The 57,671-nt window shown below is 71.6% G+C and carries 41 protein-coding genes and 1 tRNA gene (1 of these 42 running past the window's edge); 15 read left to right on the top strand and 27 right to left on the bottom strand.

The window, feature by feature from the left end; genetic code table 11:
• From ABD371_RS16270 to ABD371_RS16220, 11 genes are all read right to left on the bottom strand, one after another.
• Positions 1–36: the 5' end (the start) of a class I SAM-dependent methyltransferase gene (locus ABD371_RS16270; RefSeq protein WP_344477413.1), read on the bottom strand. Its footprint begins 1,200 nt before the window's first position; only the first 36 of its 1,236 coding nucleotides appear in the window; its start codon is at positions 34–36; its stop codon lies off the left edge, out of view.
• The gene (locus ABD371_RS16265; protein WP_344477411.1) at positions 33–1,310 is read right to left on the bottom strand and encodes a glycosyltransferase; all 1,278 of its coding nucleotides are present in this window, start codon (positions 1,308–1,310) and stop codon (positions 33–35) included. The genes ABD371_RS16270 and ABD371_RS16265 overlap by 4 nt, the downstream gene beginning before the upstream one ends.
• Positions 1,311–1,318: 8 nt before the next feature.
• Complete coding sequence (locus tag ABD371_RS16260) at positions 1,319–2,608, bottom strand: O-antigen ligase family protein (RefSeq protein ID WP_381733851.1); 1,290 nt, start codon at positions 2,606–2,608, stop codon at positions 1,319–1,321.
• 8 nt (positions 2,609–2,616) lie between these two features.
• Positions 2,617–4,572: a heparinase II/III family protein gene (locus ABD371_RS16255; RefSeq protein WP_344477409.1), complete on the bottom strand. Its 1,956-nt coding sequence runs from the start codon at positions 4,570–4,572 to the stop codon at positions 2,617–2,619.
• Positions 4,569–6,770 (bottom strand): bi-domain-containing oxidoreductase, encoded by a 2,202-nt coding sequence (locus ABD371_RS16250; RefSeq protein ID WP_344477407.1) that lies wholly within the window; start codon positions 6,768–6,770, stop codon positions 4,569–4,571. Before ABD371_RS16250 ends, ABD371_RS16255 begins: the two co-directional genes overlap by 4 nt.
• A gap of 25 nt (positions 6,771–6,795) precedes the next feature.
• Positions 6,796–8,721 carry an asparagine synthase (glutamine-hydrolyzing) gene (gene asnB / locus ABD371_RS16245; protein WP_344477405.1) on the bottom strand — a complete coding sequence of 642 codons (1,926 nt, stop codon included), beginning with the start codon at positions 8,719–8,721 and terminating at the stop codon, positions 6,796–6,798.
• A gap of 3 nt (positions 8,722–8,724) precedes the next feature.
• Positions 8,725–10,296: a Wzz/FepE/Etk N-terminal domain-containing protein gene (locus tag ABD371_RS16240; protein WP_344477403.1), complete on the bottom strand. Its 1,572-nt coding sequence runs from the start codon at positions 10,294–10,296 to the stop codon at positions 8,725–8,727.
• Complete coding sequence (locus ABD371_RS16235; protein WP_344477401.1) at positions 10,293–11,702, bottom strand: Wzz/FepE/Etk N-terminal domain-containing protein; 1,410 nt, start codon at positions 11,700–11,702, stop codon at positions 10,293–10,295. Before ABD371_RS16235 ends, ABD371_RS16240 begins: the two co-directional genes overlap by 4 nt.
• On the bottom strand, positions 11,699–12,982 hold the full coding sequence (locus ABD371_RS16230) for a glycosyltransferase family 4 protein (RefSeq protein WP_344477399.1): 1,284 nt from the start codon (positions 12,980–12,982) through the stop codon (positions 11,699–11,701). The genes ABD371_RS16235 and ABD371_RS16230 overlap by 4 nt, the downstream gene beginning before the upstream one ends.
• On the bottom strand, positions 12,972–14,288 hold the full coding sequence (locus ABD371_RS16225) for a nucleotide sugar dehydrogenase (protein ID WP_344477397.1): 1,317 nt from the start codon (positions 14,286–14,288) through the stop codon (positions 12,972–12,974). The genes ABD371_RS16230 and ABD371_RS16225 overlap by 11 nt, the downstream gene beginning before the upstream one ends.
• A gap of 82 nt (positions 14,289–14,370) precedes the next feature.
• Entirely contained in the window at positions 14,371–15,849 is a 1,479-nt protein-coding gene (locus ABD371_RS16220; RefSeq protein ID WP_344477395.1) for a sugar transferase, read from the bottom strand.
• An 831-nt stretch (positions 15,850–16,680) separates the two neighbouring features.
• On the opposite strand from ABD371_RS16220, the gene lysA reads away from it, so the two are divergent.
• The 4 genes from lysA (at position 16,681) to ABD371_RS16200 (ending at position 21,408) form a co-directional block, all read left to right on the top strand.
• Positions 16,681–17,970, top strand: a complete 1,290-nt coding sequence (lysA, locus tag ABD371_RS16215) for a diaminopimelate decarboxylase (protein WP_344477393.1) — start codon at positions 16,681–16,683, stop codon at positions 17,968–17,970.
• 186 nt (positions 17,971–18,156) lie between these two features.
• The gene (locus ABD371_RS16210; RefSeq protein WP_344477391.1) at positions 18,157–19,362 is read left to right on the top strand and encodes an MFS transporter; all 1,206 of its coding nucleotides are present in this window, start codon (positions 18,157–18,159) and stop codon (positions 19,360–19,362) included.
• A 114-nt stretch (positions 19,363–19,476) separates the two neighbouring features.
• A complete protein-coding gene (locus ABD371_RS16205) occupies positions 19,477–20,127 on the top strand; it encodes a tetratricopeptide repeat protein (RefSeq protein WP_344477388.1) in 651 nt (216 codons plus the stop codon).
• A 6-nt stretch (positions 20,128–20,133) separates the two neighbouring features.
• Positions 20,134–21,408 (top strand): glycosyltransferase, encoded by a 1,275-nt coding sequence (locus ABD371_RS16200; protein WP_344477386.1) that lies wholly within the window; start codon positions 20,134–20,136, stop codon positions 21,406–21,408.
• Positions 21,409–21,429: 21 nt separating this feature from the next.
• Here ABD371_RS16200 and rfbD read toward each other — a convergent pair whose 3' ends face one another.
• The 4 genes from rfbD to rfbA are packed head-to-tail and all read right to left on the bottom strand — an operon-like array spanning position 21,430 to position 24,910.
• Positions 21,430–22,365, bottom strand: a complete 936-nt coding sequence (rfbD, locus tag ABD371_RS16195; protein ID WP_344477384.1) for a dTDP-4-dehydrorhamnose reductase — start codon at positions 22,363–22,365, stop codon at positions 21,430–21,432.
• Positions 22,362–23,336, bottom strand: a complete 975-nt coding sequence (rfbB, locus tag ABD371_RS16190; protein WP_344477382.1) for a dTDP-glucose 4,6-dehydratase — start codon at positions 23,334–23,336, stop codon at positions 22,362–22,364. The genes rfbD and rfbB overlap by 4 nt, the downstream gene beginning before the upstream one ends.
• Positions 23,321–23,944 carry a dTDP-4-dehydrorhamnose 3,5-epimerase family protein gene (locus ABD371_RS16185; protein ID WP_344477381.1) on the bottom strand — a complete coding sequence of 208 codons (624 nt, stop codon included), beginning with the start codon at positions 23,942–23,944 and terminating at the stop codon, positions 23,321–23,323. The genes rfbB and ABD371_RS16185 overlap by 16 nt, the downstream gene beginning before the upstream one ends.
• 36 nt (positions 23,945–23,980) lie before the next feature.
• Entirely contained in the window at positions 23,981–24,910 is a 930-nt protein-coding gene (gene rfbA / locus ABD371_RS16180) for a glucose-1-phosphate thymidylyltransferase RfbA (protein WP_344477379.1), read from the bottom strand.
• A gap of 360 nt (positions 24,911–25,270) precedes the next feature.
• On the opposite strand from rfbA, the gene ABD371_RS16175 reads away from it, so the two are divergent.
• Positions 25,271–26,647, top strand: a complete 1,377-nt coding sequence (locus ABD371_RS16175; RefSeq protein WP_344477376.1) for a collagen-like domain-containing protein — start codon at positions 25,271–25,273, stop codon at positions 26,645–26,647.
• Between the two features lie 76 nt (positions 26,648–26,723).
• On the opposite strand, the gene ABD371_RS16170 is transcribed toward ABD371_RS16175, so the two are convergent.
• Positions 26,724–29,570, bottom strand: coding sequence for an AfsR/SARP family transcriptional regulator (locus ABD371_RS16170; protein WP_344477375.1), 2,847 nt, complete (start codon positions 29,568–29,570; stop codon positions 26,724–26,726).
• 97 nt (positions 29,571–29,667) lie between these two features.
• On the opposite strand from ABD371_RS16170, the gene ABD371_RS16165 reads away from it, so the two are divergent.
• Positions 29,668–31,233: an MFS transporter gene (locus ABD371_RS16165; RefSeq protein ID WP_344477373.1), complete on the top strand. Its 1,566-nt coding sequence runs from the start codon at positions 29,668–29,670 to the stop codon at positions 31,231–31,233.
• A gap of 22 nt (positions 31,234–31,255) precedes the next feature.
• Here ABD371_RS16165 and ABD371_RS16160 read toward each other — a convergent pair whose 3' ends face one another.
• Entirely contained in the window at positions 31,256–32,119 is an 864-nt protein-coding gene (locus tag ABD371_RS16160) for a LysR family transcriptional regulator (RefSeq protein WP_344477371.1), read from the bottom strand.
• Between the two features lie 158 nt (positions 32,120–32,277).
• Here ABD371_RS16160 and ABD371_RS16155 point away from each other — a divergent pair, with 158 nt between their 5' ends.
• The 9 genes from ABD371_RS16155 to ABD371_RS16115 all read left to right on the top strand — a co-directional run bounded on the left by ABD371_RS16155 (position 32,278) and on the right by ABD371_RS16115 (position 47,278).
• Positions 32,278–32,421, top strand: a complete 144-nt coding sequence (locus tag ABD371_RS16155; RefSeq protein ID WP_344477369.1) for a hypothetical protein — start codon at positions 32,278–32,280, stop codon at positions 32,419–32,421.
• A gap of 344 nt (positions 32,422–32,765) precedes the next feature.
• Entirely contained in the window at positions 32,766–40,031 is a 7,266-nt protein-coding gene (locus ABD371_RS16150) for an amino acid adenylation domain-containing protein (protein WP_344477367.1), read from the top strand.
• A gap of 1 nt (position 40,032) precedes the next feature.
• Positions 40,033–41,229: an FAD-dependent oxidoreductase gene (locus tag ABD371_RS16145; protein ID WP_344477365.1), complete on the top strand. Its 1,197-nt coding sequence runs from the start codon at positions 40,033–40,035 to the stop codon at positions 41,227–41,229.
• Positions 41,226–42,140 carry an SDR family oxidoreductase gene (locus ABD371_RS16140; RefSeq protein ID WP_344477363.1) on the top strand — a complete coding sequence of 305 codons (915 nt, stop codon included), beginning with the start codon at positions 41,226–41,228 and terminating at the stop codon, positions 42,138–42,140. Before ABD371_RS16145 ends, ABD371_RS16140 begins: the two co-directional genes overlap by 4 nt.
• 126 nt (positions 42,141–42,266) lie before the next feature.
• Positions 42,267–42,791, top strand: coding sequence for a flavin reductase family protein (locus tag ABD371_RS16135; RefSeq protein WP_344477361.1), 525 nt, complete (start codon positions 42,267–42,269; stop codon positions 42,789–42,791).
• A 12-nt stretch (positions 42,792–42,803) separates the two neighbouring features.
• Positions 42,804–44,012 carry an acyl-CoA dehydrogenase family protein gene (locus ABD371_RS16130; RefSeq protein WP_344477359.1) on the top strand — a complete coding sequence of 403 codons (1,209 nt, stop codon included), beginning with the start codon at positions 42,804–42,806 and terminating at the stop codon, positions 44,010–44,012.
• 60 nt (positions 44,013–44,072) lie between these two features.
• Positions 44,073–44,468, top strand: a complete 396-nt coding sequence (locus ABD371_RS16125; protein ID WP_344477357.1) for a hypothetical protein — start codon at positions 44,073–44,075, stop codon at positions 44,466–44,468.
• 15 nt (positions 44,469–44,483) lie between these two features.
• A complete protein-coding gene (locus ABD371_RS16120; RefSeq protein ID WP_344477355.1) occupies positions 44,484–45,824 on the top strand; it encodes a phthiocerol/phthiodiolone dimycocerosyl transferase family protein in 1,341 nt (446 codons plus the stop codon).
• A gap of 47 nt (positions 45,825–45,871) precedes the next feature.
• On the top strand, positions 45,872–47,278 hold the full coding sequence (locus ABD371_RS16115; RefSeq protein WP_344477353.1) for an amidase: 1,407 nt from the start codon (positions 45,872–45,874) through the stop codon (positions 47,276–47,278).
• A 1-nt stretch (position 47,279) separates the two neighbouring features.
• On the opposite strand, the gene ABD371_RS16110 is transcribed toward ABD371_RS16115, so the two are convergent.
• From ABD371_RS16110 to ABD371_RS16065, 10 genes are all read right to left on the bottom strand, one after another.
• Complete coding sequence (locus tag ABD371_RS16110) at positions 47,280–48,473, bottom strand: LuxR C-terminal-related transcriptional regulator (protein ID WP_344477351.1); 1,194 nt, start codon at positions 48,471–48,473, stop codon at positions 47,280–47,282.
• Between the two features lie 29 nt (positions 48,474–48,502).
• Entirely contained in the window at positions 48,503–49,783 is a 1,281-nt protein-coding gene (locus ABD371_RS16105; RefSeq protein WP_344477349.1) for a cation:proton antiporter, read from the bottom strand.
• A gap of 91 nt (positions 49,784–49,874) precedes the next feature.
• Positions 49,875–49,946, bottom strand: a tRNA-Ala gene (locus tag ABD371_RS16100).
• A 13-nt stretch (positions 49,947–49,959) separates the two neighbouring features.
• Positions 49,960–51,507, bottom strand: coding sequence for an amino acid adenylation domain-containing protein (locus ABD371_RS16095; protein WP_344477347.1), 1,548 nt, complete (start codon positions 51,505–51,507; stop codon positions 49,960–49,962).
• A 19-nt stretch (positions 51,508–51,526) separates the two neighbouring features.
• Positions 51,527–52,252 (bottom strand): thioesterase II family protein, encoded by a 726-nt coding sequence (locus ABD371_RS16090; protein WP_344477345.1) that lies wholly within the window; start codon positions 52,250–52,252, stop codon positions 51,527–51,529.
• 96 nt (positions 52,253–52,348) lie between these two features.
• Complete coding sequence (locus tag ABD371_RS16085) at positions 52,349–53,320, bottom strand: chlorinating enzyme (protein WP_344477343.1); 972 nt, start codon at positions 53,318–53,320, stop codon at positions 52,349–52,351.
• 49 nt (positions 53,321–53,369) lie between these two features.
• On the bottom strand, positions 53,370–53,633 hold the full coding sequence (locus ABD371_RS16080) for a phosphopantetheine-binding protein (RefSeq protein ID WP_344477341.1): 264 nt from the start codon (positions 53,631–53,633) through the stop codon (positions 53,370–53,372).
• 298 nt (positions 53,634–53,931) lie between these two features.
• Complete coding sequence (locus ABD371_RS16075) at positions 53,932–54,900, bottom strand: hypothetical protein (protein WP_344477339.1); 969 nt, start codon at positions 54,898–54,900, stop codon at positions 53,932–53,934.
• 141 nt (positions 54,901–55,041) lie between these two features.
• On the bottom strand, positions 55,042–56,295 hold the full coding sequence (locus ABD371_RS16070; protein WP_344477337.1) for a NosD domain-containing protein: 1,254 nt from the start codon (positions 56,293–56,295) through the stop codon (positions 55,042–55,044).
• 151 nt (positions 56,296–56,446) lie between these two features.
• Positions 56,447–57,547 (bottom strand): amino acid ABC transporter permease, encoded by a 1,101-nt coding sequence (locus ABD371_RS16065; RefSeq protein ID WP_381733863.1) that lies wholly within the window; start codon positions 57,545–57,547, stop codon positions 56,447–56,449.
• Positions 57,548–57,671 lie beyond the last annotated feature (124 nt).

Here is a 57,671-nt window from a genome sequence, read left to right as displayed (position 1 = left end):
CATCGCCGTCGAGCCGCAGAGCCGGCATCCTGTCATCTACTGCCCCCATCCCTGCCCGCGCGGGTGTCCCGCCGCGAGCCAGTGTTCTTGTCCCCGATCGGCGGCGGGCCGTCCCCGCCGCCGGACCGACCCGCGATCGCGGTGCGGTACTCCTCCACCAGACGCTCCAGCCCGACGGCCGGGCCGAAACCCCGCTCGTAACGGTCCCGGGCCGCCCGGCCCATCTCCCGGTTGCGGACCGGCTCCGCCGTGATCCGGCGCAGACAGGACGCGAGCGAGGCGGGATCGCCCGGCCGGTGCAACAGCCCGGTCACCCCCTCCTCGACGAGTTCGACGAAACCTCCGTGACCGGCGGCGACGGCCGGGACCCCCGCCGCCATCGCCTCCGCGACCACCAGCCCGAACGTCTCCATCGCCATCGACGGAGCCACCACGGCGACCGACCGCGCGAGCGCGTCCCGGCACTGTGCCGGGGTGTAGAGCCCGGCGTACCGCACGTCGTCCCGGCCCGCCGCCCACGCGGTGACCTCCCGCTCCAGCGGTCCCGCCCCGGCGATCACCAGCGGCACGCCCACACCGCCCGCCGCGGCGACCGAGTCCCACGCGGCCATGAGCAGCCGTACGCCCTTCGCCTCCGCGAGCCGGCCGAGGAAGAGCAGATGCTCACCGGCGTCCGCCCGGCGCGTGCCCGGATCGGGCACGAAATTGTGCTTCACCACCAGCCGCTCCGGCGGCATCCCGGACCGCACCAGGACGTCCCGCTGCGCCGCGGAGATGCAGAAGAACCGCTCCACGCCGGACCACCACCGCCGCCGGTTGACGAGAAGGCCGACCGCCAGCGGCACCGTCGCCAGCCGGGAGTTCCGGTAGCAGCCGTGCCGGACGGCGGGCAGCGAGGCCGCCGTCCCGACGCACTCGGTGCACTGCCGGCCGTCCCGGTGCAGCGTGCCGGGCGGGCAGACCTGGGTGTAGTTGTGCAGCGTGGCGACGGCGGGCACCCCGGCGTCGGCGCAGGCGGCCAGCACCGCGGGCGACAGGAGCGGGAAGACGTTGTGGATGTGCACCACATCCGGCCGCTCGGCGCGGAGCCGGGCGGCCAGCTCCGTGCGGACCGCCGGGTTCCACGGCACCAGGAGCGGCACCGCGACCTTCCCCGGCAGGGACCGGGCGGCGATGTCGTCGCTGCGCCGCTCGAACACCTCGACCCGGTGGCCGCCCGCGCGCAGCAGCTCCACCTCCTGGTCGACGACCATGTTCTCCCCGCTCGGCTGCGCCGAGGAGTAGCGGTTGTGCACCACGAGGACGTGCATGCTTGGGGTCACCTCCCGTCCCGCGACCACCGCGGGACCTGTCGTCGAGGGGCTTCGGGGGTCGGGAGGGACGCGGCCGGGGCGGCGGGCAGCGCCAGCAGCGAGGCGGCCAGCGCGAGATGCAGCAGATACGGCGAGGCGTCGCCCAGTCCCGCCTCGGTGTACGAGGAGATCGCGCAGTAGCTGATCAGGAAGATCGCGCAGGCCCTCGGCAGCGACGGCGGACGCAGCAGCGCGACGCCGCCCAGCACGAGAACCATCGCCGCCACGAGGGCGAGGCCCACCAGCCCCTGTTCGAGGTAGACGGCCAGCCAGCTGTTGTCGATCGGCAGCCCGCCGAACGACTTGTCGCCCAGGCCCACCCCGAACAGCATCTCCGCGGTCGACCGCTCCTCTGCCAGCAGGGCGTCCCAGACCTTGGCCCGGCCGGTGAGATTGGAGAGGTTCTCCTGGCTCTGTCCGCGCAGGAACCATGTCTCCAGCGCGGACATGAACGCCACCGCGGCCACCGCCGCGCACAGCACCCCCCAGACGAAGAACCGGCGGGCGGCGGCGCTGGTCAGCAGGAGCGAGCCGATCGCCAGCGCCAGCCCGACGAGCATCCCCACCGTGGCCGTCCGGGTGTGGGTCAGCGCGAGCAGGACGAGCGACGGCACGATGATCACCGCCGCGCTCGTCCTGTCGGTCCGGCGGCCCAGGACGAGCAGCACGGTGAGCCCGATGATCACCGCGGCGTACTGGCCGATCTGCGGCGGGGTGAGCGGCCACAACGCGCCCACCAGCCGCCCGCCGTAGTACTCGGGCATGGCCGTGCCCGGCGAGACGAGCAGCCCCGCTGCCGCCGTCCCGAGCACCGCGAAGTACAGCCGGATGTGGTGCCGGACGAAGGTCAGGCCCCCGTCCCACCAGCGGCTGAGCAGCCACAGCGTGCCGACGAAGAGAGCCAGCCGGGTGCAGCGGAACAGCGCGCCGAACCCGGACTCCAGGATCCCGCTGGAGATCACACTCGGCACCAGCAGCAGGGTGAGCAGGAATACGAAGGCGCTCGGCCGGATGCGCAGCCGGAGATTGAGGGCGAGCGCCAGCGCGAACGCGGCGACCAGCGCGCCCATGGTGACCATCTGCATGAGGGAGCGGGGCAGCGGAACGACCGTCTTCGCCCCGGCCGAGCCGAGGGTGTTGAGGATCAGCAGCCCCCAGACGACCCCGACCGCCCTCGGGACGCCCGCGGGGCGCGACTCGACGCCGGGCCGCGTGCCCGCCGTCCCCGGCCCGCCGCTCTCACGCTCGATTCCCACGCCTCCGCCTAACCCCGGAACCTGAGTACGGTGGTGAACTCCCCCGACCGCGCGGTGCCGTCGGCGAAGCCGGTGCCGATCAGCGCCGTGGCGGGCTCCTTGCGCCCGAAGCCGGGGGAGTACCAGCCCAGGGGCGGATCGCTCTCGCCGCGATGCGCCCGCCAGGACAGCTGACCGGGCAGTTCGAGCACCGCCGAGCGCTCCTCGCCGTCCCGGGTCCAGCTGAGCCGCGCCCGGTTCCCCACCAGCTCCGCGGTGATCGCGGGCCCGAGGTGGAAGGCCAGGCGCGCGGCCCGGCGCGGGCCGCCGCGCACCTCGTCGACCACGCGCACCTCGCGGGTCTCGCCGCTCAGCTCCACCCGGCGGCGGTGCACGGAGCGCCGGTAGCCGTCGTGCTCGGCGCACCAGCGGGCCGCGCTCTCCCCGGAGGCGTCCGCGACCAGGACGCGGCTGCGGGCGTGCCGGGTCCACAGGAACGGGCCGCCGGAGCCGGACTGGTCCGCGCCGTCCAGCTCCAGGGTGTTGTGGCCGAGGGTGGACCGGAAGTACCGCCGCCACTCGGGCTGTCCGTGGTAGCAGAAGGTCCCCGGGTCGGCGAGCACATCGACCCCGTCGTGCCGGACCTCCACGGACAGCGCGTCCGCGTGGGCGTGCGCGGCGATGGACAGGAAGCCGTGCGGGCCGCCGTCGCAGCGGCACCAGATCTCCCCCGGGCCGCGCAGGATGGTGAGCCCCGCGTCGGCGAAGTGCGCCGGGCGGCTCGCCGGGCGGGTCACGGCCGGTGCCGAGGGCCGGATGAGCGCGGCCAGCAGCGGGGTGCGCACATCGGAGCCGGTCACCGCAGGCCACCAGGCGAGCCGGCCGAACACGGCCTCCCCGGTGGCCAGCAGCGAACCCCAGCGGTCGGTGCCCGCGCCGTCCACGACCAGACCGTGCCCGTCGTCCGCGTCCCCCTGGCGCGGCGGACGCAGCCGGCCGTCCACGACGGCCGCGAGCGCGTCGGTCATGCGCAGCAGCACCAGCCGGACGGCCGGCGGGACCGGCACCCGGGCGGCATCCGCCTCGGCCACCGCCGCCAGGCCGAGCTCCAGCACGAGTCCGTGGTACTCGGTGGCCAGCTCGCGGTTGAGGCCGGAGCCGAAGGTGTTGCTCCGCAGATGCCGCTCCAGCGACCGCAGCGCGTCGCTCCGCCAGCGCGCCGAGGCGGGGAACCAGCCGAACGCGCAGGCCGCGGCGGTCTGCCCGGCGGCCTCGGCGATGATGTGGTTGTTCGCCGAGGACCCCCGGCTGGGGAGGGCGGCCAGCCAGCGCTGATGGTGCCAGATCTGCCGGAGCGCCACCGGACTGCCCTCGAACAGCCCGGCCGCGCCCGGCCAGCCGTCGAGCAGCCGGCGGATCCACACCCAGGAGAGCAGCCGGATCCCCAGCTCGATGCCGCTGATCCAGTGCACCCCGCGCAGCGGCGGGTTGAGAGCCCACCACGACCGCAGATGCTCGGCCACCCGCTCGGCGTACCGCTCCTCCCCGGTGACCGCGTAGGCGGCCGCGAGCACGGTGAGGTACTGATGCCGGGACGGCTCCCAGATCTGCTTGATGTCCCCGACGGCCTCCTCGTCCCGGTAGGGCACGTCGAAGGCGTAGCCGGACGGGGCCCGGCGTCCGGTCTTCGGGTCGTACCACCAGTCAGGGGCGGCCAGATCGTCGCGCCCCACCCCGAAGAACTCGGCGTGCCCGGCCATCAGCCGGTCCGCCTCGGAGACGAGCCGCTTCACGGCGTCCGGCGGCACCGAGGCGATCGTCCCCGGGGGCAGTACCGAGGTGAACCGGGCACCGGTCACGCTCGGACTGTCGGGCACCGCCGACCGCCACCGCCGTCTGCGCACCGCGTCGGTGACCCGGCCGCCGATCTCAGCGGGGCCCATCCGGGACAGCCGCCGCACGTACCAGCCCGCGCCCGTGGTCATCGCGCCCTCGCCAGCGTCACCGGCGCGCCGCCGGCCAGGGCGGTCCGTACGGCGAGGGTGGCCGCCGTGGTGGCGACCAGCGACTCCAGCGGCACCGGCATCGGCCCGCCGGTCCGCACGGCCCTGACGAACGCGGCCAGTTCGGCGGACTGGCCCTTGTCCCGGGCTTTGGGCAGCCGCGAGCTGACCCACCGCCCGCGTCCGGGCCCGCCGTCCGCGTACACCGAGGCGCGGACGAAGTCGTCGAGCTTCAGCACCCTGCCGTCCGCGACGAGGTCCAGCGTCTCCTTGGGGAAGCCGGCCGCGCCGCTGGTGACATAGGCGATGGTGGCGGTGGACCCGTCCGGGTAGCGCAGCACGACCTGAAGGTCCTCGTCGCCGGAGGCGGCGACCGCGTACACCGAGACCGGGTCGGCGTCGAGCAGCCAGCTCACCGTGTCGATGAAGTGCCCGCCCTCACCGGCGAACCGCGAGCCCTCGGTGCCCTGCCGGAGATACCAGCTGCCGTGCCCGAGGCGGCCCGCGTTGACCAGATAGCGGACGCTCGCGGGCCCGCTCCGGACCCCGAACCGCTTCCTGGCCTCCTGGAGCAGCGGCGCGAACCGGCGGTTGAAGCCCACCTGGAGCCGGTCGTTGCCGGACTCCTCCACCGCCGCGACCACGTCGGCCAGCTCGTCCTGGCCGAGGGCGAGGGGCTTCTCCACGAACACCGCCTTGCCCGCGAGAAGCGCCTTGCGGGTCAGCTCGGCGTGCGAGCTGTGCCGGGTGACCACGAACACCGCGTCGATGGACGGATCGCCGAGTACGGCGTCGAGATCGGTGGTCGCCCGGTCGAAGCCGAACTTCCGCCGCGCGTTGGCCGCGGACAGCGCCGTCGTGGTGACGACCGTCGACAGCGTGACGCCGTCGCGCCCCGCCAGCTGCGGCAGCAGCATCGACGTCGCGTAGTTCCCCGCGCCGACGAACGCCAGTCGCACCGGAGCCTTGGCGGACCGGGCCGGGACAGAGGCTTCGCCGCGCCGCACCGGGGGCACGGTCACCGCCGGGGCCGCCGCCTCCCCCTCCTCCTCCGGGCCGTCGGCGTACTGGAAGAGCACCGCCACGGCCTTCAGCTCGCCGTCCTTCAGACTCTGGTACGTCTTGACGGCGTCGTCGAAGTCGGCGATGTGGGAGATCAGGGGCTCCACATCGACCCGGCCCCGGGCGAGGAGATCGAGGAAGCACGCCAGATTGCGGCGCTCGGTCCAGCGCACATAGCCGATCGGGTAGTCCCGCCCCTCGATCTCGTACTCCGGGTCGTAGCGCCCCGGGCCGTACGAACGGGAGAACCGGACGTCGAGTTCCTTCTCGTAGTACGCGTTCCACGGCAGGTCCAGACGGCACTTGCCGATGTCGACGACCCGGCCCCGGTCCCGGCTCAGCCGGGCGGCCAGCTCGACGGGCTGGTTGCTGCCGCCGCCGGCGGCCAGATACACCTGGTCCACACCATGACCGTCGGTCAGCTCGGCGACGGCGGCCTCCACCGCCGGGGAGGCGGGATCGCCGCAGGCCACGGCACCCAGCCGCGCGGCGAGCGCACAGCGCTCCGGGTCGGGGTCGACCCCGACGACACGGACCCCCGAGGCGGTCAGCAGCTGCGCCACCAGCTGCCCGATCAGCCCGAGGCCGATGACCAGCGCCGTCTCGCCGAGCTGGGGCTCGCCCTGCCGCAAGCCCTGGAGGGCGATCGACCCGACCGTGCCGAAGGCCGCGTGCCGGGACGCGAGACCGTCCGGCACCGGGGCGTAGAGGTTCTTCGGCACCCAGTTCAACTCGGCGTGCAGCGCGTGCTCATTGCCGGCGCAGGCCACGAGGTCGCCGGCCTTCACATCGTCGATCCCGTCGCCGACCTGCTCGACCACCCCGCACAGCGAGTAGCCCAGCGGGGTGTACGAGTCCAGCTTGCCCATCACCTTGCGGTAGGTGGCGGGCACCCCGTTGACGGCCACGCTCTGCATCACCTTGGCCACCTGGTCCGGCCGGGAGCGGGCCTTGCCCACCATCGACATCCCGGCCTCGGACACCTTCATCAGTTCGGTCCCGGTCGATATCAGCGAGTGGACGGTGCGGACCAGCACCCCGCCCGGCTTGCACCCCGGCACCGGTACGTCGAGCAGCGCCAGCTCGCCGCTCTTGTAGTTCTGCACAACCTGTTTCACCCGGACTCCAGTTGTTCTCAGCCGTCTAGTGAGCGCTCTGGCCGGAGCCAGAGGTCGCGTCGCGGTACCAGTACTCAAGGGTCAGCACATGCCACAGATGCTTGGAGAAGTCCCGCTGCCCGGCGGCGTCCTCGGCGACGAGCCGCGCCAGCGCGTCACGGCGCAGAAAACCGGAGCGGACGAGCAGCCCGTCGTTCACCACCTCGCGCACCAGCGGTGCCAGATCCCGGCTCATCCAGGCCCGCAGCGGGGCGCTGAACAGGCCCTTGGGCCGGTACACGATCTCCCGGGGCAGGACCGAGACGGCCGCCTCCTTGAGGGCGGCCTTGCCCTGCCGTCCGACGATCTTGCGGTCGCCGGGCACCGCGAACGCCGCCCTGACCACCTCGACGTCCACGTACGGCACCCGTACCTCCGTCGACGCGGCCATGCTGGACCGGTCCGTGTAGGCGAGGTTCAGCCCCGGCAGGAACATCCGGGCGTCGGCCAGGCACATACGGTTGACGAAGTCGTCGAGGCCGTTGTCCCGGTAGACGTCCGCGTGCTCGGTCAGCACGTCCTCGACCGTCCCGGCCAGGTCCGGACTGACCAGGCCGAGCAGTTCGTCCTGGTCGTACATGGTGTAGCTGCGCCGGAACGCGGTCTCCTCCGGCAGATCGGCGAAGGAGAGGAACCGCTTGGCGAAGCGCACCGACCGGTACCCCCGGCGGGAGGTGGCGACCGGCAGCCGGTCCACGGCCCCGGAGATCCCGCGCCGCAGGGGCCGCGGGACGCGCTGGTAGCGCAGCGCGAGCAGATTGGCCAGATGCTTGCGGTACCCGGCGAACAGCTCGTCGGCCCCCATCCCCGAGAGCATCACCTTGACCCCGGCCTCCCGGGCGGCCGAGCAGATCAGAAAGGTGTTGATCGCGGCGGGGTCGCCGATGGGCTCGTCCAGATGGTGCGTCATCCGGGGCAGCAGATCGAGCACGTCCGGAGCGATCTCGATCTCCCGCAGATCGACGCCGAACCGCTCGGCCACCCGCCGCGCGTACCGCAGATCGTCCGGCATGGCCTCGAACCTGGCGTCCTCGGCGCGGAACCCGATCGTGTAGGCGGAGATCCCGGGCCGGTGGCGGGCCGCCAGCGCGGTCAGCCAGCTGGAGTCAAGACCGCCGGAGAGGAAGGTCGCCACCGGTACGTCGGAGAGCAGATGCCGCCGGGTCGACTCCTCGACGACGGCGGCCAGATCCGGCCGCTCACCGGCGAGGGCCCGCTCCCGGCCCTCGGCGGCGACGTCCCGGAGATTCCAGTACCGGCCGCGCTCCACCCGGCCGTCGGCCCGGCACCGCAGCCAGCTCCCCGGCGGCAGCTTCTCCGCCTCGCGGAACGCGCAGCGCGAGTCCGGCACCCAGTAGTACAGCAGCGAGGCCACCAGCGCCGCGTGGTCCACCTCCAGCGACCCGCCGGTCGCGGCGGCGAGCGCCTTCAGCTCGGAGGCGAACATCAGACCCGTGCCGCGCCGCAGCAGGAACAGCGGCTTGACGCCGAGCTGGTCGCGGGCGAGCACCAGATCACCGGTCCGCTCGTCGAAGACCGCGAACGCGAACATGCCGCGCAGCCGGGGCAGACAGTCCGTGCCCCAGCGCCGCCAGGCCTCCAGCAGCACCTCCGTGTCGGAGGTGCCCCGGAAGCGCACCCCGGCGGACGTCAGCTCGGCGCGGAGTTCGGGCGCGTTGTACAGCTCGCCGTTGTACGTGAGGGCGAGGCCGCCCGAGACCATCGGCTGCGCACCGGTCTCGGACAGATCGACGATGGCCAGCCGGCGGTGCCCGAGGTGCACTTCGCCGTCACCGGCGGGGTGGCTGTACCGGCCCGCCCCGTCCGGGCCCCGATGGGCGAGGACATCGGTGAGCCGGTCGGTCACGACCTTCCCGTCCGGCCATCGGTACGTGCCTGCGATGCCACACATGTTCTACCGTGCCTCCTGGTCGCTGTCCGGGACCAGCGCGGCCGGCGTCGACGGCCGCTCCGTTCGCGGCTGGCCCGTCCCGTTCTGCCGGGCCTGCCGCTCGGCCGGCGGCCGGCTCGTCCCGTTCTGCCGGGCCGCCCGTTCCTGAGGGCCGCGCGGCGCGGTGTACGGCCCCTCCCACAGCGTGCCGTCGGTCCGGTCGCCCGGATCGGCGTCGATCAGCACCACACCGAGCACCGCTACGCGCTGGTCGGCGAGTTGCCGCGCCACGGTGTGCAGCCAGGCGGCACTGCCGTGCCCGGCCCGCACGACGAGCACGGCGGCCCCGCCGAGGTACTGGAGGTCGGTCCACGCCGTGCCGGGCGCGACCGAGCCGACACCGAGCCGGCGCGCCTGATGCGGCACGGTCGCGGTCTTGCCGCCGCCGACCACGGTCGGGCCGCCCGGCTTCCGGCGGCCCGCGGAGAGCTCCGCGCCGGGCAGACCGTCGACGACGACCACCGGCCCCTGCGCCCCCAGCGCCTCGGCGAGGTTCAGGGCGATCACACTCGTGGCGCGCGCACACCCCAGCTCCAGCAGCGACACCGGTTCCGCCGAGCCGCGCACGGCGCGCACCAGGGTCGTGGTGAGCCGTTCGCGTGCCGCCAGGGTCCGCCGGCGCTGCCACAGCCCGGCCGGCCGGTGGGGCGGACGGCGCAGCTCCGCGATGACCGAGACGCCCAGGTTCGCCGCGATCTCCCGGCGCAGCACGGGGCGGTCCGCCACCGCCGTACCGATCGCGGCCAGCGCGAGTCCGAGGGCGAGTCCGAGGACGAGCCCGATCCCGGCGCTGGTGACGGCGGCCTCGGTCAGGGAGTGCCGCACGGCGCGCGGGGCGTCCACGATCTGGGTGCCGGCGACCACCTGGGGCGTGCCGGTGCGCGCCTCCGCGGCGCGCCGGTCGAACTCGGCGATCCGCGAGTTGAGTTCGGCCCGGCGGGAGAAGAGCGACTCGGTGCTCGCCGACGCTCCCGGGTCGCTCCCCGGCGACCGGCCCCCGATCACCTTGTTGACCTGGGCCAGTTCGTCCCGCATCCGGTCACGCTGGTCGAGCAGGGCCTGGGACTCGGCCTTCGCGGCCTCCCACATCCGCCGCACATGGTCCGCGACGAACGCGTCGGCCAGCGCCCTCGCCCGGGCCACCGCCTCCGCCTCGGTGCCGGCCGTCACCTCGATCTGGAGCAGATTGTTGGTCAGGCCGGTACCCCGGTAGTCCGCCATGAAGTCCTCCGGTTTCTCGGCGGACTTGAGGGCGTCGAGGGCCTTCTCGGCGATCCGGGTGGTCCCCAGCAGGGCGACATCGGTGCGGATCAGTGTTCCGCTGTCGTTCGGCTGGTCCTCCCGGTGCGCGACCAGCACCTTGGTCACCGCGCTCGGCGGCGGTGGCAGCAGGACCGCCACCGCGGCGCCGGCCAGCAGTCCCAGCAGCGCCAGGGCGCCCCAGAGACGGCGACGCCTGCGCACGGCCACCACCAGCGCCTGAAGGTCCAGCAGCGGAGCGGCTGTCGCCGACTCCGAAGTCGTGCTCGTCGTCACACCGGCTCTCCCGTCGCGTGGCCGCTCGCGCGGCCGTGAACCGCGAGCGCCGGAGTGTCGCCGTCCGGGGGACGGCTGTCCGAAGGGCCGTCGGCGGAGCGTGCCGTACGGGCCCGGACCGCGCCCGCGAGGACGATGCCGACGACCTCGTGGCCGCCGTCCGCGCACGCCCCGGCGACCCCGGCCAGCTCTCCCGCGGTCCAGCTGCCCGCGCTGAGCACGACCAGGGCCCCGGACTCGGCGTCGCGGTCCGGCACCATCGGCCGGTCCACCGAGACCTCCACCACTCGCGGCACGGGATCTCCCCCGGCAGTGTCGGTCCCGGCCTCGGCGACGAGCCGCCCGGCGGCCCGGCGCGCGATCTCGTCGCCGTCCACCACCACGACCAGCAGCCGCCGGGACCCCGACAGCCGGTCCTGGAGACGGGACCACACCCGCCGGTAGCGGATCCGCCGGTCGGCCTCGCCGCCGGACGACCGCGGGGCCGGCAGGTCCCACCGGGTGTCGATGCCCAGCAGCCGGCGGACCCGGGCCCGCGCGCCACGGCCCCCGGGCCGGTGCGCACCCCGTTCACCGGGCACGTCGACGGTGCCCAGCAGCGTCGAACCCAGCGCCGCCGCGATCTCCGGCTCGGTGCGCAGCCGGCGGTTCACCCGCGCGGCGGCGAGATGGCCGACGACCGTGAGCAGGAAGAACAGCAGTGCCCCGGCGGCGATGAGCTGCACCCTGGTCGGCGGTGCCTCGGCGGTCGGCCGGGCGGCCGGCCCCATGACCACCATGCCGGCCCTGCCGGAAGCGGGGTCGGCCCGCTCCAGCTTCTTCATGGCCTCCTCCAGCGAGGTGCGCAGCTTCGCGAGCGAGGTGCGGGCCTGCACACTCTCCACGGTCCGCCCCGGGTCGGCCGCTCGGGCCAGGTCGCTGATGCGGCGGTTGGTCTCCACCACCTTCCGCCGCAGCGCCTCCGCCCCCTTGACCGCCTCGGACTCCGCGCTGTCGCCCGAGACCCGCGCGGCGAACGCGACGAGCTCCCGGGCCACCCGGTCGGAGAGCCGCTGCGCGCGCTCCGGGGTGTCGGCCGTGCCCGAGACCGTGATGATGTTCCCGTCGGCGGCCTGGGCGCTCACCCGCTCCCGCAGCTCGCCGCCGTCGACGCCTGTCCAGCCGAGCGCGGTGGCCGCGCGGTCGACCACCGCCGAACTGGTCGCTATCTCCACCTGGGTCAGCAGCTCGCGCTCCTCCCACTGCCCCGGCAGCAGCACCGATGCCGAGGCCGTGTAGCGCGGCGGGAACAGCGCCGAGACGCCGTAGCCGACGAGCGCGCCCACCACGGTGAGAACGGTGAGCAGCCGCCGTCGCCGACGGAGAATCCGCCCGATCGTGACCAGGCGTATCGTGTCATCGCTCAACGGCGCGGCCACTTCCCTGTTCTGACCGGGGCGTCCGCCGACACCGGCGCACGGTCGCGGCAGGCGGCGGCGTAGGCCGCGAGCAGCGAGGCCTGCGAGTTCCGCCAGGAGAGCCGGCCGCTGATCCGCTCCCGGCCGATCTCGCCCATCCGGGCCCGCCTCTCCGGATCGTCCAGCAGCATCGCGATGAGCTTCGCGAATTCGGCCTCGTCGTCGTCGGCCGCGTAGACGGCGGCGTCACCGGCGGAGACCCGCGCCTCCCGGAGGTCGAACGAGACGATCGGCCGGCCCATCGCCATGTACTCCAGGACCTTGTTCATGGTCGACACGTCGTTGAGCGGATTGCGCGGGTCGGGGGAGAGGCACACGTCCGCGGTGGACAGATAGCGCACCAGGTCGGCGTCCGGAACCCGCCCGGTGAACCGCACCTGCTCGGAGAGTCCGAGCCGCCGGGACAGCTCCACCATCGCGTCGAAGGCGTCCCCGGAGCCGACGAACACCGCGTGCCAGTCGGTCCGTCCCAGCTCGTCGCGCAGCTTCGCGAGGGCGCGCAAGGCGTAGTCGACGCCGTCCTGAGGGCCCATGACACCCAGGTAACAGAGCAGATGGGGCTTGCCCCGCTTCAGCTCGGGTTCGGGCGGTACGGGCTGGAACCGGTCGGTCTCGGGCGCGCTGCGCACCACGAAGACATCCTCCGGCCGCCGTCCGCCCCGGCGTATCGCGACGTCCCGGTAGCTCTCGTTCGTGGCGAGCACGACGTCCGAGGCCCGGTAGGTCAGCCGTTCCAGCGCGCGCACGGCGCGGTAGAGCAGGTCCTCGCCCCGGCCGAACCGGGAGAGATACAGCTCGGGCACCAGGTCGTGCTGGTCGAAGACGAACCGCGCGCCGCGCCGCTTCAGCCACAGCGCCGGAAGGAACAGCAGGTCGGGCGGGTTGCAGGCATGCACCACATCCACCGGGCCGACCTTGCGGGCCAGCCGGGCGGTGTGCCACAGCGCCGTTCCGTACTCCCGCAGATAGCCGGCCGGTCCTCCGGTGGCCGCGCGCAGCGGGTAGCGGAGGATCCGCACCCCGTCGATCTCCACCTCCGGCTCCGTGTCCCGCTTGCTGCCCCGGGGGCAGATGACATGCACCTTCCAGCCCGCGTCGCGCAGCGTCCTGCACTCCTGCCACACCCGCCGGTCGAACGGCACCGACAGGTTCTCCACCAGGATCAGCGCGCGCCGCTCCGCCGGCCGGCCGCCGCCGGCTGTCTCGTCGAACGATGTGTCACCAGGCAAGGCCCACGTACCCCGGTTCGGTCCGGCGCGTCTCGGCGTCGGGAAGGTGGATGAGATCGATGAGCACGGGGCCGTCGCCATGGGGCAGGGCCGACAGCACGGCCGGATCCCTGGTCCCGATCAGACACACCTCGGCGTGGTCCAGCACCTCGCCGACGGAGTCCGTGAGCAGCTGCGCGAGGTGCGGCAGCCGGGTCTCGATGTACTCGCGGTTCGCGCCGAGCAGCCGGGAGAGGCTCACATGGGCATCGTGGATCCGCAGGTCGTACCCCTTGCCGAGGAGCGTCTCCGCGAGTTGGACGAGCGGGCTCTCGCGGAGGTCGTCGGTGCCGGGTTTGAAGGACAGCCCGAACAGGCCCACCCGGCGTCTGCCGGTGCGCTCGACCAGCCCCACCGCGCGCTGGAGATGCGCGGAGTTGGAGGTCAGCACGTTGGAGAGGATGGGTACCGAGACATCGGCCCGCTGCGCCGCGTGGACCAGACTGCGCAGGTCCTTGGGCAGGCAGGAGCCGCCGAAGGCGAAGCCGGGCCGCAGATAGGCGGGGCTGATGTTCAGCTTGCGGTCGGCCAGGAACACATCCATCACCTGGTGCGAGTCCACCCCGAGGGCCTGGCACACCGCGCCCATCTCGTTCGCGAAGCCGATCTTGAGTCCGTGGAAGGCGTTGTCCGCGTACTTGATCGCCTCGGCCGTCGGGACCGGCACCCGGAACACCTCGCCGGGCAGGCCCTCGTACAGCGCCGCCACCGTGTCGCCGCTCGCCCGGTCGAGTTCGCCGATGACGGTCTTCGGCGGGTCGAAGAAGTCCCGCACGCTCGTGCCCTCGCGGAGGAACTCCGGATTGACCGCGACCCCGAAGTCCACGCCGGCCGTGCCGCCGGCGTACTTCTCCAGGATCGGCACCAGAAGTTTCAGACAGGTGCCCGGCAGCATGGTGCTGCGGAACACGACGGTCTGCCGACCGCCCCGCTCGGCCAGCGCGGTGCCGATCTGCTCGGTGACCCGCTCCAGATAAGTGGTGCACAGACTGCCGTTGGGCTCCGACGGAGTGCCCACACAGATCAGCGACACCTCGCTGCCCATGATCGCCTCGCGGACGTCGCCGGTGGCGCGCAGGGCCCCGCTCGCCACGACCTCGGCGATCAGCTCGCCGATCCGCTCCTCGACCACCGGGGCCCTACCGTCGTTGACCAGGTCGACCTTCACCTGGTTCACATCCACCCCGATGACCTCGTGCCCCATGCCGGCCAGGCACGCGGCCGACACACAGCCCACATAGCCGAGCCCGAAAACGCTGATCCTCATGCCCCGTCCTTCTCCCCAGGCAGGCCCTCCCGGCCTGCGGTCCGCGCGCCGGCGGCATCGCCCCGCCGCGGTCCCCCGCGCATCAGTACGCCCCCTGTCCGTAGACCACCGCACGCAGCGTCTTCCACAAGATCACTGTGTCCAGGGCGAGCGACCAGTCCTCCACATACCGCAGGTCCAGCCGGACGGCCTCCTCCCACGGCAGATCGCTGCGCCCGCTGATCTGCCACAGCCCGGTGAGTCCGGGCTTGACCAGCAGCCGCCGCCGGATGTCCGGGCCGTACGCGGCGGACTCCTCCGGCAGCGGCGGCCGGGGACCGACGAGCGACATCGATCCGGCGAGCACATTGAAGAGCTGCGGCAGCTCGTCGATCGAGTACCGGCGCAGCACCGCTCCCACCCGGGTCACCCGCGGGTCCCGGCGGAGCTTGAACAGCAGGCCGGCGCCCTCGTTGCGGTCGGCCAGCCCGGCGCGCGCCCCGTCGGCCCCGGCGACCATGGTGCGGAATTTGAGAATGGTGAACTCGCGGCCGTCCTTGCCGACCCTGCGCTGGCGGTAGAACGCCCCGCCCCGGCTGTCCGTCAGCACGAGCACTCCGACGAACAGCATCAGCGGCGCGAACAGGATCAGCAGGATCGCCGCGCCCATCCGGTCGACGACCGCTTTGACCGCCCTGGGGGCCCCGGTGAAGGTCGGCATGCTGACCCGCAGCAGCGGGATCCCGAGCACCGCGTCGACGTGCAGCCGCGGGCCGGCCACCTCCATCAGCACGGGGGCGACGACCATCTCCGCGTCGCTGCCCTCGAGGTTCCAGGCCAGCCGCTGCAGCCGGTCCGGCGACCAGTGCGGGTCCGGGGTGACCGCGACGACACGGTAGCCGTCGCGGCGCACGTGGTTGGCGACGTCCGCCAGCCGCCCGACGACCGGCACTCCGTCCAGCTGGTCGCCGTCGGGCCCGAGACCGTCCGTCGTGCAGACCCCGTCCACCCGCCAGCCGAGATGCGGGAACTTACGGGCCCGGGCGATCAGGTCGCGCACGGTGGCCGGGCTCCCGGCGGCGAGCACCGGCCGCAGACACCGGCCTTCCTTCCGCTGTTTGTGCAGCCAGAGACGGAGCAGATAGCGCGTGATCATGGTGATGAGCGCGATCGCGGGGATCGCCACGAAGATCCAGAGTTTGATGTTGCGCGAGGTGAGCGCGATTCCGCCGAGCGCCAGTACGACGACCGCCGTGAACAGCGCGCGTCCGAGCCGGCGGAATTCCTCGGCCCCCTGGCCGAGCACGGCCGGGGCCCACGATCGATTCACCGCGAGCGCTCCCAGCACCAGTAACTCGGTGCCGAATGCGAGAATTCCCCACTTCTCGTGCCAGTTGGCCGCGTCCCGGGCCCCGAAGAAGCTGCCGATCGCCGCCACCACGAAGGCGGTGGCCACCGTGTCGCTGGTGATCACGGTACGGCGGTACCGCTCCTCCCAGTCGACCGCGGGCTGACTGATCGCCCCGTTCGCCAGACGCCCGCGCGCTGACGGGAACGGGCTGACTAATTCCCCCTGCTCCACAGAATCCCCCCAGGTCACCACTGCTTCGACGTGCTCGCACAACACGACTGCTCCCCCGGGGGACCCCCGCCCCCCGCGCTGTTCCTCCCCTCGGGGCCCCCGCCCCCCGCGCATGGCGCACCGCTTGTTCCGTACCGTGTGAAACACCCCGTCCCGGCGGCGGCGGACTCGCGTGTCCTGCCGGGCTCCCGGGGTGTGCGGAAGCCGTCGAAGTCCTGGGTGCTCCCCGCACCCCAGGCCCCTTCGGGCTCCGAGAATTGATCACCCCCACAGCTGGGGGAAAGCGACTGCTGGCTGTTCGTAAAGCTGCTCGTACGGCTGTTCGTGGCGCCGGATCTACAGATCATTACTGTTCGCTTTGTGCCCGAACAGCTGAAGCACGGTCAATCTAGACCATCGGGGCCAGCGTGAGGAGGGGATGTGTGCAATTTGTGCTCAAGCTTTGGGGCCGGTTCGGCCGATCAATGATCATTCAGGGTTTCCCGATCAAGAAGGTGTGCCTTGTGACCTGTGACGATGGGAGATCTCCGAGTCGCCTTCCCCGGCCAACACGCCTTGTGCAAAGGCTTGTTGATGTTTCTATGGTCGGCCGAAAAGAGTACGGACCACGCTCTTGGAACCGCCCCTCCTTCCTGTCTCCGAGGGCTCGGTCGCCGGCTTCGATGGGGTACGGGAGCGGACCGGTCCGACAGCTGTCCGCCGGGCGGATCGCGGCCCGCTTCCTGCCGCGCGGCGAGACCATCCGTCCGCAGTTCGGACAGCCGAGCGGATGACGCGCCGCTTGGAAGAGGATTTCGGGGTTGCCCTCATGCTCGGCGAGAAGGACTGACCATGACCTCTGTCTCCGCTGCCCCTCCCTCCCGCGCGGGGGAGCTTCCCGGATCCCTCGACGGGCCGAGGCTCGCCGAAGCAGCCGCGGAGCACGGCACTCCGCTGTGGGTCTACGACGCCGGCACGATCCGGGCGCAGATCGCCCGGCTGCGGCAGTTCGATGTGATCCGCTTCGCCCAGAAGGCCTGCTCCAACGTCCACATCCTGCGTCTGATGCGCGAGGAGGGCGTGCTCGTCGACGCCGTGTCGGAGGGTGAGCTGGAGCGGGCCCTCGCGGCCGGCTACCAGGTCGGCGGGGCGGACGAGCCCATCGTCCTCACCGCCGATCTGCTCAACCGGTCGACGCTGCGCCGCGTCGTGGAGCTGCGCGTCCCGGTCAACGCGGGCTCGCCGCAGATGCTCGACCAGATCGGCGAGGCGTCACCCGGCCACCCGGTCTGGATCCGCGTCAACCCGGGCTTCGGCCACGGGCACAGCCGCAAGACCAACACCGGCGGCGAGCACAGCAAGCACGGCATCTGGCACGAGCACCTGGAGGAGAGCCTCCGGCTGGTCGACAAGCACGGGCTGGACCTGGTGGGCCTGCACATGCACATCGGCTCCGGGGTGGACTACAGCCATCTGGAGTCGGTCTGCGAGACCATGGTCAAGCAGGTCCGGCTCGCCGGACGGGACATCCGGGCCATCTCGGCGGGCGGCGGTCTCTCCGTGCCGTACGCGCCGGGCGACCCGGAGATCGACACCGACCGCTACTTCGCGCTCTGGGACGCCGCCCGCCGCGAACTCGTCTCCGAGCTGGGCCACCCCGTCCGGCTGGAGATCGAGCCCGGCCGCTTCCTGGTCGCGCAGTCCGGTGTCCTGGCCGCCGAGGTGCGCGCCCAGAAGCCCATGGGCAGCAACTACTTCGTGCTGGTCGACGCGGGCTTCAACGACCTGATGCGGCCCGCGATGTACGGCAGCAGCCACCGTGTCTCGGTCCTGGGCGCGGACGGCCGGCTCCGCGCCGAGGAGTCCCGGGACACGGTCCTGGCGGGCCCGCTCTGCGAGTCGGGGGATGTGTTCACCCAGATCGAGGGCGGCGATGTGGAGTCCGTGCCGCTGCCCCGCACCGAGATCGGCGATCTGGTGGTGTTCCACAACACCGGCGCGTACGGCGCGAGCATGTCCTCGAACTACAACTCCCGGACCCACATCCCCGAACTCCTCGTCGACGGGGACGAGACCACGGTGATCCGCCGCCGGCAGACGATCGCCGAGATGCTCGCGACGGAGCTCGACCCGCAGGCCTGACCCGCGGCCCGCGCTTCCCGCGGGCGGACGGCGGCCAACCCCGGCGGCGTACCCGGCGGCGTGCGCCGCCGCTCCGGGCTCCGGGCCCGGGGCACGGGGGCGGTGGGGGGCCGGATGGCTGGTCACCGCCCGCTCCGCCGGGACCGGCGCGGCTGATTCCGGCGGAGCGGGCCGTACGGTGCCCGCATGGCCGCACCTCACCCCGTACGCCGCCCCGGGTATCTCGCCGCGGCGGCGGTGTTCGCCGTGGGCATGGCGGGCACCACCCTGCCGACACCGCTGTACGGGATCTACCGCGCCCAGATCGGGTTCTCCGAGCTGATGGTGACGGTGATCTTCGCCGTGTACGCGGTCGGCGTCATCGCCTCCCTCCTGCTGGCGGGCGACTACTCCGACCGGATGGGCCGCCGCCCTGTCATTCTGTGCGCCCTCGGGCTCGCCGCCGCCGCCGATCTGTGTTTTCTCTTCGAGGCCGGTCTCCCGCCGCTCTTCGCGGGCCGGCTGCTGTCGGGGTTCTCGGCCGGACTGCTCACCGGCGCGGCGACCGCCGCCGTCCTGGAACTCGCCCCGCCGGACCGCTCGGCACGGGCGGGCTTCGCCGCCACGGCCGCGAACATGGGAGGCCTGGGCTGTGGCGCGCTGCTGGCCGGAGTGCTCGCACAGTACGCCCCGGCACCGTCGCGACTGGTCTTCGCGGTGCATCCGGCGCTGCTGGCCGCGGTCTGCGCGCTCGCCCGGCTGCTGCCGGAGACCGTCGCCCGTCCCCGGCGGCCGGCTTGGGGGCGGCCCCGGGGAATGGCCGTGGCGCCGGAGGCGCGAGGGGTGTTCCCCTCGGCGGCGGTCGCCGCCTTCGCGGGCTTCGCACTGCTCGGGCTCTTCACCGCCGTCGCCCCGAGCTTTGTGGCCGAGACGCTGGGGATCGACGATCTGGCGATCTCCGGCGCGGTGGCCTTCTCCGCCTTTCTCGCCTCCACCCTGGGGCAGCTGCTGACCGGGCGGCTGGGCGCGCGCCGGTCGCTGCCCGCCGGGTGTCTGATCCTGGTGGCCGGGCTCCTCCTGGTCGGCGCGTCCCTCCTGGCGGAGCGGCTGCCGCTGCTGCTGGCCGGCGCGCTCGTCGGCGGCTTCGGCCAGGGGCTTGCCTTCCGGGCCGGACTGACGGCGGTCGGCGAGGCCGCGCCGCCCGAACACCGGGGCGGGACCATCTCGGCGTTCTTCGTCGTCGCGTACGCCGGAATCGCCGTGCCCGTGGTGGGGGTGGGCGCGCTGACGCTCGTGCTGGGACTGCGGAACGCGGGTCTGGTCTTCACGGCGGTGGTGACGGTCCTCGCCCTGAGCGTCGGCCTGTATCTGCTCCGCCGGCCCCCGACGGGCGAAGCATCACCAGTGCGGTGATATATGCGTACATTCGGGTGGTCTACGGGAGGCCGGGCCCGCTGAGAGATGACGGCACGGCGGGCGCGTCGTTACGTTGACCGCCGTATACCACATCTACCCGAATGGTGATAAGTGCGAAGAATCTGGACGGGGGTAGGGGCGGCGCTCACACTCGCCGCCGGCGCGGGCCTCTGGGCCGTCACGACCGATCCGGACCCGGCGTCGCAGGACGCCGCGTTCGACCATCTGAACGGCAGCAGGCTCAAGACCGAAGCCTTGTTGGAGTCCGGTCTGCTACAGGTCCGCTACCAGGACATCCCCCATGCGAAGGCCACCTTCGAACGCGTTCTGGAGCTGGATCCGAAGAACAAACTGGCCTGGTACAACCTCGGCGTCCTCGCCCAGAACGAGGGCCGCCGGGCGGACGCCCACAAGGCCTACGACGCGGCCCTGAAGACCGACCCGTCGTACACCTCGGCGCTCTTCAACAAGGCGCTGCTGCTGAAGACGGACGACCCCGACAAGGCGCTCGCGCTCCTGCGGCGGGCCGTCGCCGCCGACCCGAAGGCGTCCACCGCCCATTTCCACATCGGCGAGACGCTGGCCCACAAGGGCCGGGACGAACAGGCGCGGGACGCCTACCGCCGGGCCGTCGAACTCGACACCTCCCTGCGCTCCCAGGTGCCGGAGTCCTATCGGGAGCCGGCCGCCGCCGGCCCCCCGTCCGCCGAGAACGCCGAGAGCGCCGAGAACGCTGAGAACCCTGAGACCCCAGAGAGGTAGCCGCAGATGACGTCGACCGAGACACCCGCGTTCTCCGTCTTCACCCCCAGCCACCGGCCCCGATTCCTGGACGAGTGCCTGGCGACGCTTCAGGCGCAGTCCCGCCAGGACTGGGAGTGGATCGTCCTCCTCAACAACGGCGCCCGGTGGCGGCCCGAGCGGCCCGACGAACGGGTCCGCGTGGAGATCGCCGACGAGATCCGGGGCGTCGGCGCGACCAAGCGCAGGGCCTGCGAACTCGCCCGGGGCGAGATCCTGGTGGAACTCGACCACGACGACCTGCTGGCCCGCGACTGTCTGGCCGAGCTGGGCAGGGCGTTCGACGAGAACCCGGACGCCGTCTTCGTCTACAGCAACACCGCCCAGATCACCGAGGACGGCGGGCGGGACGACTCCCGGTTCAACGAGACGCACGGCTGGCAGTACGAGGAGGTCCTCGTCGACGGCCGGCAGCTGCTGGCCGCCAAGACCATGGCCCCGACGCCGCACAACGTCTCGTACATCTGGTACGCGCCCAACCACGTCCGGGCGTTCCGCGCGGAGGCCTACCGGAAGGTCGGCGGCTACGACGCCACCCGCTCGGTCCTGGACGACCAGGACCTGATGTGCCGGCTGTTCCAGGTGGGCGACTTCCACCACATCGAACGCTGCCTCTACCTCCAGCGCATGCACGCGGAGAACACCCAGCGCGACGCGGAGGTCAACGCGCACATCCAGCGCGAGACCGTCGCCCTCTACGACAAGTACGTCGAGGCCAACGCCCTGGCCTGGAGCCGTCGCCACGGGCTGCTCGCGCTGGACCTCGGCGCGGCCCACCGGAAACCGCCCGGCTATCTGGGTGTGGACCAGTACCCGGGGGAGGGCGTGGACATCGTGGCGAAGCTGCCCGACCGGCTGGACCTGCCGGACAACTCGGTCGGCCTGATCCGCGCGGTGGACTTCCTGGAGCACGTGCCCGCGAAGGTGCCGCTGATCAACGAGTTGTACCGGCTGCTCGCGCCCGGCGGAATGCTGCTGACCACGACGCCCAGCTCGGACGGTCGCGGGGCCTACCAGGACCCCACGCACGTCGCGTTCTACAACGAGAACTCCTTCTGGTACTACACGGACGACCAGTACCGGGCGTTCGTCCCCGAGATCGAGGCGCGCTTCCAGAGCTCCCGTCTGGTGACGTACTTCCCCACCGAGTGGCACTCCTCGAAGAACATCTCCTACGTGGTGGCGAACCTCATCGCCATGAAGGAGGGCACGACCCGCTGCGGCGGACCGCTGCTGGTCTGAGACGGCGCCCTGCCGCGGCCCTCACCCCCGTGACAGGGTGAGGGCCGCGGCACGGGCGGCGGCGGCCGGCTCCGCGAACCGGGGCAACTCCAGGGCCGCCGCCAGCTGGTCCCGCCAGTCTGGCTGGCAGGACACCCCGGCGCGCGCCCACCCGCCGTGCCCCAGCACCCCGTACGCGGGCCGCGCCGCAGGCCTCGGGAACGCCGCCGAACCGACGGGACGCAGCCGCTCCGGATCGAGCCCGCTCAGCCGGTACACCTCCCGGGCCAGCCCGTACCAGCTCGTGCGCCCCGCCGCCGTGCCGTGGTAGACGCCCGCAGGGGCCCGCCCGGCCAGCGCGGCCCGGCCGAGCCCGGCCAGCTGCCGGGCGAGCGCCGCCGACCAGGTGGGCTGACCGTACTGATCGGCGACCACGTCCACGGTCGCCCTTCCACGGGCGAGTTCGAGCATCGTGGCCACGAAGCTGCGCCCGTGGACGCCGTAGAGCCAGGCGGTACGCACGGTGTAGCCGGTGCGCGGGAGCAGTTCGGCCACCATCCGCTCGCCCAGCAGTTTGCCCCGGCCGTACGCGTTGAGCGGCCCGGTCGGCGCGTCCTCGGCGTACGGGCGGCCGGCGTCGCCCGGAAGGACGTAGTCGGTGGAGACATGCAGCAGGACCGCCCCCGACTCGGCGCAGGCCCGCGCGAGATGCCCCGTACCCGTGCCGTTGACAGCGGTCGCGGACGCCTCGTCCGCCTCCGCGCCGTCCACATCCGTCCAGGCGGCGCAGTTGACGACCACACGGTGCGCGGCGACGGCGGCGCGCACGGCCGCCGGGTCGGTGATGTCGAGTTCGCCGCGCGTCCGCCCGGTCGCCACGGCGCGCGGATCGGCGGCGAGTTCCGCCAGCACGTCCCGGCCGAGCATTCCGCCCGCGCCGGTCACCAGCCACGCCGTCCTCACGGGCGTTTGCGTCATCCGCGCTCCGCCCCGGCCCTGAGCGGCTCCCACCAGCGGCGGTTCTCCCGGTACCAGCGGACCGTGGCCGCGAGGCCCTCCGCGAACGGGATCCGCGGCGCGTAGCCGAGCTGTTCCCGGATCTTGCCGTCGTCCAGCGAGTAACGCAGATCGTGGCCCTTGCGGTCGGCCACCCGGGTGACCCGGTCCCAGTCCGCGCCGACGGCGTCGAGGAGCAGCCCGGTGAGCTGCCGGTTGCTGACCTCGGTCCCGCCGCCGATGTGGTAGACCTCCCCGGGTTTGCCCCGGCGCAGGGCGAGTTCGATGCCCCGGCAGTGGTCGGAGACATGCAGCCAGTCGCGGACGTGGCGGCCGTCGCCGTACAGGGGGACGGTCCGTCCGTCGATCAGCCGGGTGATGAACAGCGGGATGACCTTCTCGGGGAACTGGCGGGGCCCGTAGTTGTTGGTGCACCGGGTGATCACGACGTCCAGACCGTGAGTGCGGTGGTAGGCGAGGGCGAGGAGATCGGCCGCGCTCTTGGTGGCGGAGTACGGGGAGCTGGGCGCGAGCGGCCACCCCTCGCTCCACGAGCCCTCGCTGATCGAGCCGTACACCTCGTCCGTCGACACCTGGAGGAACCGGCCCACCCGGTGGCGCAGCGCCGCGTCCAGCAGGACCTGGGAACCGACCACATTGGTGCGGACGAAGGGCCCGGCGCCCTCGATCGACCGGTCCACATGGGACTCGGCCGCGAAGTGCGCGACGGCGTCCTGACCCGCCATCACCTGGTCGACCACCTCGGGATCGCAGATGTCGCCGCGCACGAACCGGTATCCGGGGCAGTGGGCGACGGACGCGAGATTCTCCTCGACCCCGGAGTAGGTGAGCGCGTCGAGGACCGTGACCCGCGCCGTCGGATCCGCCCGCAGCCAGCCGCGGACGAATTCCGAACCGATGAAACCGGCCCCGCCGGTCACGAGGAGACGCATGCTTCTCCCCGGGTCGCGGACCGCAGCCGCCGCCGATGGGCGAGGCACTCCTCATGGGTGGGCAACAGCCCCCGCGCCCCGGCTTCCGCGAGTGTGGGGGCCGAGGCGTCCTTCTCGGACAGCTCCGGGAGGAGACCGTCGGGCCATGCGATCCCCAATTCCGGATCGAGCGGATGAATCCCGAACTCCCGCTGCGGCGCATATCCTTCGGAGCAGAGATAGACGACGAGGGAATCCTCCTCCAGCGCCATGAAAGCGTGGCCGAGGCCCTCCGAGAGATACACGGCCCGGTGCTCCCGGTCGTCCAGGAGCACCGCCTCCCAGGTGCCGAAAGTCGGGGAGCCGACGCGGATGTCCACCACCACGTCGAGCACCGCCCCGCTGACGCACGTCACATATTTGCCCTGCCCCGGCGGGACCGCCGCGTAGTGGATTCCCCTCAGCACGCCGCGCCCGGACCTGGAGCAGTTCGCCTGCTCCAGACGGAGCGGGTGACCGGCCGGCCCACGGAACCGGTCGGCCTTGAACCACTCGTGAAAGCGTCCTCTCCCGTCCGTGAACACCTGTGGCCTGTCCACCCAGGCGCCTTCGATACCCAGCGGTCTCACCTGTCGCGTTCCTTTCTTCTCCGCGGGCCCCCTCTTTCAGACGGCCGCCACGGGCCGGCCCTGTGATCCGCCGCCCCGAGGCGGTACGACGGCGCACTCGGCGTCCTGCTCCAAGAGGTCCAGCAGGTACTGTCCGTATCCACTCGCGAGGAGCGGACGGGCAAGGGCACGGAGCCGGTCGTCGTCGATCAGACCGACCCGCCAGGCCGCTTCCTCCACACAGCCGATCTTGAGGCCCTGGCGCTCCTCGACGACCCGGACGAACTCCGAGGCCTGGACCATGGAGGCGAAGGTGCCCGTGTCCAGCCAGGCGGTGCCCCGGTCGAGCCGGGTGACACGGAGTTCGCCGGCCTCCAGATAGGCGCGGTTGAGATCGGTGATCTCCAGCTCGCCGCGTGCGCTCGGCCGCAGCCCGCGGGCGAGCTCCACGACGCGGTGGTCGTAGAAGTACAGCCCGGGCACGGCGTACCGGGACCTCGGGCGGGCGGGCTTCTCCTCGATGGAGAGCGCCCTGCCGGCGTCGTCGAACTCGACGACGCCGTAGGCCGAGGGGTTCGCGACCTGATAGGCGAAGACATGGCCGCCGCGCGTCCGGCCCTCCCGCGCGAGCCGGGCGCTCAGCCCCGAGCCATGGAAGATGTTGTCACCGAGGATCAGTGCGACGGATTCTTCCCCGATGAAATCGGAACCCAGCAGAAATGCCTGGGCGATTCCTTCCGGACGCTCCTGTGTCGCGTATTCGATGCGCAGACCGAGCTGACCGCCGTCGCCGAGCAGGGAGCGGAACTGTTCCTGGTGCTCGGGGGTCGTGATGACGAGTACTTCGCTCACCCCCGCCAGTACCAGAGTGGAGAGCGGGTAATAGACCATCGGCTTGTCGAACACCGGCAGAAGCTGTTTGGAAACGGAACGGGTCAGCGGCCAGAGCCGCGATCCGGTGCCGCCGGCCAGCAGAATTCCACGCATGGGCGGTCAGGGGCGCGGTGCCCGCACAGGCCCGCTCCCGTCCCCCTTTCGATCTGTATATGTGCTTCCCGCAAGGGTCACCGTAGAGGAAGCGTTACGGCCTCCGTATTCCGACACGCGAATACCGTCGCTTCACCGCTTCGCGTCTCCAATCGGGTGATGTTTTCCGTCCGTCGCGAGCCGTGTACGCGCCCGGCCGCTGCGCCTGCCGAAAATGACCCGGTTCATACGAACGTCGCACAAATACTCCGTCAGGGTGAAAGCTTTCCCCCGGGCGGTGGCTGTGCGGGGTCCTCCTGCTGCCCTTCACCAGGCGGTCGGAGGGCCCGTCTCCGCCATTTCTTCGCGAAAGGAATTCTGGTGAACCGTAAAACCATCGGCCGTAACCGGGTGAGAGTCATCACCGCGGTCTCGGCAGGTACCTTGGCCGCCGTGCTCAACGTCGCGCCGAGCGCGGTGGCCGTCGCCGATGCCGTCGAGCGCTCGGGCGATCGGCACAGCCTCGGCCTGCCCGGCCCGAACGGGGCCATGACGGCGAGTGGGCAGGGCTACGAGCTCGACCGGCAGGGAGGCGGCGACGGGGGCAAGGGCCCACGGGGTCCGCAGGGCCCGCAAGGTGCCACCGGCCCTCAGGGAGCCACCGGGGCACAGGGCTCCACCGGAGCCACCGGATCCCAGGGCCCGCAGGGCGCCAACGGTACGAACGGGACCAACGGCGCGCAGGGGGCCCAGGGTGCCAATGGCGCACAGGGACCCCAGGGCACGCAGGGCGCCAACGGCACCAACGGAACTAATGGCACCAATGGCACCAACGGCGCGCAGGGAGCACAGGGTGCGAACGGCGCGCAGGGGCCTCAGGGCACCCAGGGCGTCAACGGTACGAATGGAACGAACGGCACCCAGGGTGCTCAGGGCGCCGATGGCGCGGACGGCGCGCAGGGTGCCAACGGTGCCCAGGGCCCTCAGGGCAGTCAGGGCGCGGACGGCGCGGACGGCGCGGACGGCGCGGACGGGACGCAGGGCCCGCAGGGCGCACAGGGTGCCAATGGAACCAACGGGACCAACGGCGCTCAGGGAGCCCAGGGCTCGCAGGGTACGCAGGGCAGCCAAGGTGCGAACGGTACGAACGGGGCACAAGGCGCTCAAGGCGCCCAGGGCACCCAAGGTGCTCAGGGGACGAATGGCGTACAGGGGCCCCAGGGTACGCAGGGTGCCAATGGAACCAACGGAACGGACGGTGCTCAGGGGGCCCAGGGCGCTCAGGGTGCTACCGGGCCTCAGGGTACCCAGGGCGCGAACGGCACTCAGGGAACCCAGGGAACCCAGGGCGCTCAGGGTGCCACCGGGCCTCAGGGTACCCAGGGCGCGAACGGCACCCAGGGAACCCAGGGAACCCAGGGAACCCAGGGCACACAAGGCACGCAGGGTGCCACCGGCGCGCAGGGTCCGCAGGGCCCGGCGACGCTGAGCACGTATGTCATCAGGGGACCCCAGGCCATCCCGGTGCTCATCGGCGTGGGTGTGACGTCAACGGCCAACTGCCTGGCCGGTGACGTGGCCACGGGCGGCGGCTATGACACCTTCGGGCTTCTCAGCGCGATCAACGTCATCGAGAACGCGCCGATTCCCAAGGCCGCCGGCACCCAGGCCGGGCCGGCCACCGGATGGCAGACCCAGGCCTCCGTCACACTGCTCGGCGGCGGGTTCCAGTCGTATGTGGTCTGTGTGGACCAGTAGTCCCGGCTAGTCCCGGCCGGAATTGCCACCGGTGTGGTGGAACCGTCTCCGGCGGTTCCACCACCCGCGAAGGCGGTCAGCCCCGGGGAACGAGTTCCAGCTCCGCCAGCTCCGCCAGCGCCTCCGCAGCACCGGCGGCGGGGCCCGACGAGCGGCTCTTGGCCAGTGCGCGGTTGAGATGGCGCTTGGCGGCTTCCCGGTCGCCGTCGAGACGCGCGGCGAGCCCCAGACCGATTTCGGCCCGGATCTCGCCCCGGTGATAAGCCCGTTCGGCCGAGACGGACAGCGCGCGCTCGTACAGCTCCGCCGCCCGCCGGGCGTGGCCCCCGGCCAGGGCGGTCTGGCCGAGCCAGGTCAGGGCCTCGACGACCTCGGTCCACAGCCCGAGTTCCTCGGCCACCAGAAGGCCTTCGCGGTGGAGCCGTTCCGTCCGCGCGTGGTCGCCGTTGCGTTCGGCCGCGAGCGCCAGTGAGCGGGTGGCCCGGAGCTGCCCCCAGCGGTCTCCGACCTCGTGGAACAGCGCCGCCCCCAGCTCGGCGTGGGATTCGCCCCGGGCCGGGGAGTGGCCGGCGAGTTCGACCAGGGCGGCGGCCTCGCCCCAGTGGTCCCGGGCGGTGCGCGCGCCGGCGAGGCTCGCCTCCACCAGCCGCAGCCCCTCGTGGTTGCGGCCGTGGCCGGTCAGGCCGGTTCCGACGAACCATTGCAGCCGGGCCCGCAGTACCGGGTCGTCGAGCCCGGCCGTCGGGTCCTCACCGGCCGGGAGCGGTGTGGCGTCGACCGGTGAGGTGCGCAGTTCCATTCCGGTCAGCCAGGCCCGCGCCGCCCGGCGCGCGGCCGGGGCGCTCTCGCCCTCGGTGGTCAGCGCCGCCTGGAGCGATCTGCGGGCCTCGGTGAGCCGCCCGCGCAGGAACCAGTACCACGTCATCGCGTTCACCAGACGCAGCGCGTGCCCGGTGTCGTTCCCGGTGACCGCGAGGTCGAGGGCCCGGCGCAGATTGATCGTCTCCGCGTTCAGCCGCTCCAGACAGCGCCGCTGGTCCGGGCCGCGCAGCCGCTCGTTCTGCCGTTCGGCCAGTTCGGCGTAGCACCGTACGAACCGTGCGCGGACGGCGGCCGTCTCACCTGCCTCCGCGAGCCGTTCGGCGCAGTAGGCGGCCACCGATTCCAGCAGCCGGAACCGGCCCGCCTCACGGACCACCAGCGAGCGGTCCACCAGCCGGGACAGCAGGTCGGGCACCCGCTCGGCGCGCAGCTCCCGGTCGGCGCACACGGCCTCGGCGGAGGACAGGGTGCAGCCGTCGGCGTGCACGGCCAGCCGCCGCAGCACGATCCGCTCGTCCTCGGTCAGCAGCTGCCAGCTCCAGTCGAGCATGCCCCGCAGCGTCTGCTGCCGGGCGGGCAGCCCGCGCGCCCGCACCTCGGGCGGGGTGAACCGGCCGTCCAGAGAGGTGGCGAGTTCTTCCGGGCTCAGCGTCCGCAGCCGGGAGGCCACGAGTTCCAGCGCGAGCGGAATGCCGTCCAGCCGACGGCAGATGGCGGAAACGGCCGGCGCGTTCTCCGCGTCGAGAGTGAAGCCGGGCACCGCGGCCGCCGCCCGCTCCACGAACAGTTCGACGGCGCCGGACCGGGCCACCGCTCCCGGACCGGTGTGCTCCGGCAAGGCCAGCGGAGGCACCGGGTGCACCACCTCGCCGGGCATGCCGAGGGCTTCCTGGCTGGTGACCAGCAGCTGCCCACCGGGCACCGTCGACAGTACGGCTCCGGCGAACGCGGCGACCGGCTCGACCAGATGCTCGCAGTTGTCCAGCAGGATCAGCAGGCGTTTCTCGGCCACCGCCCGGCAGAGCCAGCCCACCAGATCGTCGAGACTGGGCTCCGACGCCGCGGTGTCGCACAGCCCCAGCGTCGTGATGACCCGTTCGGCGATGTCGTCGGGGGCCGACGCTCCGCCCAGACCGGCCAGCTCGACCAGCCACACGCCGTCGGGGAACTGTTCGGCCATGTCGCGCGCCGCGGCGATCGCCAGACGCGTCTTCCCGACTCCGCCGAGGCCCGTGAGCGTGACCAGCCGGGTGTTGGAGTCCGAGTTCAGCCGCGCCCGTACCTGGCCGACCGCCTGCTGCCGGCCGATCAGCGAGGTCAGCGGTGTGGGCAGATTGGTGCGGCAGGACAGCGACTCGACGGTGGGCGGCGCCAGATGAGGCTCCTGACGCAGGATCGCCTCGTGCAGCGCGGAGGCGGCCGGACCGGGCGAGACCCCCAGCTCCTCCTCCAGATGAAACCGCAGCTCCTGGAAGCTCCGTAACGCCTCGCCCTGACGCCCGGACCGGTAGAGCGCGCGCATGTGGGCCATGCGCAGCCGCTCGCGGAGCGGATGCCGCGCCACCAGTTCGCCCAGCTCGGCCGCGAGGGCCGTGTGTTCGCCCAGGGTCAGCCGTACTTCGGCCTGGTCCTCCAGGACGGCCAGCCGCAGCGCCTCCAGCCGGGCGATCTCGCCGTGGGCGAAGAGGAATTCGGCGACGTCGGTGTAGGCCGGGCCCCGCCACAGCGCGAGCGCGTCGGCGAACAGGTCTCCCTTGACCGCCGGATCCTCGTGGGCGCGGGCGCGTTCGGCCAGCTCCTGGAAGCGTGCCGCGTCGACCGTGTCGTCCGCCAGGAGCAGCCGGTACCCCGCGGGCTCGCGGATCACCCGCTCCCGGCCCAGCACACGGCGGAGTTGGGAGACCTTGGTCTGCAGTGTGTTGACCGACCCGTCCGGCGGATTGCCCGCCCACAGGTCCTCGATGAGACGGTCCGCCGGCACCGGTCCGCCTCCGTGGATCAGTAGATTCGCCAGCAGGGCGCGCACTTTCGCTTCGGGAACTTTGACCGGCAGCCCCGCGGCGTCCCAGACGGCCAGCGGGCCGAGCACCTCGTAGCGCATGGTCGCAGTGTATCGCCGCAGGACCGTCAGGAAATCGTGCGCGACGGTCGGCACAGTGAACGCGCATGTTCTCGAACCCGAAAAGCATGGGAGTGCAATGAGCGCGACGACCGTACGCAGAGCCGGCCCCCGGGAGTGGGGAGGGCTGGCCGTGCTCTCCTTGCCCACCGTGCTGCTCGGCCTCGATGTCACCGTGCTGTACCTCGCGCTTCCCTCGCTGGCGGAGGATCTGCGCCCGAGCAGCACGGAAGCGTTGTGGATCATGGATGCCTACGGCTTCCTGATCGCCGGCTTCCTGATCACGATGGGCACGCTGGGCGACCGGATCGGACGCCGGAAGCTGCTGATGATCGGGGTCGCGGCCTTCGGGGCCGTCTCGGTGGTGGCCGCCTACTCCAACAGCACCGAACTGCTCATCGCCTCACGCGCGGCGCTGGGGATCGCCGGTGCCACGCTGATGCCGTCCACCCTCTCCCTGATCAGCAACATGTTCGCCGACGCGCGTCAGCGCTCACTGGCGATCGGCGTCTGGGCCACGTGTTTCGCGCTCGGCATGGCTCTGGGGCCGGTGGTCGGCGGCGCGATGCTGGACCACTTCTGGTGGGGTTCGGCGTTCCTGCTCGCGGTCCCGGTCGCGGTCGTCCTGCTGGTGGCCGCACCGCTGCTGGTCCCCGAGTACCGCGCGCCGCAGAGCGGCCGGTTCGACCTGCTCAGCGTTGTGCTGTCGCTGGTCGCGATCCTGCCGGTGATCTACGCGGTGAAGCGGTTCGCCAAGGACGGCCTCGACCTCTCCACGGTCGTCGCCGTGATCGTCGGTGTGGTGTTCGGGGCGCTGTTCGTCCGGCGTCAGGGCAGCCTGGAGAGCCCGCTGCTGGACATGCGGCTGTTCGCCAACCGCACGTTCAGCGCCGCGCTCAGTGTGCTGCTCGTCGGACTGATCGGCGTCGGCGGCTCGATGCTGCTGATCACGCAGCAGCTCCAGCTGGTCGAGGATCTGCCTCCCGTCGAAGCGGGCCTGTGGTTCGGGCCGCCCGCGCTGATGATGTTCGTGGCGGCGATCGGCGCACCGCTGGTCGCGCGCCGGGTGCCGCCGGGAATCGTGGTGGCCGCGACCCTGACGCTGTCGACGGTCGGGTACGTGCTGCTCACCCAGGTGGACGCCACGGGCGGCATCGCCCTGATCGTGATCGGCTTCGGGCTGGTCTACCTGGGACTCGGGGCGATCGCCGCCCTGGGCACGGATCTGGTGGTCGGAGCCGCGCCGCCGGAGAAGGCCGGTTCGGCCTCGGCGATGTCGGAGACCGTGCAGGAACTGGGCCTCGCCCTGGGCGTCGCCATCCTCGGCAGTCTGGCCACCGCTGTCTACCGCGGCGGCATCGACGACAAGATCCCCGCCGGCACGCCGAGCGAGGTGGCCGAAGCGACGGGCGACAGCCTCGCCGGCGCGTCCTCGTTGGGGAATCAGATGCCCGTCGGCCTGCTGGAGCAGGCCAAGGAGGCGGCGACCTCCGGGTTGAACATCGCGATGCTGGTCGCCGCTGTCGGCTGTCTGGTGCTCGCGTTCCTGTCCGGCGTGGTGCTGCGGCACATCGGCGTCATCGGCGGCGACGAGCCGGAGGCCGACCGGGCCGTCCCGGAGGAACCCGCCAGGTCGGAAGTCTGAGAGTGGGGAATCTGCCCCTCGGCTACTCGGCGACCTCGGCCACCACGTTCAGCGCCAATTGGATGAAGGAGCGCAGGGCCGGATGCCGGTTGTTGGAGGCCCAGACGAGATAGACCGGGACCGGCGGCGCGTCCTGGATCGGTAGATAGCTGATTTCCGAGTGCGGATGCATCCAGGCGGTGGAGGCCGGCGTCACCCCGATGCCGACGCCTGCGGCGATGTAGGTCTGCCAGTCGTCGATGGTGTCCACCTCCACCCCCACCACCGGCTTCTTTCCGTCCCGCCACAGTTCGAGATTGGTGGTGCCGGAGAACGAGTTGATGACCAGCGGGTATTCGGCGAGATCCGGCAGCCGGATCTCGCCCTTCCCGGCGAGCGGACTGCCCGCCGGGATCGCGGCGACCCGGGGCTCCATGAAGAGCAGTTCCTCGTGGAGGCCCCGGCCCTGGGTGTGGATCCGCATGATGGCCACGTCGCACAGACCGCTCGTGAGCCCGCCCGTGGGATCGTCGACCCGTTTCAGACGCACCATCACCTTCGGGTTGAGATCCTGCCATCGGCGCAGTATCTCGCTGGTGTACGCGCCGGCGGCCGACCAGGCGTAACCGATGCGCAGGGCACGCACATGGTGCGCGTCCGAGCGCATGGCGTCGTCGAACGCGGTGACGGCGGCATCGGCCTTGGCGCAGAACATCTTGCCGGCCACCGTGGGCCGCACCCCTTCCGCGGAGCGCTCCAGCAGCAGCTGTTTCACATGCCGCTCCAGCTCCGCGAGCCTGCGGGAGACCGCGGACTGGGCCATGTGCGACCGGGCGGCCGCTTTCGAGATACTGCCTTCGTCGACCGCCATGAGAAAAGTTCTCAGATGGTGAATTCCAACGGTCATAATGCTGTTCTCCGTTCACGGAGGAAATCAGAGGTGGCGTGCGGAATCCTTTCTGATGTGGATTCGGCGGCGGTGGGGAGAGGTGTCGGGGCAGGGAGCGGTCGCGCAGAACGGAAAAGTCTGTTTCGCTCACATATTTACCATGGACCCGTAACACGATGAACGATGGTCACGATAGATCGACCGGCATCGTACAGGGCAAGGAAAAATGTAAACCCGGCGGTCTGTTTGGCTTGAATGCGACAGTGCCCGCAATCGGTATTTCCTGGGCCTACCTGCTGGTTTCATTTTCGAACAAATGACTTCGCATTCGGCCCGGATGGCTCGTTTTCCCATTCCGTGGCGGGGCGGCGCCAGGGTGTCCGGCGCGTCGGCGCGGCCGGTCGTTCGCCCGTGGTGTGCCACGTCCTGAGGGATGCGCGAGGGCGGCTCGGGCGGAGCGTCCGCGCCCTGTGCGACCGTCGGGCCGATTCTACAGGGCGGGCCGCCGGGGGCGGGTGCCCGCCCGGTGGAGCGGCCGGTGGCTACGTATTCGTTTAAAAACCCTACTCGATCACGTAGTGGCCGCAAAAGATATTTCTGACCTAGCCTGACCTCAGGAGTTGCCTATTTCTTGTACGAATGCCAGGCGAAGGAGCGGCGTTCCATGGGGATCACGGCTGAACCCAAAATTATCGAATTGACCGGCCAGCAGCTCGACATCTGGACGGCCGAGACGCGGTCGCCGGGGAGCTGTCAATTCAATGTGCTCGTTCACGAGCGGCTCGACGGCGAGGTGGACAGGGGACTGCTCGGCGAATGTCTCGTCCGCGCGCTGAGCGCACATGACGCCTTCCGATTACGGTTCGGCGAGGACGGCGAAGGAGTTCCCCGGGTCTGGCGGACCTCCGAATACCCGGACGGCCGGACGCCGTCGTTCGAGACCGTCGACCTCTCCGGCGAGTCCGAGCCGCGCCGCGCCGCGCGGGCGTGGTGCGAGGACGAACTGGGCCGGCCGCTGGACGTCCGGGGCGGGCCGCTGTTCCGGGCCGCTCTGCTCATCGAGGGGCCGACCGCCGTTCATCTCGTCCTCACGGCCCACCACATCGTGACCGATGCCTGGGCGCTGAACTCGATGACCTCGCGGATACTCTCCGACTACCGTGCCCGCACGGCGCCCCAGGACGGCCCCCCGGACCGGCGGCCGGACGACGCGCCTTCGTACTGGGAGTCCATTCAGGAACTCAACTCGCCGTTCCACGACACGGAGCGCGAGAACGACCGCGCTTTCTACCGGAACTATCTGGCGGGGGTCTCGCCCGCGCTGTTCCCGCGCGCCGGCGCGGCCCGGCCAGGCCGGGGCCGTCACTCCTTCACCGTCGGCGAGGAACTCGTCGGGCGCATCCTGGCGGCGGGGGCGTCCCCCTTCCCCTATCTGCTCTCGGCGCTCGCGGTGTGCCTCGGGCGCGTCCACCAGGAGGACGAGGTCGTCCTCGGCGTGCCCTTCTCCAACCGCCGGACCGACGAGGAGCGCGCGACGGTCGGCCAGTTCGCCAATAACCTGCCGCTCCGGATCCCGGTGGAGGGCGACCGGTCCCTGGTCGGTCTCGCCGCACACGTCCGCGACCTGGTCGGCGAACTCAAGGAGCACGAGCGGCTCCCGTTCGGCGAGATCCTCCGGGAAGCCCCCACCCAGGGGGCCGACGGACGCCGGCTCTTCGACGTGACCGTGTCCTATCTGCGGTTCCCCCGGCCGCCCGAGATCCCCGGCACGGCCCGGACGACCACCGTCATGGCCCCCGTCCACGCCGCCAACGCCCTGTCGATCATGGTGCAGGCATTCGAGGACGAGCCCGGCCTCCGCGTCGACCTGGACTACGCCGACGATGTGTTCGACGGACACCTCACCGCGCGGGCTCTGGCCGGACACGTCCAGGAACTGCTGCGCCACGGACTGGAACTGCGGGAACTGCCGCTGCGGGCGCTCCCCATGCTGACCGGCGAGGAGCACGAGGACATCGTGCGCCGCCGACAGGGCGACCTGGTGCCCTACCCGGGGGAGAAGACGCTGCACCAGCTCTTCACCGAACAGGCGGCGCGCACCCCGGAGCTGACGGCCGTGGTCGACGACGCCTCCGGCACCGCACTGACCTTCGCCGAGCTGGACCGGCTGTCCAACCAGGTGGCGCGGGCGCTGCGCGAGCACGGCGCGGGCCCCGGCGACAGGGTCGCCATCCTCGCGGAACGCGGGCCCGAGCTGCTCCCCGGCCTGCTCGGCATCCTGAAGGCGGGCGCCGCCTATGTGCCCGTCGACCCCGGCTACCCGCCCGCGCGGATCCGGCTGCTCCTGGAGGACTGCGGGGCGAAGCTGGTCCTGCGCGGCGGAAACGGGATCGGCGAACCGCCGACCGATGCCCCGGTGCACCGGATATCCGAGCTGTACCGGGGCTCCGCCGAGCCGCTCGGCCCCACCTCGGACTCCGACGACCTCGCCTATGTCATCTACACCTCCGGTTCCACCGGCCGCCCCAAGGGCGTCATGGTCGAACACCACTCGGTGGGCAACCGGCTGATGTGGATGCAGCGCCGCTATCCGATCGGTCCGGGCGACACGCTGGTGCAGAAGACGCCCATCTCCTTCGACGTATCGGTGTGGGAACTGCTGTGGTGGAGCGTCCGGGGAGCCCGGGTGGTGCTGCTGCCGCCGGGAGGGGAGAAGGACCCGAGGGAGATCGCGCGCGTCGTGCGCGAACACGGGGTGAGCGTCGTCCACTTCGTCCCGTCGATGCTCGGCCCGTTCCTCGATCTGCTGGAGGACGGCCCGGACCGCCCCGGCGACGTCGCATCGCTGCGGTATGTGTTCTGCAGCGGCGAAGCCCTTCCACCGGAACGGGTCGCCCGGTTCAACCGGATCCTCGGCGACCGCGACGCGCCCCGTCTGGTCAATCTCTACGGCCCCACCGAGGCGGCGGTCGACGTGACCGCCTTCGACTGCCCGCCGGCGTCCCACGGGCCGCTCGCCCGGGTGCCCATCGGCCGGCCCGTGGAGAACACCACGCTCTATGTGCTCGGCCGGCACGGCGGGCCCCAGCCCGTCGGCGTCCCGGGGGAGCTGTGCATCGGCGGGGTCCAGGTCGCCCGGGGATATCTCAACCGCCCCGAACTGACCGCCGAGCGTTTCGTCAAGGATCCCTTCAGCCCCGGCGGACGCCTCTACCGCACCGGGGACCTGGCCCGGCTGCTCGCCGACGGCACCGTCGAGTTCCTCGGCCGCGCCGACGGCCAGGTGAAGATCCGCGGCAACCGGGTCGAACTGGGCGAGGTGCAGAACGCGCTGGTCGCACTGGACCCGATCCGCGACGCCGTGGTCGTCGACCACCGGCCCGGCGGCGGCCGGGGCCCGGTCCTCGTCGCCTACTGCACGGCCGACGAGGACCTCGACCCCGGCCGTCTGCGGTCGGCCCTGGCCGAGGTGCTCCCCGGCTACATGATCCCGGCGCACTTCGAACGGCTCGCCGCGCTGCCCCTCACACCCAACGGCAAGATCGACCGCAAGGCGCTCCCCGCCCCGGCCGTCGACGCGCCCGGCGGCGCGGACGGCGCGGACGGCGCGCCGCGCAACACCCGCGAGGCCGTGCTCGCCGACATCTGGGCACAGGTGCTCGGGACCGGCCGGGTCGGCGTCCACGCGGACTACTTCGTGGTCGGCGGGGACTCGATCAGCATGCTCCGGGTACGGGCGCTGGCGGAGAAGGCGGGCATCCGGTTCACGATGGACGACTTCGTCCGCAACCCGACCGTGGCGGCCCTGGCGGAGCGCGCCGAGATCTCGACGGCTCCGGCGGCCGGGCCCGAGGGCGGGGGAGATTTCGCCGCGCTCCGTCCGTTCGGACTGGTCTCCCATGTCGACCGCGCCCGCCTGGAGGCGTACGAGGACGCCTACCCGCTCACCCGGCTCCAGCTCGGGCTGCTGTTCCACAGCCGTGAGAAGAAGAATTCCACGACGTACAAGGACGTCTTTCAGTACAGCCTCGCCGTGCGATGGGAGGAATCGGCCTTCCGGACGGCCTTCGACCGCCTTGTCCGCCGCCATCCGGTCCTGCGGCTGTCCTTCGCCCTCGCCGGGCACTCCGAGCCGCTCCAGATCGTCCACCCCACGGCCGAGGGCGGGCTGTCCGTCGCCGATCTGCGCGGTTCCACCGCCGACGAGGCCGGGGCCGCCATCCGCGGGCATGTCGGGAAGCGGCTCCGACACGACTACCGGTTCGACCGCGCACCGCTCTACCACTTCCGGGCCTTCGTCCTGCCCGACACGGTCGAACTGGTCTTCAGCTTCCACCACGCCATCCTCGACGGCGGCAGTGTCGCCAACCTCGTGTCCGAACTCCTCAGGGACTACGGCCATCTGCTGGGACTGGACCTCGAACCGGTGCCGGACACCGTGCCGCCCTCGGCCGCGCAGCACGTCGCCGAGGAGCGCGCGGCCGTCGAATCGGCGGAGAGCCGGGCCTACTGGCGGCGCGAACTGGCCGGTTCGACCCAGCCCCAGCTGGAGAGCTTCCGCCCCCACGAGGCACCGGGGCCGGACGACCGCATCGAGCGCGACCTGCGGCTGCCCGCCGATCTCGCCGAAACCGTCCGCGACACGGCGCGCGACCGACAGGTCCCGGTGAAGTCGATCCTGTTCGCCGCGCACATCCTGCTCCTGCGCGTCTTCTCCGGCCAGAGCGACATCACCACCGGACTGGTGACCCACGGCAGGCCGGAGGCCGACGGCGCCGAGCGCACCTGCGGGCTGTTCCTCAACACCCTGCCCCTGCGCGTCGACGCGGCGGCGGCCACCTGGTTCGACGTCGTGGGGCGCGTGGTGGACCGGGAACGGGAGAGCTACCCGCACCGGCGGGTGCCGCTGTCGGTCGTCCAGGAGGATCTCGGCCGTCCGGCGCTCGCCGACACCCTGTTCAACTTCGTCCACTTCCGCCAGCTCGGCGAGGTCTTCCGGACACCGGGGCTCGCCAGCCGGGGTTTCACGGTCTGGGAGGAGACCAACTTCTCCCTGGTCGTCAACGCCATGGTCGACCCGGTCGACGAAGGGATCCGGCTGCGCCTCCAGTTCTCCGGCCGGTCGTTCACCGCCGCGCAGGGGGAGCTGTACACCGAGACGTATGTGCGCATCCTGCGCCGGCTCGTCGAACAGCCCGACGGCCCGGTCGAGTTCGGCTTCCTCGCGCCCGCCCCGGTCGAGCGGGCCGAGCCGGCCAGAACGAATGTGGTGCGCGCCTTCGAGGACCGGGCGCGCCGCTCCCCGCACACGGAGGCGGTGGTCTCCGACGGCCTCGTATGGACCTACGCGGAGCTGGACCGGATCGCCACCCGGATCGCCGTGAACCTGCTGGCTTCACAGGTGCGCCCCGGCGAGCGCGTCGGCGTCGCCATGGGCCGCACCCCGCAGACCGTCGCCACGATGCTGGGCATCGCGAAGGCCGGCTGCTCGGTGATGCCCCTGGACACCGCCTACCCGGTGGCCCGGCTGCGGACCATGATCGAACAGGGCCGGCCGGCCCGTGTCGTCGTCGACGAGGCGCACCGGGACCTCCTCGGGCCCGCGGTTCCGCTGGTCGCCTACGCGTCCCTGTCCGGCGGCGACCGGACGGCGGAGCTGCCGGAGATCGCCGAGGACGACGAGGTGTATCTGCTGTTCACCTCGGGCTCCACGGGACGGCCCAAGGGGGTGTCGGCACCGCACAGCTCGCTCGCCAACCTCGTGGCCTGGCAGAACGGGATCCCGAGCAGCGCCGTGGGCAGCCGGACCCTTCAATACGCCCCGCTCAGCTTCGACGTCTCGTTCCAGGAGTTGTACGCCACGCTGTGCGGCGGGGGCACGCTGGTCCTCGTCGGCGAGGAGCTGCGGCGGGACATGCCCGGGCTGCTGCGGCTGATCGACCGGGAGCGCGTGGACCGTGTCCATCTGCCCTATGTGGCCCTTCAGCAGATGGCGGAGGCGTCCGACACCCTCGGCCTGGTCCCCCGGAACCTGCGCGTTCTGTGCTCCGCGGGCGAGCAGCTCCGGGTGACGGACGAGATCCGCCGCTTCTGCGCCTCCCTGGACGGGGTGCTGCTGGACAACCACTACGGCCCCACCGAGACCCACGCCGGGGCCTTCTACGAGATGAGCGGCGATCCCCGGGCCTTCCCCGCGCTCCCTCCGGTGGGCCGGCCCGTCCACGGGGCCCGGCTGCTGGTCCTGGATGACCGGAGGCGCCCGGTCCCGGTCGGGTGCCGGGGCGAGATCTACATCGGCGGAGCCGGTCTGGCCAGCGGTTACGCCGGACGGCCCGATCTGACGGAGGAGCGCTTCGTCACCGACCCGGCCGGGGGCGGACGCCTCTACCGGACCGGTGACGTCGGCATGGTGCTGCCCGACGGGAATGTGGTCTGCCTCGGCCGCGCCGACCGGCAGGTCAAGATCCGCGGCTATCGGGTCGAGCCGGCGGAGATCGAACTGGCCGTCACCGGAGCCTCGTCGGACGGCCTCGACGGCCTCGACGAACTCGACGACCTCGGAGGGATCACCGACATCGCCGTCGTCGCCCGGCGGAACGCGGCGGGCGACGCCTTCCTGGCGGCCTTCCTGGTCGGCGACGCCGAGCGCGTGGACCTGGACGGGGTACGACGGCACCTCCGCGCCCGGCTGCCCGAGTACATGGTGCCCGCGCACTTCGCCTGGCTGCCCGCCATCCCGCTCACCCCCAACGGCAAGCGCGACGAGACCGCGCTGCGCGAGACACCGCTGGTCCGCGAGGAGCGCACCGGCCGGGTCGCCCCCCGGGACGCCCACGAACGGGCCCTGGCGGAGATGCTGGCCGAGCTGCTCCAGGTGCCCGAAGTCGGTGTGCACGACAACCTGTTCGACCTCGGGGCCTCCTCGATCACCGCGATGCGGCTGGTGGTGCTGGCGGAGGAACGGTTCGGCACCGCGATCCCGCTGTCGGACTTCATCGTCGCCCCCACCGTGGCCGAACTGGCCGGCCGGCTCCGCTCGGCGGGCACCGCGCCGTCCGGATTCGACCCGCTGGTGGCGATCCGGCCCGAGGGCACCCGGCCGCCGCTCTTCTTCGTCCACCCCATGGGCGGCAATGTGCTCTGCTACGTCCCGTTCGCCAAGCACCTGCCGCCGGACCAGCCCTTCTACGCCTTCCAGGCGGCCGGGACGGACGCCGGCACCGAGCCGGTACGCGGCATCGAGCGGCTGGCCGCCGACTACATCGAGGCGATGCGCCGGGTCCGGCCGACCGGGCCGTACCACCTCGGCGGCTGGTCCTTCGGCGGATTCGTCGCCTTCGAGATGGCCCGCCAGCTCCACGCCGCCGGAGAGGACGTCGGTTCGCTGACCCTGCTCGACACCACCGCGCTCAACCCGGGGCGGCGGCCGTGGACCGATGACGAGGCCCTGCTCGGCTGGTTCTTCTGGGAGCTGCTCTGGCTCCAGCACGGCAGCGCCACCGCCGGGGACCTCCTGCCGCCCGGCCTGACCACCCTGGACGAGAAGTTCGAGTTCATGACCGCACTCGCCATCGACGAGGGCGTGCTGCCCGCGGGCAGCGGCGACGCCGTCGTACGCCGGCTGTTCCGGCTGTACGAGGTGAACTGGCGCGCGGCCTTCGCGTACCGCCCCGAGGTGGTCGACCACGACGTGGTGCTCGTCCGGGCCCGGGACGCGCTCCCCGGCGTACTGCTGGACATGCACACCGCCATCGACAGCATGCACGCCGACCCGGCCAACGGATGGCGGGAGCGCACCACCGGCCGGCTGTCCGTGCTCGAGGTCGAGGGCGACCATCTCACGATCATGGAAGAGCCGAGGGTGTCCGACATCGTCGGCACGGTCCTCGGCTCCATCGAACTCCGGGCGAGCGAAAGCGGGAAGCGCTGACATGGGCGGGAAAAGGACAGCCATCGTCGTCGGTGCGGGCATCGGCGGACTGACCACGGCCATCGCGCTGCGGCGCGTCGGCTTCGACGTCGAGGTGTACGAGCGGGCCCCGGAGCTGCGGGCCGCCGGATTCGGCCTCTCCGTGATGAGCAACGCCACGGCCGCGCTCGCCACCCTCGACATCGACCTCCGCCTGGAGAAGTACGGCCGGGTGATGGAGACCTACCACGTCAAGGACTCCAGGGGCAGACTGATCCGGGAGTTCCCCTTCCCCGAGATCGTCCGGAAGCTCGGCGTCCCGTGCGTGTGCGTCAGCCGGGCCGATCTGCTCACCGCGCTGCTGGACGCGGCGGCCGACGTGCCCATCACCCTGGACGCCGCCGCCGAGGGGTTCGAAGTGGCCGGCGACCGGGCCCGGGTCCGTTTCGCCGACGGCCGGTCCGCCGAGGCCGATCTCCTGGTCGGTGCCGACGGATTCAACTCGGCACTCCGCCGGCAGCTCGCCGGACCGGACGAACCCGCCCACGACAGCGGGTACATCGCCTGGCTGGGCATCACCGAGTACAGCCACCCGAGATTCCCGCCCGGCTCGGTGGTGCACTTCTGGGGCGACGGAATGCGGTTCGGTCTGGTCGACATCGGCCGGGGCCGCCTCTACTGGTGGGGCACGAAGAACATGCCGCTCCAGGAGTCCAGCACCTGGGGCGGCGGCAAGGCCGGGGTGCTGGACTCCTACTCCGGCTGGCCGGACGAGGTCCGCGAGGCGATCCGGGCGACGCCGCCCGCCGATCTGCTGACGCTGAACACCCGCGACCGCCCGTTCCTGCGGCCCTGGGGCACCGGCCCGGTGACCCTGCTCGGGGACGCCGCCCACCCCATGCTCACCAGCCTCGGCCAGGGCTCCGCCATGGCGATGGAGGACGCCGCCGTCCTGGCCCGGCATCTGCGGCACGCCCCGGACGTGCCGCGCGGACTGCGCGGCTACGAGGCGGCACGGTACGACCGGACCCGCGCGATCGTCGAAGCCACCCGGTCGATCAGCGACTTCGAGCAGTCACAGGGACCCGTGCGCCGCAGGATCCGCGACGCGTACTTCCGGCTGATGCCCCACCGGACGCTGGTGGGCAAGCTGGAGCCCGCGCTGACCTTCCCCGGCGCGGGCCCCCTCCCCGACGAATTCGAGAGGTGGAACCGATGAGTGCACGGGCGGTACGGAGGAGTCTCCCGGCGGGCGGCGCGGTCGTCGTCACGGGCGCGTCCTCGGGACTGGGCCGGGAGTGCGCGCTGGAGCTGGAGAACCGGGGCTTCCACGTTCTCGCGGGGGTCCGGCGCGGCGAGGACGGGGAGAAGCTCGTCGGCGAGTCGCTCCGCGGCCGACTGCGCTACGCCGTCATCGACATCACCGACGACGCGTCGGTACGGGCCTCGGCCGAACTCGTCGAACGCGAGTACGGCGGGCTGCGCGGCCTGGTGAACAACGCCGGCATCTGCGTCCCGGGCCCGCTGGAATGCGTCGACAGCGACCGGTTCCGCCGGCAGCTCGACGTCAATGTGGTCGGCCAGCTCGGAATGATCCGCGCGCATCTGCCGCTGCTGCGCCGCTCGCGGGGACGGATCGTCAACATCACCTCGGGACTGGGCAAGACCGCCGTTCCCTACCTCGGGGCCTACGCCGCGGCGCAGTTCGCCAAGGAGGCGATGAGCGACGCCCTCCGCCGCGAACTGACGCCCACCGGCGTGCGGGTGTCGATCGTGGCGCCGGGCGCCATCCTCACACCGATGTGGGACAAGGTGTCCGAGGCGGGCGAGCGGCTGCTGCGCGACGCGCCCGCCGGGGTGGCCGAGCTCTACCGGGCCTCCTTCGGGGCGTTCATGGAGGGAAACGGGCAGCAGTCGACGAAGAGCCTCACCACGCCCGAGGATTTCGCCCGCACGGTCGCCCGCGCCCTGACCGACGTACGCCCCCGCACGCGCTACTGGGTCGGGGCCGACGCACGCAGCGCGGGCCGATGGGCGCGGCTGCTTCCCGATTCCCTGCTGGACCGCCGTTTCAGCCCGATCACCGCTTCCGTGAGGGCGCCCGGACGGGCCGACTACGCATTCGAGTAGTGCCGTATGGATTCGCTGGACCCGTCCTGAACCCATGGATAGCCTACGCAGCGTCGAAGTGATCGACAAAATGCGGACGAATAATCCATGAAAGGTTGCCGGTCCCTTCGCACCCCGGGGAGAAGAATGGTTTCGGAGCGAGAATTCAAGGATTTCATGGCCGGCGTCTGCACTCCGGTCGCGGTGGTCACGGCGATGGCGGACGGTCTGCCCCACGGGACGACCGTCGGCTCGCTCACCTCGCTGTCCCTGCGTCCGCCCATGGTGACCGTCGCACTGGACCGCCGCTCCAGGCTGCTGCCGAGGATCCGGCGGGCCGGGCGATTCGGGGTGAACCTGCTCGGCGCCGGGCAGGACGGCGTCGCGGACATCTTCGCCTCCCCGGCCGCCGACCGGTTCGACCAGGTCGAGTGGTACGCGGACGAGGGCCTGCCGCGACTGCGGGACGCGCCGGGCTGGCTCGTGTGCCGCCCGCGGCGGTTCGTCGCCGGCGGGGACCATCTGCTGCTGCTCGGCCTGGTGGACCGTGTCTGGGGCGCGGAGGGTGCGCCCCCGCTCGTTCACGGTCACCGGACGTTCGGCACACATTCCGCTTTCACGCGGAGAAAGCACCTGTCCATCACCGATCAGATCGCGGCATTTGCTCGCTGAGGTGGAGAACCCATGACCGTCACCCGAACACATCAGGATCGCAATTCTCCGGCATCACCCGATCTGCTCCGCAGCGCGCGCGAATTGATTCCGCTCCTCGCGCGCAACGCGGAACAGGGGGAGCGCGACCGCAGGCTTTCCGAGGAATCCGTGCGATCCCTGGCGGACGCCGGAATGTTCAAGCTCTCCGTGCCCCAGCGGTACGGCGGTCACGAGGTGCCCCTGCGCACCCTGATCGATGTGTCCGCGACCCTCGCCGAGGGGGACGGCAGCGCCTCGTGGCTGGTCTCGGTGTGCAACTCGGTGGCATGGATCGTCAGCCTCTTCCCGGAACGGGCGCAGGACGAACTCTTCGGCGCGGACCCGGGGGCGAAGGTGACCGGTGTGCTCACCCCGAGCGCCACCGCCCGGCGGGTCGAGGGCGGCTTCCGGGTCTCGGGCCGGTGGGCCTACGGCTCCGGAGCCTGGCACGCCGACTGGGCCGTGGTCGGCTTCCCGGTCCCGGACTCCACGGGGCGCGTCGTCGACCAGGGCATCGCGCTGATTCCCGCCGCCGACTACAAGGTGGAGGAGAGCTGGTTCGTGACGGGCATGCGCGCCACCGGGAGCAACTCCCTGGTGGCCGAGGACGTCTTCGTACCGGAGCACCGGGTCCTGTCCGTGCCGACGGCGATGGCCGGCGACTACCCGGTCCAGCGCTCCGGCGGAAGCCTCCCCCGCTCCGCCTTCGTACAGTTCCTCACCGCGGCCCCACTGGTGGCCCCGCACCTGGGGATGGGCCGCGCGGCGCTGGAGCTGGTCAAGGCCAGGGCCGCCGACAAGGCCGTCACCTTCACCTTCTTCGAGAAGCAGCGCGACTCCACGGCCTTCCAGCTGCAGATCGCCGAGGCGACACAGAAGATCGACTCCGCGCATCTGCACGTCCACCGCGCCGCCGACGACATCGACGCGGCGGCGGCGCGCGGCGAGGCCCTGGACCCCCTGGGCCGGCTCCGGGCACGGTCCGACCTCAGCTGGGCGGTCGGGCATCTCAGCGAGGCGATCGACATGCTCCTGACCGCGCACGGCGCGGGCGGTTTCGCCGACTCCAGCCCGCTTCAGCGGATCTGGCGGGACTCGGGCACAGCCGCCCGGCACGCGATCCTCCAGCCCGCGATGATCAAGGAGATGTACGGCAAGGCGCTGCTCGGCGTCGAGGAGCAGATCTCTCCGCTGGTCTGACGCGCGGAGACCGGAGGGACCGGCGAGACCACGACTGGACACCACGGACAGGAGACGGCCATGGCCGCGCGCACGTACGACACCGAGCAGGCGAACTGGCAGCAGTTCGCCGAAACCCGTATCTACATAGGCGACCTCGCCGACGACGGGATCCCGAAATCGATGGGCGCCGGATTCGCCCTGCTGCACCCCGGCGACGTCATGGAATGGGTGCCCAGCTACGACGAGTTCATCGTCGTCCTGTCCGGCAGGTTCGCCGTGGACTTCGAGGGCGGCTCGATCTCCGCCGGACCGCACGAGCTGGTCTGGGTGGAGCGGGGCGAGCCGGTCGCGTTCCGGGCCGACGGCGAACGGGCCCTGATCGCCTTCGGCACCAACCCGCCGTGGCAGACCACCGCGGAAACCCGGGCGAGCGCGGCCATGTTCCGGCCGCTCGCCGGATCGCCCGTCGACTGACCCCCAGGAGCGCACATGTCCACCACCCCCATGCCCCTCCGGACGCTGCGACGGGAACTGAGCCCGCTGGAGCGCTGGTACTGGATAGCCGACCAGATATCACCCCTGAACGTCATCGGGCGGGTACGTCTGCACGGCCCGGTCTCCCGATCGTCTCTGCGTTCGGCGCTGAACCTGCTCCAGGCCCGCCATCCGCTGCTCCGGGTGGCGATCGAGGCCGACGCCACCGGGCGGGAACCCCGCTTCACCCCGGTGGACGACCGGCCCGTACCGCTCGACCACCGCACCCTCGGACCGGCGGACGCCGAGGACGCGTGGGCGCGGGTCGTCGACGGAGAGCTGGTCAACGGCCCTGTCGACTGGCGCACCGGACCGCTGGCCACGGCCACCGTGCTCAGCGGCCCGGGACCCGACGGCGAGGCGCACGACCTGATCCTGAGCCTGCCGCACGTCATCGCGGACGGGACCACGGTCCTCTCCCTGCTGCGGCAGTGGGCCGAACTCGCGGCCGGCCGTGCCGTCGAACCGCGTGCCGTGCTGCCCGCGACCGAGGACCTCCTCCCGGCCGGGCACCGGGGTGCGGCGGGCGAGGCGCTGGCGAAGGCGAAGGCCGAGCGGGACGAGAGCGACCTCCGCCGGTTGCGCACCCGCCGTGTCGACGCCGACCGGGCCGTGCCCTTCGAGCGCCGCCGCACCCGGTTCCTCCACCGCTCGCTGGACGCCGGGGCGCTGGACCGGCTCGCCCGGGCCTGCCGTTCGCACGGAGTCACGATCCACGGGGTGCTCGCCGCCGCGATGGTGCGCGCGGTCGCCGCGGACGCCGGGGCCGACGATTCGGCGTGGTACTCGATCGGCTCCCCGGTCGACTTCCGGGGCGACCTCGAACCATCGGTGGCCCCGGACGACGTGGGCAGCTATGTGGCGACCATTCCCTCCCTCGTCCAGTACGGGAGAGCCCGTCCGCTGTGGGAGACGGCACGGGGGATCAGCGAGGACCTCAGGGCGCGCAAGACGCGGGGCGAGCAGTTCTCCATGATCCGCATGATCGGGGTCTCCGGGCCGGACCGCCTGGCCGACAGCCTTCCCTTCGTACGGCATCTGGACGAGAAGGGACCGATCAACTTCTCCCTCTCCAACATCGGCCGGTTCCCGTTCCCCGACACGATCGGCCCCTGGCGGATGACGGGCGCGCAGTTCATCGCCTCGCTCTCGGTGGTGGGCGCGTTCGTCGCCACCGTCAACTCCAGCCACCACCAGCTCGTCTGGAACTTCACCCACGCCGAGGGAATCGTCTCGGCCGAACGCGCGGCGAGACTCGCCGACAGCTGTGTGGAGACCGTACTGGCCCTCATATGAGCCGCCGCCCGAAACCCGAGCCCGAAACCGCAGGGGAGCAGCCGCCGATGGAATCGCCGATCTTCACGCCCGCGAGCGAACTCCGCAGTCTCATCCGGGACAAGGAACTCTCCGCCGTCGAAGTCACCGAAGCGGTGCTGGCCCGCCTGGAGGCGGTGAACCCGCTGCTGAACGCGGTGGTCGCCGTCCGGGCCGAGGGCGCTCTCGCGGACGCCCGCGCCGCGGACGCGAAGCCCCCGGAGGAGCACGGTCCGCTGCACGGGATCCCGTTCACCGTCAAGGACGCCAACGAGTCGGCGGATCTGCCGCTCGCCTACGGATCGCTTCCGTTCACCGGTCACCGGCCCGGCTTCGACAGCGAGGTGGTCGCCCGGCTCCGGCGGGCGGGCGGCATCCTGATCGGCAGCACCAACATGCCGGAGTTCGGGCTGCGGATCACCACGGAGAACCGGGCGTTCCCGGCCACCCGCAACCCCTGGAACACCGCGTACGGCCCGGCGGGCTCCAGCGGCGGCGCGGCGGCGGCCGTGGCGGCCGGCATCGCCCCGCTCGCCCTGGCCGCCGACGGCGCGGGCTCGGGGCGGGCGCCCGCCTCCGCCTGCGGGGTGGTGGGGCTCAAGCCCACCCGGGGGCGCACCCCGTGGGCCCCGGCCACCCAGGAGCAGTGGGCGGGATATGTCGTCAACGGCCAGATGGCCCGTACCGTCCGCGACGCCGCCCTGATGCTCGACGCGACGGCGGGCCCGGTCGCCGGGGAGCCCTACGGACTCCCCGAACCGTCCGGTTCGTTCCTGGCCGCCTGCGACCGGCCGCCGGAGCGCCTGCGGGTCGCGTACACCTGCACCCCGCCCCACGGCACGGTCGTCCCGGAGGTGCGGGAGGTCTTCGAACGGGCGGTCTCGGTCTTCGACGGCCTGGGGGCCGAGCCGGTCGAGGCCTCGCCCGACCTCGGCGGGCTGCTCGATCCCCTGCTGACGGTCATCGCGGCGAACGTGGCCGCCATGGTCCGCGGCGTACCGCGGGAGCGCCTGTCCGAACTGGAGCCGACGACCCTCGACGTCGCGCTGCACGGCGAGCGGCTCGGCGCCGCCGACTACTCCTCGGCCATCGCCGCCGCCCAGAGCCGGGCGGCCGGGATCATACGCTTCTGGACGCGGTTCGACGTCCTGCTCACCCCCACCCTCACCGTGCTTCCCCCGCCGCTCGGGACGGCTCCGGCCGGCCCGGGGTTCACGGAGCGGTGGCGGGAGTACGCGGACTGGCTGGCCTTCGCCTATCCGTTCAACATCACCGGACAGCCCGCGATCTCGCTCCCCGCGGGCCGGGCCGCGCGGAATCTGCCGGTCGGCGTCCAGCTCGTCGGCGCGCCCGGGGCCGAGGCCCGGCTGCTGGGCCTGGCCGCCGCCTTCGAGCGCGCCCGGCCGTGGGCGGACGAGCCGCCCCGGCTCGGATGACTCACCGGGGCAGCCCTTCCAGCCGGATCGCGCGCAGCAGGGCGATGCGGGAGTTCACACCGACCTTCCGGAACAGCTTCTTCAAGTGGTAGTTGACGGTGTGCGGGGAGATCTCCAGCCGCCGGCCGATCTGCTGATTGGTCAGCCCCTCGGCGACCAGCCGGACGATCTCGTACTCCTGGCCGTTCAGATCCGGTGGCCCGGCGGGCACCGCCGGCCGGGCCCCGGTCGGGTGTCCCGGCCGTGCGGCGGCCACCTGCCGGCGCAGCGCCTGCCGCAGCGTGGCCGGCACCGAATCGACGACGAGTCGCCACAGCAGCTCATTGGTGAAGCCGACCCGTGCGTTGTCGACGGTCAGCACCCCGGTGGTGAAGGTCCGGTCCAGGGTCAGCAGCAGGGTGGACGGCGACATGTGCAGGATCGGGAGCAGGGCGTCGACCGTGCTCTCCCGGCCCAGCACGGCCGCCACCCGCAGCAGCTGGCGGCACTGGTCCGGATACTCCTGGAGCATGGTCTGAAGGAGTGCCCGCAAGCGCTGCGGTATGCGCTCCTCGACCAGCTCGGCCTCCTGGACGCCCACCCGGATCGTCCGCTCCTCGCGCATTCCCTCGACCAGCTCCACCAGCAGCTTGGGGTGCCCGCCCGCGCGGTCCAGCACCCGGGCGAGCGGGGGAGAGGGGGGTACGCCCAGGATGTCGGCGGCCACCTGGAGCGACGCGGGGGCGCGGAGCGCGTCGAGCGTGATCCGCTCGGTGTGGCCGATGGAGCCGGCGACCAGCGCGTCGAGGCTTCGCGAACCCGTCCCGCGCCGGCGCGCGACCAGCCAGACCACCTTGCTGCCGCACTGGGCGTCCCGCCGGGCGAGCAGCGCGTCGCTCGCCCTCTCTCCCAGGAAGTGGGCGTCGTCGATCACCATCAGCCTGGGCCGGTCGGCCGCTTCGTCCTCCGTCGGACCGGACCCCCCGGGCGGCCCGGAGAGCGGGAACGGACGACGGGCCGCGTAACCGAGCCGTTCCGCCGCGGTCACGCACTCGTCCAGGAACCTGGTCTTCCCGGAACCGGGCGGCCCCTCGACCGCCACCAGCGCGCAGCCGCCCCGGACGCCGAACTCCAGCGCCCGGAGTACGCGCGCCAACTCGTTCTCACGGCCGCGCAGCGGCAGCCGGAGAGGGAGCGGGGGCGGTGCGACGGGCATGGACAGGCCCTCTCTCGTATCGGTCGCCGTCACTGGACCGCCCCCTTCCCGATCTGTTCGGCCGGCCGCCGCACCACCGGCGAACCCGGCTCGGTGTCACGGTGGAACCGGCTCAGCAGCGGCCCGGTCATCAGCGTGGTGACCACGGCCATCACGACCATGGCGGTGAACAGCCGGGTGTCCAGCGCGCCCAGGCTCAGACCCACATTGAGGACGATCAGCTCGGTCAGCCCCCGCGCGTTGAGCAGGATGCCCAGCACCATGGACTCGCGGCCACTCGCCCCGGTGAGCCGCGCAGCCCCCGCGGCGCCGAGGAATTTCCCCGCGCAGGCCACCGCGACCACCGCCAGCACCATCACGAACCCCTGGGTGCCGAGCGTGGAGAGGTCCACCGACAGCCCGGTCACGGTGAAGAAGACCGGGAGCAGCAGCAGGCTGGTCTGGTCGATGCGCTCCGGCACCTCGGGCGCGGTCGCGTCGATGTGGCGGCGGGGCACGACGGTGCCGAACAGGAACGCGCCGAACACCGCGTGCAGCCCTATCTGGTCGGTGACCCACGCACTGGCCAGCAGGCCCGAGCAGAGCGTGACATGGACGATCATGCTGTTGCCCGCCCACCGCCGCTCCGGGGCCAGCAGCCAGGCCAGCGCCGGCCGGGCCACGTAGATCATCGCCAGTACGAACAGCAGCGCGCCGACGATGGTGCGCCCGAACGACCAGGCTCCGCCGGCCGTCACCATCGTGGCGACCACGGCGAGCACGCTCCAGGCGATCACGTCCTGGATCGCGGCGCTGATCAGGGCCACCGTGCCCACCCGCTGTTTCTGCAGGCCCCGTTCGAGGATGATCCGGGCGAGGACCGGGAAGGCGGTGATGGACATCGCCGCGCCGAGGAAGAGCGCCGGGCCGAGGACTCCCTCCGTCCTCAGCTGGCTCTGGTCGAGCCAGGGGAACAGCAGCAGCGCGAGGGCGGCCCCCATCGCGAACGGCAGCGCCACCGAACTCAGCGACACCAGCGCGATGTGTCTCCCGACCCCTTTCACATGCGAGAGGCTCAGCCGGTACCCGATGCCGAACATGAAGAGCACCAGACCCAGTTGGGCGAGCACTTCGAGGTACGGGCGGGCCTCGGGGGGAAAGAGCACCTCGGGCAGATCGCCGGGGAGCAGCCCGAGCAGGCTCGGCCCCAGGGCTATCCCGGCGACGATCTCGCCCATCACGGCGGGCTGTCTCACCCGCTTGGCCAGGGTGACGAACAGGAGAGCGGTGAGCAGCAGCAGCGCCAGGTCCACCAGAACGATTCCGGCCACGCTACCGCTCTCCCCGGCACTCAGGGCTGGGACATGCGTCGACACTCTTCTCCTCCTACCTTCTCGGAAAGCCGGCACGGCCGGAGTCGTCTGGTCGGGGCGGCCGGGATCGAACCGACTGCGTCTCGCTCGGCGAGAAGGTGTGCCGCTCACACGCGCCCCGTCGCAGAGGGCGGTCAGAGCACTCGCGTCAGCGCCTTCCGGTCGACCTTGCCGCTCGGGGTGAGCGGCAGGCCCGACGGCAGGCTCCGCACCGAGGACGGGATCATGTGGTCGGGCAGCTGGGCCGAGAGGCTCCGCCGCACCGAGGCGGCCACCACCTCGGCCCCCCGCGCCGGAACGCAGAACGCCACCAGCTGCTTGACGCCCGCCGCACCCTCCCGCACCACCACGGCCGTGTCGGCCACCTCCGGCAGCGCCCGGAGCCTCGCCTCGACCTCGCCGATCTCCACACGATGGCCCCGGATCTTCACCTGGTCGTCCAGCCGCCCGAGGAACTGGAGGGTGCCGTCCGGCAGCGTCTCGACCAGATCGCCCGTCCGGTAGATCCGTCCTCCGCCGGCCACCCCCGCCACCGTCCGGAATTTCGCGGCGGTCGCCTCGGGCCTGCCCAGATAGCCCCGCGCGAGCACCGGGCCGCCGATGCACAGCTCGCCGGCCACCCCGGGCGGTCGCGGACGCAGCCGCTCGTCCAGCACATACGCCTCGGCCCCGGTGATGGGACGGCCGATGCCGGGACGGTCCGGCCACAGACGCGGGTCGCCGCCGAGTTCGAGAGAGGTCACCACATGGGTCTCCGACGGCCCGTACTGGTTCACCAGCACGGCGTCGTCCAGGTGCTCGAACAGGGCGCGCACCGCGGGGGTGACCTGGAGCTGTTCGCCGGCCGTGATGACCTCGCGGAGGGAGGCCGGCCACGCGCCGACCGCGCTGGCGTGCTCCGAGATCGCCTGCAACGCGACGAACGGCAGGAACATCCGCCGTACCGAGGCGTCGTTCATCAGCTCGATCAGGGTCTGGCAGCTCCGCCGTGCCGCGTCGTCGACCACCACCAGTGTTCCGCCGGACGCCCAGGTGCTGAACATCTCCTGGAAGGACACGTCGAAGCTCAGCGCGGAGAACTGGAGGGTGCGGTCGCCGGTGCCGCAGGAGGACTGCCCGCACTGCCAGCCGATGAGGTTGGCCAGCGGGCCGTGGGGCATGGCCACGCCCTTCGGCGTCCCGGTGGACCCGGAGGTGTAGATCACGTAGGCGAGGGAGTCCCGTCCGAGGGCGGGTGCCGCCGCCGTCCGGGGCGCGTTCCCGGCGGCCGACAGGGCGTCGTCGAGCACGGTGGCGCGGGTGCCGTCCGGCAGGGGAATCCGGCCGGCGAGCGTCCTGTCGGTCAGCAGGACGTCCGCTCCGCTGTCCCGCAGCATGCCGGCGAGGCGTGCGTCGGGGTAGGACGGATCGAGCGGCACATAGGCGCGGCCCGCCTTGAGCACGCCCAGCACCGCCACGGCGATGCCGAACCCGCGTCCGAGGAAGACCCCGACCGGCCGGTCCGCGTCGCCCGCCGAGCGCAGGGCCAGGGCCAGCCGGTCCGAGTCGCGCCCCAGCTCGCCGTAGGAGAGCTTCTCGCCGCCCCGGACCACGGCGGGCAGATCGGGGTGGAGATCGCGCCTGACCTCGAACAGTTCGTGGGCGAACAGCGGTCTTCCGTCGGATTCCCGTACATCGGTCAACGGTTGCTCCCTGGCTGGATCAGGTTCGGGACCGCGCCGGTTCGGTGATGACCGACTCGATCTTCGCGGCGAGGGGTTCGGCCCCGGCCGATTCCAGATAGAGATGGCCGCCGGGGAAGGTGAGGGTGGTGAGCGGCTGTACGCTGCTCCACTGCCACGGGGCGGTGTGCTCGTCGCCGAACGCGTCCTGTCGGCCCCGGCAGACGACGACGCGGCTCTCGGTCACGGTCCTGGACCGGGTACGGACGAACGAGTCGCAGATGTCGAAGTCGGCCCGCAGCAGGGAGACGGCGCGCGCGGCGATGTGCGGATCGCGGAGCGAACCGGCGTCCATCGCGCCGTACCGCGCGGCACGCCGCAGCACCTCCTCGTCGGAGGCGGGAACCTCGTCCTCGGCGAAGAGCGGTGAGGCGAGCCGCGGCGCGAGGTTGGCGGAGGCGAAGAGCACCCGGCAGCGCGGCCCTCCGCGCCGCTCCAGGGCCGCCGCCACTCCGAGTCCGAGGTAGGCGCCCATGCTGTGGCCGAAGATGGACAGATCGGTTTCGGCCCCGGCTTCACGGACCAGCAGCTCCGTCAGATCGCGCACCGCCTCGTCGGCGGTGTGCAGGGTGGGCTCGCGCCAGCGGCGGCCGCGGCCGGGAAGTTCGATCGCCACCGGCCTGATGTGGTCGGGCAGCAGCCGGATCAGCCGGCGGAACACGGCCGCCGAACCGCCGGCGTGGTGGAACAGGGCGAGCACGGCCATCGGTGCGCCTTCCGGGTCTGGGGGAGGGGCACCGGAGCGGCGTGACCGGTGACGGGGTTCGACCGGTCACGCGGCCCCGGGCGGACGGCGCGGTCGTCAGCTGCCGGCGGGCCGGGTGAAATCCCACGGGGTGAACGTGTAGTCCCGCCGGCTCCGGTCGGTCAGCCGGTTGATGCCGTGCTCGTCCTTGCCCGAGACGAGCACGGAGGCGAAGTTGTCGAGCGGGATCCTGCCGCCGTACTCGGCGACGTCCTCGGAGTCCGGGTAGATCTTGACGCTGGTCGGGACGTACCGGGTCGCGAACCCCATGCGGTAGTCCTTCTTGCTGCCCGTGTGCGGCAGCGAGCCGTGCATCAGGGTCGACCAGAAGATGACGCACTCGCCCGGCTGCATGACCAGGGAGAAGGCCTGCGACTCGTCGGGACGCCAGTCGGGGTCCTTCTGGAGCTGGCGGTAGTCGTAGCCGAAGAAGCCGCGCTTGATGCTGTCCTTCTCCGTCTTGTTGATCGTTTCCGGGTTGTAGGACATGCCGAGGGACTCGTCGTAGTTCATCACCCGGTGGGTGCCCGGCATGAGCTGGAGACAGCCGTTCTCCCTGGTGGAGTGGGTGAACGCGGTCCAGGCGGTGATCGTGCCGCCGAAGGCGGGCGCGTCGTTGACCTTGGGCCACTGGATCTGGGGCCGGCCGCTGGCGTTGCCGAATGTCGAGGCCTGGTGCCAGTCCGTCCCCTCGTCGCCCTGGTACTTCGGGAAGAACTCGGTGCGCCAGCAGAGCAGATCCGGACCGAGGATCGAGGAGACCCGCTCCGCGATGGCCCGGTTCATGATGTGCTCGCTGAGCAGATCGATGTCGAGGTGCCGGTCGTAGTTGGAGAGGTTGGTGACGGCGCCCAGCGAGTTCTCCGGATAGATGGCCAGGGAACGGTCCGGAATGGCCCGGCGTATCTCGTTCCAGCGCTTCTCCATGTCCTCCGGCTCGTACACCTTGAGCGGCCCGATGAAACCCTGCTCCTTGAACGTGGCGAGCTCTTCGGGGGTCAGTCGGAAGTCGGAAATCTGATCACTCACGGCTACTCCAGCTTCTGGTTGGAATGGGCATGGTGAACGAGGTCGCGCGTTATGCGGCGGGCTGTCCTGTCATACGGGTGTGGAGTTCCGTGACGGTCTCGCCGATGGATTGTTCGAACAGGGTTCTGACATCGAGTTCGTGACCGAACTTCTGCTGCACACGCACATTGATGTTCATGGCGAGGAGTGAGTGGCCGCCCAGGTCCAGGAAGTTGTCGGCCGGGGACGCGTCCGGCGCCTCAAGGAATTCACCCACCCAGTCGACGAGCAGCTTCTGTAGTTCCTGGAGGTCACCGGGGACAGAAACGGTCATTTTCTTCCTTGCTCCTCTCGTTGGGTCTCGTGCGAGCATCCCGCGAGGATGGGCGAGTGAGCCGACCGGGGATTCGCTGGACGCTCTGTTGCAGCTCTGCGCAAACACGCATGGTGCCTTGCGAGTTGAACTCTATAGCGGCTGTCACGATGGGTGGTAATGCCAATAGCTTGGGGGGTATGCGCGAAGAACATGCGTCTCTTCCGCCCCTCACGGGTCACCCGACCCAACAGACGCCGCCGTGCGCCCGACCACGTGTGGGTGGTGGGGCGCACGGCGGCGTCCGGGGCGGGGCGGGTCAGCGAGTGGGGGAGAACCTCACGATCCAGTCGGAGTCGCGGAAGTGAGTGGACACCCCGTTCCCCATCTGAGTCTTGTCGGGCGGCCCGGAGCTGGGGAACAGCGACGGTGCTACGCCGCGCCCCAGCTTCTCCTTCCAGGCGACCGCCCACTTCTCAAGCCTCGGGAATGCCTCCCGAACCGCCGTCCGGTTGACGAAGAAGTACTTCTGGTGGATGAAGCCCTTCCGGAGGTCTTCGTCCGAAAGCTTTCCCGCGTCCCTCAGCTCGTCCCATTTCTTCCGGGCCTCGGCCACCATCACATCGGAGGAGATGTGGACGTCGCCGTCGCTGGGTCCCACCGGCACCCCCTTCTCGTCGAGCGCCCCCAGCTTGTACAGCGTTTCGAACGGCCGGCGGGCCGGGCGCTCGGCGGGGGGCGTGGAGCCCATCCACGTCCGGAGCCTTTCCAGCGCCACGGGCTGCTCCGCCAGCTCCTCCTCGGTCGGGAAGTTCTTGTGGCGGCCCGAGAAGAAGAACGCCCAGGATCCCTGGAGCCTCACGTCGTACTCCTCGGGGCGCTCGCAGGCGGAGCACAGGGCCTTGAACAGGTCCGAGGACATGTCCTTGAACTGCCGCGGATTCGTGCCCAGCGGGGCCTGGTAGCGACGCCACCACTCGACCTGCTGCCAGGTCAGCCCGAGGAATGCCAGATCCCGGGGCCGGACGGCGTATCCGGTGTCGTCGTGCGGCCACCCCCGGAACCCCAGGCGCTGGCTTCCCGTGACCCTGCCGTCGGCGTCGATGAGCCCCTTGGTCCGGGCGTCCTGACGCCTCTTCGCGAAGGCGGCGTCCTGGTCGGCCGGCGCGCTCGCCCGGACGGTCTGTCCGGCGACGCTTCCGTCGGCTCCGCCGGCCGGCCAGGGGGGTGCCGCGGCGGTCGGAGCGACCGAGGGACCCAGGAGAACGAGAGCGGCGGCGGCGAGCACTCCCAGCCTTTGACGCTGACGTGACACCCTTTACCTCCAGCGGGAACTGCCTCGTGGTTCGCGCTTCTCGCGATCCACCCGCCGGATCAACGTCCGCCTCGCCGCCCAGGACACGGTCCGGGCCGGGGGAGCTCGCGGAACTCAGGGAGCGCAGACGACGCGCATGCACTGACCGCTCTGGGCGTTGTTGCCGGCCCGGTTGCCTCCGCCGTCGATGTTGCCCGGGTCGGCGTAGATGCCCCAGCTCTTGTTGTCGCGGGCGATGTTGCCCTGGAGGGTGTGGGCGGCCTTGGAGACGAAGATGCCGTCGCCCTTGTTGGCGCCGGCGGTGTTGCCGATCAGCTGGTTGCCGGCCCCGGGGGCCGCGTCCCCGGTGATCTGGATGCCCCGTGAGTTGTTCTGGCTCGCCTGGTTGTTCTGGAGATTGTTGTTGAGGGAGAGCCCCAGACTGATTCCGGTTCCGGTGGTGTTGCTCGCGATATTGGAATGGATCGCATTGTGGTGGGAGGAACTCAGCTCGATACCGCCGGTGTTTCTGCTGACGTCGTTGCCGGTGATGGTGTTGGAGTGGGACGCCTGGAGGGCGATCCCGCTGTCGCCGCTGCCCTGGATCGTGTTGGAGAGCAGCCGGTTCCCGGTGGAGTCGGAGACGGTCAGCCCGGCGTCCGCGCTCTGGGCGGACGAGTTGCCCTGGACGAGATTGGTGTTCGAGCCGAGCCGCAGAACGATCGCGCCGTCGCTGCTGTTGGCGATGGTGTTGGTCAGCAGGGTGTTGTCGCTGGATCCCTCCAGGACCAGGCCCGCGCCCCCGCTGCCGCTGATCCGATTGCCCTCGACGCGGTTGCCGCCGGCTCTCTGGACGAAGACGCCCCCGCCCTGGTTGCCGGTGAGCGTGTTGTCCAGGACCGTATTGCCGCCCGATCCGCCGGTGATCGTGACGCCTCTGTGCGACTGCCGGTCGATGAGGTTGTTGCGCACCCGATTCCCGCTGTGGGCGCTGTTGAGTTCCACGCCGGAGAATTCATTGTTCTGGACGGTAAGTTTTTCGACGATGTTTCCGGCCGTGCCGGTGTTGAGCCGTACTCCGTGGTCGAATTGCTGGACGAGCGCCTGAGTGCTGCCGCTGTTGGTGACGGTGACGTTCGCGAACCCGTCGTTCCGGATCCCGGATCCCAGGCCGACACCGTCGACGGTGCGTCCATTGAGGTCGATGGTGATGCCGCCGGCCCCGACGACCAGACCGTCGCCGGGGCAGTTGAGCAGGTCGGCGCCGAGGACGACGCTGGTCGTGACCGTCTGGCCGCAGGCGAGCGGCGCGGCGTGCGCCGCCGTCGCGGGCACCGTGCCCAGCAGCGCGGCCGCTCCCGCCACCGCGAACCACCTTGAACGGATCATGTCAAGTCTCCTTCTGGAGTGGATTCGCCCACCGGCCTCACGGGCCGGGCGCGGACCCTTGGGAACTGTGTGACGGGATGGATGATCCGACCCGCCTTCCCCAGGGTTGGGCGAAAACCTTCCGAAGGCCATAAGCGCGCGAAGGAATGACCTAAGACGCCCTGTCCAGCCGGGCACGGAGCGCGGACAGGCCGGTTCGGAGCCGCTGCGGGGGAGTGGGCGGCAGCGCGCGGGCCGAGCCGCGCGCGTAGTACCGCTCGACATAGAACTGCCCCGTGCTGAGCACGGTCGTGACGGCGATGTACCAGAGGGTCGCGACCATCAGCAGCGGGATGACCTGGTAGGTCTGGTTGTAGACCAGCTGCACCGAGTACAGCAGGTCGTGCACGGCCAGCACGCTGACGATGCTGGTGCCCTTGAGGGTGCCGATGAGCATGTTCCCCGCGGTCGGCACGATGGAGCGCATCGCCTGCGGGATGACGATCCGGTGCAGGGTGCGCCGTCTGCCGATGCCCAGGGCCTGGGCGGCCTCCGTCTGGCCGGATTCCACGGAGAGGATGCCGCCGCGCACCACCTCGGCGGCGTAGGCGGCCTCGTGCAGGGTCAGACCGATGACGGCGGTGAGAGTGGGGCCGAGCAGATTGACCGTCGTGACGGTGAGGAACTGGGGCCCGAAGGGGACGCCGATCCCGAGCGTCGGGTAGAGCGCGCCGATGTTGAACCAGAACAGCAGCTGCACCAGCAGCGGGGTGGACCGGAAGATCCAGACGTAGCCCCAGCTCAGCGTGCGCAGCACGGGGTTGGCGGAGAGCCGCATCACGGCCAGCGGAATGCCGATCAGAAAGCCGAGGACCATCACCGCGCCGGTCAGCCACAGGGTGAGCAGCAGCCCGTCGAGCACGGCGGTCGTGGTGAAGTACCGGCCGACCACACTCCACTGGAAGGCGGGGTTGCGGACGACGGAGTTGACCGCCATCGCGAAGACCAGCAGCGCGACGGCGGCCGTCAGCAGACGGCCGACATGCCGGCGCGGCACGATCCGGGGCGCGGCCTCGTCGGGGACCGGCCGGCCGGGGCCGGAAGCGGGGGTGTCGCCGAGGGCTCCGGGGCGCTCCGGGGGCGGGACGGAATCGGGCGCGGAAGCCGAAGCGGAGGCGGAAACGGAAGGGGAAACGGAAGGGGAAACGGAAGGGGAAACGGAAGGGGAAGCTGTGATGCGTGAGGGATCGGTGGTGTCGGACGGCGAGGCCATCAGGAGGCTCCAGGGGAGGGGCGCACACGGGCGACGGCGGCCACCCGGCGGCGCGCGTTCGTGGATGCCGCGCGGACACGGCGCGGTGCGGGGGCGTGACTGGTTCGGCGTCATCGCGATCGCC

Source organism: Streptomyces amakusaensis (assembly GCF_039532665.1).
Taxonomy (GTDB): Bacteria; Actinomycetota; Actinomycetes; order Streptomycetales; family Streptomycetaceae; genus Streptomyces; species Streptomyces amakusaensis.
This window is presented reverse-complemented; position numbering and strand designations above follow the sequence as displayed.

Coding starts and splice junctions, on each gene's coding strand:
- ABD371_RS16265 (WP_344477411.1), bottom strand. CDS start 1,310: ATGCACGTCCTCGTGGTGCACAACCGCTACTCCTCGGCGCAGCCGAGC.
- ABD371_RS16255 (WP_344477409.1), bottom strand. CDS start 4,572: ATGACCACGGGCGCGGGCTGGTACGTGCGGCGGCTGTCCCGGATGGGC.
- asnB (WP_344477405.1), bottom strand. CDS start 8,721: ATGTGTGGCATCGCAGGCACGTACCGATGGCCGGACGGGAAGGTCGTG.
- ABD371_RS16225 (WP_344477397.1), bottom strand. CDS start 14,288: ATGAGGATCAGCGTTTTCGGGCTCGGCTATGTGGGCTGTGTGTCGGCC.
- lysA (WP_344477393.1), top strand. CDS start 16,681: ATGACCTCTGTCTCCGCTGCCCCTCCCTCCCGCGCGGGGGAGCTTCCC.
- ABD371_RS16210 (WP_344477391.1), top strand. CDS start 18,157: ATGGCCGCACCTCACCCCGTACGCCGCCCCGGGTATCTCGCCGCGGCG.
- ABD371_RS16200 (WP_344477386.1), top strand. CDS start 20,134: ATGACGTCGACCGAGACACCCGCGTTCTCCGTCTTCACCCCCAGCCAC.
- rfbD (WP_344477384.1), bottom strand. CDS start 22,365: ATGACGCAAACGCCCGTGAGGACGGCGTGGCTGGTGACCGGCGCGGGC.
- rfbB (WP_344477382.1), bottom strand. CDS start 23,336: ATGCGTCTCCTCGTGACCGGCGGGGCCGGTTTCATCGGTTCGGAATTC.
- rfbA (WP_344477379.1), bottom strand. CDS start 24,910: ATGCGTGGAATTCTGCTGGCCGGCGGCACCGGATCGCGGCTCTGGCCG.
- ABD371_RS16170 (WP_344477375.1), bottom strand. CDS start 29,570: ATGCGCTACGAGGTGCTCGGCCCGCTGGCCGTCTGGGACGCCGCGGGG.
- ABD371_RS16165 (WP_344477373.1), top strand. CDS start 29,668: ATGAGCGCGACGACCGTACGCAGAGCCGGCCCCCGGGAGTGGGGAGGG.
- ABD371_RS16160 (WP_344477371.1), bottom strand. CDS start 32,119: ATGACCGTTGGAATTCACCATCTGAGAACTTTTCTCATGGCGGTCGAC.
- ABD371_RS16155 (WP_344477369.1), top strand. CDS start 32,278: ATGAACGATGGTCACGATAGATCGACCGGCATCGTACAGGGCAAGGAA.
- ABD371_RS16150 (WP_344477367.1), top strand. CDS start 32,766: ATGGGGATCACGGCTGAACCCAAAATTATCGAATTGACCGGCCAGCAG.
- ABD371_RS16145 (WP_344477365.1), top strand. CDS start 40,033: ATGGGCGGGAAAAGGACAGCCATCGTCGTCGGTGCGGGCATCGGCGGA.
- ABD371_RS16140 (WP_344477363.1), top strand. CDS start 41,226: ATGAGTGCACGGGCGGTACGGAGGAGTCTCCCGGCGGGCGGCGCGGTC.
- ABD371_RS16135 (WP_344477361.1), top strand. CDS start 42,267: ATGGTTTCGGAGCGAGAATTCAAGGATTTCATGGCCGGCGTCTGCACT.
- ABD371_RS16130 (WP_344477359.1), top strand. CDS start 42,804: ATGACCGTCACCCGAACACATCAGGATCGCAATTCTCCGGCATCACCC.
- ABD371_RS16125 (WP_344477357.1), top strand. CDS start 44,073: ATGGCCGCGCGCACGTACGACACCGAGCAGGCGAACTGGCAGCAGTTC.
- ABD371_RS16120 (WP_344477355.1), top strand. CDS start 44,484: ATGTCCACCACCCCCATGCCCCTCCGGACGCTGCGACGGGAACTGAGC.
- ABD371_RS16115 (WP_344477353.1), top strand. CDS start 45,872: ATGGAATCGCCGATCTTCACGCCCGCGAGCGAACTCCGCAGTCTCATC.
- ABD371_RS16110 (WP_344477351.1), bottom strand. CDS start 48,473: ATGCCCGTCGCACCGCCCCCGCTCCCTCTCCGGCTGCCGCTGCGCGGC.
- ABD371_RS16090 (WP_344477345.1), bottom strand. CDS start 52,252: ATGGCCGTGCTCGCCCTGTTCCACCACGCCGGCGGTTCGGCGGCCGTG.
- ABD371_RS16080 (WP_344477341.1), bottom strand. CDS start 53,633: ATGACCGTTTCTGTCCCCGGTGACCTCCAGGAACTACAGAAGCTGCTC.
- ABD371_RS16070 (WP_344477337.1), bottom strand. CDS start 56,295: ATGATCCGTTCAAGGTGGTTCGCGGTGGCGGGAGCGGCCGCGCTGCTG.
- ABD371_RS16065 (WP_381733863.1), bottom strand. CDS start 57,547: ATGGCCTCGCCGTCCGACACCACCGATCCCTCACGCATCACAGCTTCC.